A 57,671-nucleotide genomic window follows, 5' to 3' on the forward strand; every position below is an offset into this window, starting at 1 on the left:
CGGTGTGCGTGGAGTACGCCTGACGGCCGTAGTGCGCGTCGTCCTGCGCCGCGAACTCGCCCTCGTGCGGCCTGACATGGTCACTGCCGTGATTGTGCAGGCGCACGATCCCGTCCGCCCGCGTCGACTGCACGAGCAGGCCCGGCGCGGGCAGCGCGAGGACCCGGTCGGGGCCCTCGCTCGGCGCCGGCTCCTCGGGGGCCGTCCACAACGGGTCGCCCTCCGGGGCGAGCAGCGCCACGAAGCCCTTCGACGCCCAGTACGGAGAGGCCGGGCCCGAGTAGTTCTGCAGCGTGGCCTCGTGCGGGCCGTGCCAGCCGAGGCTCAGCAGCCCGTCGCCCGTGATCGCGCCGCGCTCCAGGAAGTAGCGCAGATTCCCGCTGATGAGACGGCGCGAAGCCCCCGGCGACAGCGGTGTGTGACCGGTGACCGCGCCGACCCCGACCGCCGCCGACGCGGCGAAGCGGTAGGAGAGCGAGCGCCCGAAGTGGACCGGCGCCCCGTCGCCGCCGAAGAGCAGGGAGAAGCCCTCCAGGTGCTCACGCAGGCGCGGGCCGAAGCGGGCCGACAGCGCCGTGTCGCCCGACAGGTGTGCGTGCAGCATCGGGTACAGGTGCAGCGCCCAGCCGTTGTAGTGGTCGAAGGCGCGGCCGTCGCCGTCCGCGTACCAGCCGTCGCCCCGGTACCAGGTCTCCATCAGCTCGAGCGCGCGGTCCATGGCGCGGGTCGTCGCCGCGTCGCCGCGGCCGACCTCCTCCAGGAAGGACGCCACCATGAAGGGGAACAGGTACCAGTTGTTCGGCGCCGGCGTGTGGTTGATCGCGCCACGCAGCCACTTCTCCGCCCGGTCCTGTACGTCGCCGTCGAGCCGGTCCCACAGCCAGGGCCGGGTCAGTTTCAGGCCGAGCGCCACGGACGCGGACTCCACCATCGGCTGGCCCTGCACGTGGTGGTCGAGGATCAGCGGCCACGACTCGGCATCGTCCCGGCCCGGCGTGCGGGTGCCCGCGGTCAGACCCCCCGCGTACCGCTCCAGCAGGCCGTGCGGGTCCTTGCCGTCGGCGCCCGCGACCCGGAAACCGGCCGCCAGGAACGTCCGCGCGTACCCTTCGAGCCCGTCCGAGCGGACCCCGGAACCGGAGGGCCGGCCCGGCAGGTCCAGGAAGGCGCCCTCGGGTGACGCCCAGCGCCAGGCGGCACCGAGAAGCCCGTCGGCGACGGCCTCCCAATGGGCGCGGGTGTACCCGGTGTACGGGCTCAACTCCCGGTTTTCGTCAGGCATTTCGAACGGGATCGTCATGCGAGGAACGCCAGCCTTTCGCGTCGTACCGGATGGGCGAAACCGTCGCCCGCGGCCCACCGGGCCACCTCGCCGACGGCCGTGTCGGCCAGCCGCTCCCATTCGTTGCCCTGGGAACCGGCGAGGTGCGGGGTGATGAGTGCGTCCGGGCACTCCCACAGCGGGTGGTCGGCGGGCAGCACCTCGGGGACCGTCACGTCGAGGACGGCCCGGACGCGGCCCGCGCACACCGCGTCGGTCAGCGCGTCCTGGTCGACGACGGCGCCGCGCGCCGTGTTGATCAGGGTCGCCCCCGGGCGCAGGGAGTCGATCAGCGCGCGACTCACGAGCCCGCGGGTGGCCGGCAACAGTGGCGTGTGCACGCTCAACACGTCGGCGCGGGCGAAGAGTTCGGGCAGCTTCACCCACTCCACCCCCAGCGCGGCGGCCTCGGCCTCGGAGACGTACGGATCGTGCAGGAGCACCTCGAAGTCGAACGGCTTCAGGAGCTCGATGACGCGGCGGCCGACCAGCGACGCGGAGAGAAGGCCCACCGTGCGCCGGTAGTTGCCCACCTCGCCCGTGGTGAGCAGCCAGTTGCCGCGCTCGCGGGTGCGGCCGAAGTCATGGGCGCGCTCCAGGACGCTCTTCCCGTACAGCAGGATCATCGCGAGGGTGTACTCGGCGACCGGCAGTGCGTTCGCCGCGGCCGCCGACGACACCGCGATGCCCCGCTCCCAGCAGGCGTCGGTGACGTGCCCGCGCACCGAACCGGCCGCGTGCACGACCGCCCTGAGCCGGGGCGCCGCCGCGAGGACGTCCTCGTCGAGCTTCGGGCACCCCCAGCCGGTGACGAGGACCTCGACGTCGGCGAGGACCTCCTTCGCCCGTTCGGTCGTCAGGTCGTCCAGGGTCGGCAGGGGCGCCAGGTCGCAGACCTCGGTGAGCGCGGCCAGGGACCGCGGCGAGAAGACTGCCGCCGCGGCATGGGGGGACATGGCCAGCGCCACGCGGGGGAGGGTCACTTGACCGACCCCGCCGTCAGGCCGGCCTTCCAGAACCGCTGGAGGAGGATGAACGCGAGGACGAGGGGGAGCACCGCGAGGAGCGAGCCCATGATCACCACCGGGTAGTACTCGGGAGAGACGGTCGCCTGGCTGTTCCACTGGAACAGACCCAGGCTCACTGGGTAGAGCTTCTGGTTGGACAGCATCACCATCGGCAGGAAGAAGTTGTTCCAGATCGTGGTGAGCTGGAAGAGGAAGACCGTGATCAGGCCAGGGGTGAGCATCCGCAGCGACACGCGCGCGTACGTCGTCAGCTCCCCGGCGCCGTCGACGCGGGCCGCCTCCAGGACCTCGTTCGGCACATATCCCTGGGCGAAGATGCGCCCCAGATACACGCCGAACGGGTTGAACAGGACCGGGATGAACACCGACCAGAAGGTGTTCACGACGCCGGTCTCCGACGCGATCAGGTACAGCGGCAGCGCGAGCACCGTCTGCGGCACCATCACCGCGGCGAGGACGAGCCCGAAGAGCTTCTCCTTGTGCCGGAAGTGGTACTTGTCGAAGGCGTACCCGCAGGCCACGCTGATCATCGAGCCGATCGCCGCGCCGAGGACCGCGTACAGCAGACTGTTGCCGTACCAGCGGCTGTAGAGGCCGCCGTCCATCGCGAACAGGTCCTTGAGGTTCTGGACCAGGGAGAAGTCGCTGAAGGACAGGATGTTGCTCTGGAAGAGCGCGTCACGGGACTTCGTCGAGGCGAGGACCAGCCACAGCGCCGGCAGCATCGTGTAGAGCACGGAGATCGCGACCACGGCGTTGACGGTCGTGCGGCCCAGGAGCCTGGGGCGCAGCAGCGTCGACTTGCTCAGCTCGGCAGTGGTCATCGGGCGTTCTCCTCGGCGGAGTCGACACGGTTGGTCCAGCGGGTGACGCCGTAGGAGACGCCGATGGTGAGGATCAGGAGGATCACCGAGGCGGCGGCCGCCAGCGAGTAGTTGTTGCGGCTGAACGCGGCGTCGTAGATGTACATGCTCGGCGAGAACCGGGCACCGACCATCGCCGACGACTGGTGCAGCAGCGCCGGTTCGGTGAACAGCTGCAGCGCCCAGATCAGGGTGAACATCGCGACCATCACGATCGAGGAGCGCACCAGCGGCGCCTTCACCTGAAGCGCGGTGCGCACCGGCCCCGCGCCGTCGACGACCGACGCCTCCAGGACCTCACGGGGGACCGCCTGCAGGGCCGCGTAGAAGACGACCATGTTGTAGCCGATGTTCGACCACAGCGCGATGTTCACGATCGACGGGATCGTGGTGTGCAGGCCCAGGAAGTCGACGGTGATGTCGGCCTTCGCGAACAGGTCGATGATCGGGCTGAGTCCCGGCGTGTACAGGTACAGCCAGATCAGCGCGCCGATGATGCCGGGCACCGCGTGCGGCAGGAACAGTCCCAGCTGGGCCCAGGAGCGCAGCTTGACGACACCCGAGTCGAGCAGCAGCGCGAGCACCAGCGAGCCGATCACCATCAGCGGGATGTAGATCAGGCAGTAGAGGCCGACCGTGCCGAGCCCGGAGAGGAACGAGGGGTCGGTGAGCACGGCGGCGTAACTGCGCAGGCCCACGAAGACCGTGCGCTCCGGGCCGAAGCCGAGGCCCGGCTGGTCGTCGCTGAAGAAGCTCAGCCACACCGCGGTGCCGACCGGGATCAGGAAGACGAGGACGAGGAGGAGGAAGAACGGGGCCATCAGGACGCCCGCGGCGCCGCCGCGGCGGCGGCCCGCCGCACGCCGGGACGTGCGTCCGGAGGTCTCCTGGTCGCGTACGGTCGCGGTGGCCGTCGCGGGGGAATGGGTGGTCGCGGTCATGGGAGTCACCTGCCTTTCGGGGTGCGGGCGGTCACGTGGTGTGCTGGGTGGTGTCGAGGCCGAGCGCCTTCAGGTCGGGCATCGTGCCGTCCTGGGTGGCGCGCATCGAGGACTCGAGCGTGCCGGAGCCGGCCGCGGCGCGGGTGAAGGCGTCCTGCATGACCTGGCCGGTCGCGGTCATCCGCGGGCCCCACACCCAGCCGTCCCGGATCTTGTGGGCCTCCTGCTCGAACAGCGGGTAGATGTCCTGGCCGCCGTAGTAGTCACGGTCGAAGGCGGCCCGGCCGACCTCGATCAGCTCGGAGACCGCCGGGTACTGGCTGCTGGCGCCGCTGGAGAGACGGGCCTTGAGCGCGTCGGGGCTGGAGACCTGCCACTCGATGAACTCCATGGCGGCCTCGGGGTTCCTGCTGTCCTTCGTCACGGCGAACGTCGAGCCGCCGTTGGTGCCGAGGGAGGGCCGGTCCGGGTCCCACTGCGGCTGCGGGGCGATGCGCCACAGGCCCTTCTGCTCGGGACGGGCGTTCATCTGTGCGCCCGCGTCCCAGGCGCCGCTGTGCCGGGTCAGCACCAGGCCGTTGCCGATCTGGGCGTCGTTGGCGCGGCTGTTGGGGTTGTTGGCGTAGACGAGGTCCTCGTCGAGGAGGCGCTGCCAGTACTGGGACACGCGCCGAGTGGGTGCGTCGGCCAGCGAGACGTTCCAGGCGCCCTTCGACGTGTCGAACCACTGCGCGCCGGCCTGCCAGCAGAGCCCGGAGTAGAGGCCGATGTCGAGGGCGAAGATGCACACCTTGCGGTTTCCGCCGGTGCGGCGCACGGCACGGGCCAGGTCCGCGTACGCGTCCCAGGTGGTGGGCACCTCGAAGCCGTACTTGTCGAACAGGTCCTTGCGGTAGTGCAGCACCATCGGTTCGACGTCGAGCGGCACGCTGTAGGTGCGCCCCTCGAAGGTGGTCAGGCCGAGCGCCTGCGGCAGGAGCTTCTTGCGCAGGTCGTCGCTGATCATCGAGGTGATGTCACGGGTGACGCCGTCGATCGCGAAGCCGGGCACCTGGGGGTACTCGATGGTGGCGACGTCGGGGGCGTTTCCCGCCCGCGCGGCGTTGCTCAGCTTGAGATAGCCGCCGGCATTGCCGGAGGGTATCTGCTCGAAGTTGACCTGGATGTGGTCGTGGGTCTTGTTGAACTCGTCCACCACCTCCTGGCTGCCGCGCAACGCGGACCAGAACGTGATGGTGGTCGTGCCTCTGCTGCCTTTGCTGCTGGTCCTGCTGCTGCTCTGCGATGACGCGCTGTCGGATCCGCTGCAGGCGCTCAGTGCGCCCGTCAGCGGCAGCGCGGTGATCGCGGCGAGCATGGATCGACGGCTCTGTCGACCAGGCATGGGCGCCTCCCGCGGCTCCTGCGTGTTCGAGTCACGGGAATACTGATCGGCTGAGCGGTCGCGGTCAATAGATCGATCAGAAGAAAATGAAACGGTCAAACGCTCACTGCGGAATGTGAGTTGAGGCCGGGGTCGACGGGGCGGGCGATGCCTGCTGGGTGGAGCCGCGCACGTTCAGCGCCGGCAGCAGTTCCAGGCGCCGCGCCGGTCCCGACGTGTCCCCCCGCTCCAGGCGCCGCAACAGCAGTTCGGCCGCCGCCCGGCCGATCTCCGCCTTGGGCGGCGAGACGGCTGTCAGGGGCGTGGTGCCGAGTCCGGCCACCACGTCGTCGTACGCGACCGCCGAACAGTCCTCCGGGACGCGCACCCCGTTGTCACGCAGACTCTGTACGAGCATCAGCGCGTCCACGTCACCGTGCAGGATCGCCGCGGTCGCCCCCAACTCGGCCAGCAGCGAGGGGAGTTCGACGGGCTGCTCGGCGTGCTCGGTGGCGGGGTCGGCAGCCGCCCCGGGCGAGCTGAGGGCGACCGCCCAGGCGTCGATGTCCGGATGGGCGGCGGCGACCTCGGCGAACGCGGAACGCAGCGCGCGGGCCGTCGGGCTGTCGTCGCGCGCGGCGAGCACGATGCGCCGGTGACCGAGGCCCGTGAGGTGGTCGAGGGCGAGATGGATGCCGTACCAGTGGTCCGTGCACACCGTGTCCATGGCGTGCAGCGCGCTGCCGCGCCGGGGCCTGCGCTCCATCACGACGGCCGGCACGTCCAGGCGCGCCAGCCACGCGTAGTCGGCCTCCTCCGTGGCGCGGCTGCGCCAGCGCGGGGCGATCAGCAGCCCGCGCGCACCGTCCGCCAACGCCCGCTCCACGATGGGCTGTTCGGCCCCGGAGACGGGCGGCGCGATGTGCAGGCCGATCCGGATCCCGGCCTCCTCGAACGTGGTCCTTGCGCCGTGCAGCATCTCGTACAGGTACGCGTGCCGCTCGGGCACGACCACCGCGACCGGGCCGCCGTCCGGCATCGGCTCCGGCGGCGCCGCGGCCTGTCGCTGCTCGGGCAGGACGGGGCGCGCGACGCCGTGGCCGCGGCGCAGCTTGCCCTCGCGGGCCAGCTCCTCCACGTCGCGGCGGAGCGTCACCACCGACACCGCGAGCTCGGTGGCGAGATCGCTGACCCGGGTCGCGCCGCGCGACTGCACCACGGCGAGGATCCGCTGCCGCCTGAGATCGACCGGTTCGCGCATGCTGATGGCCCCCTCACAACCCGATGTTCGTTTGAGCGCTTCACTGAACGTTTCGCGCTTGGGCCGCAGCATAACCAGGGGGTAGCGGCCGGGGTCAGCCTTCGGCGGATTTCGGTTCCGACGGCAGCAGGTCGAGCGCGATGCCGAAGTGCCGGCCATAGGCGTCGAGCACGGCGGCATCGGTGCCGAGCTCGCGGTCGGTGCGCCGCCCGTCGACGGTCGTCGTGAGCGTATGACCGCTGAGGGTGATCCGGCCGTCCTCGGTCAGTCGGGAGCAGACCAGGGACCGGGTGAAGTGCGAGGCGGGCGAGGTGCGGTGGTACCAGGCGCCGGCCTCGAAGTCCCGGAGCTCGCGCGGGCGCTGGTCGAGCAGGTACTGGGGCTTCCCGTCCTGCACGACCAGCAGGTCGCCGTGCGCGGCGTCCTCGATCCGGAAGACTCCGCCCGGGTCCCGCTGGTCGCCCCGCTCGTCGTACACGAGGGGGAGGTGGCAGAACGCGCCGAAACCGATGTCCGCGAGCAGGTCCCCGCCGTCGGCCGTGCGCACCCGCAGCGCCATGTGGTCGTACGGGATGCCGGGACGGCCGTCCTTGCCCACCACGCGTGCCTGCAACAGCGTCACCTCGAAGCCGAGGGAGCCGAGGAGCGCGGCGAACGCGCCGTTCAGTTCGTAGCAGAAACCGCCGCGGCGGCGGTCGACCACCTTCGCGACCAGCGCGTCCGACTCCAGCACCACGTCCTCGCCCAGATGCAGGGCGAGGTTCTCGAACGGCACCGACCGCAGATGCGCCAGGTGCAGCGCGCGCAGCGCCTCGGCGGTCGGGGCTGTGGGGCGCTCGGCCCCGATGCGGTGGAGATAGGCGTCGATACGGGTCTGATCCATGGAGCAAGTGTCACCGATCAGCAAGAGCGGTCACTGATCACGTGTGCTCGGGCCGGGCCTGACCGGCAACCGGCGCACGCTGTTGCCGACGAACCCGGAGTGCGCGGGCAGTTCGTCGTCCGGCACCGCGAGGTCGAGAGCGGGGAACCGGGCGAACAGCCGCTCCAGGGCCACGGTCGCCTCCAGCCGGGCGAGCGGCGCGCCCAGGCAGTAGTGCGCGCCGTGCCCGAGGGAGAGATGGCGGCCCTTCGCCGGACGGGTGACGTCGAAGCGGGCGGCGTCCGCGCCATGTGCGTCCACGTCCCGTCCGGCCCCCGAATATCCGGCGAGCACCGGCGTGCCGCGGGGGATCACCGTGCCGTCGACGGTGAGGTCCCGGGTGGGATAGCGGAACGGGAAGTAGCTCACCGGGCTGTCCCAGCGCAGCGTCTCCTCCACGACGTCCGACCACGTGGCCGCGCCCTCGCGCACCAGGTCGAGCTGCTCGCGGTGTCCGCACAGCGCACGCACCGCGTTCGTGATCAGGTTCAGCGTCGTCTCGTGCCCGGCCACCACGAACAGGAGCAGTGTGCCGATCAGCTCCTCGGGGCTCAGCCGGTCACCGTCCTCCGCGCGGGCCGCGAGCAGCGCCGAGGTGAGGTCGTCGCCCGGCTCCCGGGTGCGTGCCGCGACGATACGCGCGAGGACCGCCACCATCTCCTGGTTGGCCGCGACCGACTCCTCGGGGGTCGTGTCCGTGGCGACGACCTGGCTCGACAGATGGTGCAGCCGGTCCCTGAACTCGGTGTCCACACCGAACAGTTCACAGATGACGCTCATCGGCAGCGGCAGCGCGAAATGCCGGCGCAGCTCGACGACACCGTCGGCGGCCGCCGCGTCCGCGACCGCGTCGAGCAGACCGTCGACCAACTCCTCGACGCGGGGCCGCAGCTGCTCCACCCGGCGTGCGGTGAACGCCCGGCTCACCAGGGAGCGCAACCGGCGATGGTCGTCCCCGTCCGCCGTCGTCATCCCGGGAACCGTCGCGAACGTGCGCAGCGGCCAGCCCTCAGGTATGCGCCCTTCCGCCAGCGCCGTGAAGTGCCGGGCGTCCTTGGCGACGTCGGGGTGCGACAGGAACTCCCTGAGGGCGTCGTGACCGAGCACGACCGCGCCCGGCACGTCACCCGGCAGCAGCACGGGCGCGACCGCGCCGCGCGCCATCAACCGCGCGTTGAGCGCGTGCGGGCAGCCACCCGCGGGATCGATGCGGTGGGGCAGGGCGGCGGGACCGTCGGTCGAGGCGTCCATGGCACGGGTCAACGAGGTCTCCTGACGGGTCGGTTGACGCGCCCGGGGGACCGCCCGGCCGAGCCCGGCCCGTCGACTCCCCCCGAGCGCGGCGGCACCCGCGATCCTACGGCGATTCGGGCTTCGGTCCCAGGTCGTAGATGCGATCCAGGAGCCACTCCTCGTTGCCCGCGAGGCCCGCCCTGCGCAGCGCTTCGTCCGCCTCCGCGATGGGCACGGCGAGGACGGACGCCGTGGACGGCGGTTCCGTGCCCGACAGCGCGGCGCGCGCCGTGTGCAACAGCCGCAGGCAGGCCTGCGCCGCCGCCAACTCGTGGTTCTTCGCCTGCTGACCCTGCTTGCCGGTGCTCCTGGTTCCATACATGGCTCCACTCTCGCGCACGGGTCTGACAATCCCCCGCCAATGGGGCGGGACTAGGCTCGTGGGGAACACGTAAGGAGGGACGCACCCTTGTCATCGCACGCACTGCCGCTGTTCGATCCGGCGGCAGGCCAAGGCGCCCGGCAGTTCGCCGAGTTGGGGCTCGCCCTGGTGCTGTCGACGCTGATCGGAGCCGAGCGCGCGGTCCAGCAGAAGAGCGCGGGACTACGCACACACACGCTCGTCGGGGTGGGCAGCGCCCTGTTCATGGAAGTCTCCCAGCACGGATTCAACTCCCTGCTGGGCGTGGACGGTGTCGCGCTTGACCCGTCACGCGTCGCGGCGCAGATCGTCTCCGGCATCGGGTTCATCGGCGGCGGGCTCATCTTCGTAAGAAGAGACGCCGTACGCGGTCTCACCACCGCCGCGACCGTCTGGCTCACCTGCGCCATAGGCATGGCCTGCGGCGGCGGACTGCCCCTGCTCGCGATCGCCGCGACCGCCTGTCACTTCCTTGTCGTGCGCGGCTATCCCTGGGTCAGCCGCCGGATCCCCGCCCTGGCCACGGAACGGCGCACAGGCCTGCATCTCGCGTACGTGGTCGGCAGCAGTGTGCTGACCCGTGTCCTGGAGGAGTGCACGAGCCGCGGCTTCCGCGTTCTCGAAGTGCGCACCGACCGCACCGACTGGGACGCGGCGTCGGGGCGGCGCGGCACCATCGCCGTAAGGATGGAGATCGAGGGCGCCGCGGAGGTGCCCCAACTCGTCGCCGTGCTGGCCGAGTTGGACGGCGTGCTCGACGTGGCGTCGCTGGAGTCGGCCTCCGAGGAGTAGGGACCGGCGGGCGCCGGTCGGCGCTCACGGCGTGCCGTGCCACGAGCGCCACAGCGCCGCGTACGCCCCGTCGGCCGCCACCAGCTCCTCGTGCGGGCCGAGTTCGGTGAGCCGGCCGTCCTCCATCACGGCGACCCGGTCGGCGTCGTGCGCCGTGTGCAGCCGGTGGGCGACCGCGATCACGGTACGGCCGCGCAGCACCGCGGCCAGGGCGCGCTCGGTGTGCCGGGCGGTGGCCGGATCGAGCAGCGCCGTCGCCTCGTCCAGGACGACGGTGTGCGGGTCGGCCAGCACCACGCGGGCGAGGGCGAGTTGCTGGGCCTGGGGTCCGTCCGGGCGCAGGCCGCCCGCGCCGAGCTCGGTGTCGAGCCCGTCCGGCAGCGCGTCCACCCAGCGCGCTCCGACCGCGTCCAGCGCGGCCCGCAGCCGGTCGTCGTCCGCGTCCGGCGCCGCGATCCGCAGGTTGTCGCGGACCGACCCGAGGAAGACGTGGTGCTCCTGCGTGACGAGGACGATGTGCCGGCGCAGCTCCTCGGGCACGAGCGAGGTCACGGGGACGCCGCCGACGGTCACGCTGCCGGCGCGCGGCGCGTCGACGCCCGCGATCAGCTTGCTCAGCGTGGTCTTGCCCGCGCCCGACGGGCCGACCAACGCGAGCCGTTCACCGGGCCGCACGGTCAGCTCGACACCGCGCACGACATCGCCGCCGTCGTACGCGTAGTGCACGCCGCGCAGCTCGACGGCGTCGCCGACGGGCGTGTCCGTGCCGGCGCACGCCGTCCGCGCGACGTCGCCGATGCCCTCCACACGGGCGAACGAGGCCCCGCTGCTCTGGAGTTGCTCCACCCAGAACAGGATCGTGTCCAGCGGCCCCGACAACTGGCGCAGGTACAGGGCGCAGGTGACGACCGCGCCCAGGGAGAGCAGTCCGTGCGTGTGCAGGGTGCCGCCCACCAGGACGACGCCGACGACGGGAACGGCGTACGAGAAGTCCACCGTCGGGAACAGCACCGTGCGCAGGAACAGCGTGCGCATCCGGGCGCCGTAACTGTGCCGGATCGCCTCCTCGGACGCGGCGATCCGCTGCCGCTGCAGGCCGAACGCCTCGACGGTCCGTGCCTGCGTCGCCGTCGCCGCGAACTGTTCCGCCAGGTGGGACTCCGCCTCACCCTGTTCGAGGTACGCGGTGCGGGCCCGGCGCAGATACCAGCGGACCACCACCGGGACGGCGGCCAGCCCGAGCAGCGCGACCGCGCCGAGCAGCGGTGCCACCAGGCATACCGCCCCGATCAGGAACAACGCCTGGGCCAGCGACACGAACACGTCCGGGCCCGCGTCGCGCAGCGTCGTCGCGACCGAGCCGATGTCGTTGGTGCCCCGGTTGGTGAGGTCGCCGGGACCGGCGCGGTCCACCACCGAGGCGGGCAGGGACAGCGCCCGGTCCACGAACCGGTCCCGTACCCGGGCCGCGGCCCGTTCCCCGAACCGGTGCCCCACCAGGCGGGCCCAGCGCGCGCACAGCAGCTGGACCACGGCGAAGCACAGGATCACCAGCGCCGCCCGGTCGACGTGCCCGACCGTGGTCCCGCCGCGCACGTCGTCGACGATGCGCCCCAGCAACCAGGGCCCCACGGTCCCGGCGGCCGCGGCACAGCAGTTGAGCACGACCGTCCCCGCGAAGGCCCGCCGGTCCGCGCGGATCAGCGCGAGGGCGGCGCGCCGCACGGTGGGCCGGTCGGCGACGGGAAGGGAGGACGCGGGCGCGCTCAAGCGAGGTCTCCGGTGACGGGTGGGGCGGTGTCGAGCGGGCCGGTGTCGACGGGGGCGCCGGGCGCGCGGGTGTCCGGGCCGGGGGAGGCCGCGCCGTCGGGGGAGGCCGCCCTCTCGGCGCCGTCGGACGCCGCCACCCCACCCGCACCGTCGGACGCCGCCACCCCACCCGCACCGTCGGACGCCGCCACCCCACCCGCACCGTCGGGCCCCGCCGGCTCGTCCACTCCGCGTGCCACCAGGGCCCGGTACTCAGCGTTCCGCGCGAGGAGTTCCCGGTGGCGGCCGACCGCGCGGGCCGTTCCGTCGGTCAGGAAGTAGACGACATCGGCCCGGTCCAGGAGCAGCGGGGACGTCCCCGTCACCAGGGTGGTGCGGCCGTGCCGGGCCGTGCGCAGCCGGTCGGCGGCACGGGCCTCCGTGTGGGCGTCCAGGGCGGAGGTGGGCTCCACGGCCAGGAGGATCTCCGGGTCGGCGAGCAGCGCCCGGGCCAGGCGCACCCGTTGGCGCTGGCCACCCGAGAGATTGCGGGCCTGCGCGAGGAGTTCGGCGTCGGCGCCGCCGGGCAGGCCCGCGATCACGTCGTCGGCCGCCGCGTCGTGCAGCGCCCGCGTCACCGCCGCCTCGTCCGGCGCGTACCGGCCCGCGACGGCTCGGCGGACGGTGCCCGCGAACAGGCCCGCCTCGTGATCGGCGAGCAGGACGCGCTCCCGTACCTCGCTCAGCGCCACGGCGTCCAGGGGCAGGTCGCCCCACGTCGCGGCCGAGGGGGAGAAGCGCCCGAGCCGGTCGAGCACGGCGGCCGCGGCCCCGGGTTCCGCCGAGACCACCGCCGTGAACCGGCCCGGCTCCACCGACACCCCGGACACCGGGTCGTGCAGCACCGCGTCCCGCGGCGGCCCGGGCACGGGGGAGCGGTGCCCGTCGTCCTCCGGCGCGAGCGTCAGGAAGCGCAGCACGCGCCGCGCGGCGACGAGCCCGCGCCCCAGGTCGTAGCCGCCCTCGATGAAGGCCTGCACCGGGATCACCAGCATCGCCACGTACCCGTACACGGCGACCAGGTCGCCCACGGACAGGTCGCCCTGCGCGGCCATCCGCGCGGCGAGCCAGGTGACGCAGGCCAGGAAGAGTGCCGGAAGGCCGATCGCGAGGGCCTGGATCCAGCTCATCACCCCGGCGACCCGGTACCCCTCGTCGCGCAGCCGCGCCGTGTCCTGCCGCAGGCGCCGCGCATGGACGTCCTTGCCGCCGAGCCCGGCCAGCACCCCGAGCCCGCCGACGAGATCGGCGAGCCGCGCCGCGAGCGCGCCCTGCTGATCGCGGTAGCCGGACTCGACGCCCTGCAGCCGGGTCAGCAGTGGCCCCAGACAGACCGCGAGCAGCGGCACGCCGAGCAGGATCACGGCCGCGAGGAGCCCCGAGATCGACAGCAGCAGCCCGGCCACGACGACGTACGCGACGACCGCACCCACGCCGGGCCCCGCCATCGTCAGGGTCTGGCTGATGAGCCGGACGTCACCGACGGCGATGGTGACGACCTCCCCGGCGGCGACCCGGCGCGCGAGCACCGCCCCCAGCCGCGTGGCGTGCCGCGCCAGGAGCCGGGTCGTGCGGTACGTCGCGTCGAGCCGCACCCGCGTCATCGTGCGGTGCCGCATGATCGCCAGCCAGGCGTTGACCGCGCCCACGGCCAGCAGCACACCGCACCAGCCGTACAGGGCGCCGGAACTGCCGGCCTCCAGCCCGTCGTCGATCGTGCGCGAGAGGACGTACGGGGGCAGCGTGAGCCCCACCATCCACGCGCTGCCGAACAACGCACCGGACAGCACGCGCCCGCGTTGACGCGCCATCAGCCACCAGATGAAGCGCATCGGGCCGCGCAGGTCGGGCATGCCGGGTTCACCCCCGGGCAACCGCGTGGTGCTGTCACTCATCTCCGCACCCTACGAGGCACGGGGAGAGCCACGGAAGATCACCTACGGGTCAGGTGCAGCCGCAGGCCGTCCGGCATGAGCGTCAGCCGCTCCGCCACCTTCAGCCGGTAGCCCGGCTCGGGCCGCAGGTCGTAGCGGCGCAGCAGCAGACCCAGCACCAGCGTGGCCTCGTGCAGGGCGAACTGCCGCCCGATGCAGGCCCGCGCACCCGTCCCGAACGGCTTGAAGACATGCGCCGGACGGGCCCGCACCGCCTGCGGCGCGAACCGGTCCGGGTCGAAGGTCTCCGGGTTCTCGCCCCACGCCGCCGGATCGCGGTGCAGCATCGTCGTCAGGACCAGGGCCCACGCGCCGCGCCGCATCGGGTGCGTCCCGCCGAGCGTCGTGTCGGTGATCGCCTCGCGCGCGAACGCGGGAGCCGTCGGCCACAGCCGCAGCGACTCGTCCAGCACCCGCCGCAGATACCGGAGCTTCGCGACCTGCTGGTACGCCGGAACCGGGGCGTCGCCCCAGACCCGGTCGACCTCCTCCTGCGCCGTGGCCAGGACGTCGGGGTTCTGCGCGAGGTAGTGCAGGGCGAAGGAGAGCGCGCCGGACGTCGTCTCGTGCCCGGCCACCAGGAACGTGATGACCTGGCGCCGGATGTTCTCGGGCGCGAGCCGCTCGCCCGTCTCCGGGTGCGCCACCTCCAGCATCCGGTCCAGCAGGTCGCCGGGCCCGCCGCCGGACGCCCGCCGCGCGGCGATCACGTCGTCGACGGTGCGGTTCAGATAGGCGCGGTCCGCCGCGTTGCGCTTCTCCGCGCCGCGCAGCAGGGACGACAGCAGCGGCGGCACCACGTTGCGGCGCTGCGCGAAGGACAGCGCGCCCACCATCGCCGTCACGAACGGATGCAGCCGCTCACGCTCGAACGACCCGAAGTCGTGCCCGAACCCGGTCCGCGCGATGGTCTCCAGGGTCAGCTTCGTCATGTCGCCGGGCACGTCCACCGACCGCCCGGCGGCCTCGCTCGTGTCCCACGCGGCCATCAGCTGCCCGGCCACGTCGAGCATCAGCGGGTGGTAGCCCTCCATCGCCTCGCGGCTGAACCCGGGCGCCAGAATGTCGTGCGCCAGCTGCCAGTTCGGCTCGTGGTTGTACGCCGTGAACAGTCCGTCCCCCGCGACCGGACGCAGATTGGCGACCCCGAGCCCGACATGCTTGGCGAACCGGGACTCGTCCGCCAGCTCCGCCGCGAGGTCTGCGCCCCACACGAACACGATCTCCTTGCCGAACCCCTTGCGCCGGAAGATCGGTCCCAGGTCGGCGGCGATCCGCATGGAGTCCTGCAACGGCGTACGGACATTGGCGCCGACGACGTCACCGATCAGCGGCACCCGGCGCGGCGGGTGCGGGATCCGGTCCAGGCGCGGCCAGCCCTGCTCGGCACTGCGAAACCCGCGCGGCAGCGTGGCGTCGGCCGACTGTGTCATCTGAGCCATCGAGCCCATCTCCCCTGCGCCACCGGCGGATTGGGGCGCCGGAGACACCTTGTTAGACGTGGATTCAATAATGCGCCTCAGTGTGCGGCTGTTATTGAACTCACGTCAAGTAAGGCGCTGTCCGTCCAGTAGGGTGCGGCCATGACGGCAGAGCGGACGACCAGGCGCAGGCTCAGCACGGAGCAGCGCAGGGAGCAACTCCTGTCCGTGGGAGCCAAGTTGTTCGCGCAGAGTCCCTACGACGACGTGTGGATCGAGCGGGTGGCCGAGATCGCGGGCGTCTCCCGTGGACTCCTCTACCACTACTTTCCGAACAAACGGGACTTCTTCGCGGCGGTCGTGCGGCGCGAGAGCGAGCGGATGCTGCGGCTCACCGCCGCCGTCCCCGGCATCCCGGTGCGCGAGCAACTCGGCGCCGGACTCGACACCTTCCTCGGCTACGTCGCCGCGCACGCCGAGGGCTTCCGCGCCTTCCACCGTGCCGAGTCCGCGGGTGATCCCGCCGTGCGGACCGTCTACCGGGAAGGACTCGCCGCGCAGGAGCAGCAGATCCTCGCCGCTCTCGCCGCCGACCCCGAGATCACCAAGCGCCTCCCGGAACCGGCGGCGCTGCGCCTCGCCGTGCGCGGCTGGCTCGCCTTCCTCGTCGCCGTCTGCCTGGACTGGCTCGACGAGCCGGAGCTGCCCCGCGAGCAGGTGCGGGACCTGTGCGCGCGGGCACTGCTCGGGGCGCTGTCCGGCTAGGTCGTGTCCGAGCCCTCTGTCGCCCGCGCGATCAAGGGATCGTAAGGAAAACTTGCAAGGCTGCCTGTCTAACTCTTACGGTGTCCTCATGTCAGGCATGTCAGGAACGCAGGGACCCGCGGCCGCCGAGCCGCCCACCGAGCGGATCGCCGCCGACCTCGCGACCGTCGTCGGGCGGCTCTCGCGGCGGCTGCGCACCGCGTCACCGGACAGCCTGCTCACACCTACCCAGCGCACCGTGCTCGCTCGGCTCGGCACGGAGGGCCCGGCCACCACGGCGGCGCTCGCCCGGTCCGAGTACGTGAAGCCGCAGTCGATGCGGCTCACCCTCGCGGCCCTGGAGGAGCGCGGCTTCGTCGCCCGCACCCCGGACCCGAACGACGGACGGCAGTCCGTCATGTCGATCACCGACAGCGGCCGCACCACCCTCGACGCCGTCCGTGCCGCCAAGCACGGCTGGCTCGCCCAGGCCCTCGACGCCGGGCTCGACCCGGCCGAGCGCCGCCTGCTCGCCGAGGCGACCGTGCTGCTCGAACGGCTGGTGGAGCAGTGAGCGGTGACGCGGGCGGCATAGCGGCGTCCGTCGCCGCACCGACGGCCCCCGCCGTCACCGGCTTCCGCGCCAAGCTCACGGCCCCGCTCCTGCTGGGCTCCGTGCTCAACCCGCTCAACACCACGATGATCTCCACCGCCCTGGTGGCGATCGGGCACCACTTCGGGGTGGGCGCCGCCGACACGGCCTGGCTGATCTCCGTCCTCTACCTCGCCAGCGCCGTGGCCCAGCCCGTCCTCGGCAAGCTCGCCGACGCCTACGGGCCGCGCCGGGTGTTCCTCGCGGGCCTCGTCGTGGTCTGCGCCTCCGGGCTCGTCGGCGTGTTCGCCCCCGCCTTCGGCTGGCTGATCGTCTCCCGGCTGCTGCTCGGCATCGGCACCTCGGCCGCCTACCCCGCCGCTATGGCGGTCCTGCGTGACGAGGGCCGCCGCGTCGGACGCCGCCCGCCGCGGCCGGTCATGGCCCGGCTCTCCTTCGCGGCGCTCGGCAGCGCCGCCGTCGGCCCCACACTCGGCGGGCTGCTCGTCACGGTCGTCGGCTGGCGCGGCATCTTCGCGGTCAACGTGCCGGTCTCCGTGATCGCGTTCGTCTGCGCCGTGCTGTGGATCCCGGCCGACCCGCCGCGCGGCACGGCCACCGAACCGGCGCCCCGACTGGCCCTCGACCCGCTCGGCATCGGCCTGTTCTCCACGGCCCTGACCGTCCTGGTCTTCTTCCTCCTCGACCTGTCCCACCCCATGTGGTGGCTGCTCGCCCCGTTCGCCGTGCTCACGGCCGCTCTGCTGTGGTGGCAACTGCGCTGCCGGACCCCCTTCATCGACGTACGGATGCTCGCCGGGAACGGCCCCCTCGCCCGCACCTATCTGCGCCACGGCGTGAGCTACCTGCTCATCTACTGCGTCATGTACGGCTTCACCCAGTGGCTGGAGGAGGGCCGCGGCTACTCCTCCGGACACACCGGGCTGCTCATGCTCCCGATGTCGCTCGCGGCCCTCGCCTGCTCGCTGATCGGCGCCCGCACCAAGGGCATCCGTGCCCCGCTCACCGTCGCCTGCGTCCTGCTGACCGCGGGCGCGGGACTGCTCACGCTGGTGTCCGGCTCCACGCCGCTCGGCGTGCTGCTGCTCGCGGGCGCCTGCTTCGGCATCCCGCAGGGCCTCATCGGGACCAGCAACCAGGCGGCCGTGCAGGAGTACGCGCCGGCCGCCGACATCGGCGCCGCGGCGGGCCTGCAGCGCACCGCCCAGTACATCGGCGCCATCACCGCGTCCAGCCTGATCGCCCTCGCCTACGGGCAGAGCGCCGACGACGCGGGACTGCACCTGATGGCGACGGCCTCGGTCGTCCTCGGCGTGCTGCTCGTCGCCCTCACCGTGACGGACCCGGCCCTGCGCAGGCGCTGAGCTCAGGGCCCCGGGAAGACACGTCCATGTCCCGACTCCCTTCGTGTGCGGGCCGGTGGCCGGCGCCGCTGCCCGAGCCTCACTCCGCGTCGTGGAGGACGAGACCCAGCGTGTGCCTGCGGCCGGAGCGGACCGTGCTCACCCCGTGCCGCATGGGGCCGTTCGACCAGCCGCGCACCGAACGCACCGGCCGGTCGCGGGTGGTGAAGACCAGTGCGTGCCCTTGGAGCAGGGCCGTGGCATGCCCGCGCGACTGGGCACGCGGCCGCTGCTCCGTCATCAGGAACTCACCGCCGGAATAGTCCGTGCCCGGCTCGTCCAGACCGATCACCACCTGCAGCGGGAACACCAACTCGCCGTACAGGTCCCGGTGCAGGGCGTTCCAGTCGCCGGGCCCGTAGCGCAACAGGATCGGCGTCGGGCGGGTCTGGCCCGCCGCGCGGCAGCGCTCCAGCCACGCGTCGAAGGTGTCCGGCCAGGGCGCCGGGCGGTTCAGCCGCCGCGCCCACTCCCGGGCGATCGGCAGCAGCCGCGGATAGAACGCCGCGCGCAACTCCCGTACGAGGTCGGGCAGCGGGTGGTCGAAATAGCGGTACTGGCCCCGGCCGAACCGGTAGCGGGCCATGTCGATCGTCGACCGGAAACGGTTCACGTCGTCGTAGAGCGCGGCCACGGCCCGGCACTCGGCCGCGGTGAGGACGGGCCGCGGCGACAGGGCACTGCCGAACTCGTCCAGTTCCGCCGTGAGTTCGGGCCAGTCGACGGCGGCGACGCGGTCGTGCGCGGTGCCGGGGGAGAAGGTGATCATGGGAGGCCGTCCGGGGCTGCAGCGGCCGTACAAGCGGTGTACGACCCGGTGGACAAGAGGTGACCGTTCCAGGCTGGCCCACCGTGCGAGGCGATTCCGGCGGAATTCGGACGTCGCGCTCCGTGCGGTAGTGTGACCGGGCCCTACAGCGCCACGAGAGAACGAGGAGGTGAGCCCGATCACCGCTGTGTCAGGTCGGGAGCTCCCTTCTCCCGTCGCGCGTCACGACCGCTCGGTCTGAGCCGGTCGGTCGCCGCGCGGCGACCGGGAGCCCCATCGGCATCCCGAGAGGTCACACCACACTCATGTCGGTATCCCCGTCACCCGTTCCACCCGCGTCCCTCGTCTCCGCCCTCCGCGCCGCCGGCTGCGTCTTCGCCGAGGACGAGGCGCGCGTCCTGTACGACACCGCCCGCGACGAAGCCGAACTGACCGCGATGGTCGAACGGCGCGCCGCCGGACTCCCGCTGGAACACGTCGTCGGCTGGGCCGAGTTCTGCGGGCTGCGCGTCGCCGTCGACCCCGGCGTCTTCGTACCGCGCCGCCGCACCGAATTCCTCGCCCGCCAGGCACTCGCCCGCACCCGGCCCGGCGCCACCGTCGTCGACCTGTGCTGCGGCACCGGCGCGGTCGCGGCGGTCCTGGCCGCACGCAGTCCCGGCCGGCTGCACGCCGCCGACCTGGACCCGGCCGCCGTGCGCTGCGCCCGCCGCAACCTCGGACCGCTCGGCGGCGAGGTCCACGAGGGCGACCTCTACGACCCGCTGCCCGCCGCACTCGCCGGGCAGGTCGACATCCTCATCGCCAACGGCCCGTACGTGCCCACGGGCGACGTGCCGCTGCTGCCCGCCGAAGCGCGCGACCACGAACGCCTGATCGCCCTGGACGGCGGCGCCGACGGGCTCGACGTACTGCGCCGGGTCGCCGCGCGGGCGCCGCGCTGGCTCGCGCCCGGCGGTCATCTCTTCGTGGAGACCAGCGAACGGCAGGCCGACGCGGCGCTGGCGGCGGTGCGCGCCGCCGGTCTGACGGCGCGCCTGGTCGAGGACGAAGAGCTCTACGCCACGGTCGTCGTCGGCACCGCCCGCCACGCCGGGCCGGCCTGAGCGGTCAGGTCGCGTAGGACACCTTCACCTTCTCGAACCCCAGCGAGCGCAGCAGCCCGCTGAGCATGTCGGTGGTGTTGCGCTCGGCCCGGTCCGTGAGGCCGCTGTCCTTCGCCGCATCACCGATGTGCTTCGAGGCGAGCTTGCGCACCGCCCGCTCGTCGTTCGGGTTGTCGGAGAAGAGATCGCCCAGCCGGTCGAGCAGCCCGCGCTGCTTGGACACGGCGTAGGAGCGGTCGGTGTCCAGTGCCGGGCGGCCCAGCTGGGCGTGCGGCAGGCGCAGCGTCGCCGACGTGCGGTCCTTGTTCACGCGTACGTCACCGGAGCCGACCTTGCCGAGATCCACGTACGCGTCCACGGTCCCCGCCCCGATGTACAGCGTCCGGGTCCCGCGGAGCGCGTCCGGCAGATACTTGGTGTCCTTCTCCAGGTCGACCACGACCTGGAAGTTGCCGGACGCGGCGTCGTACCGGCTCAGATCCCGTACCGATTTGAGCAGCGCGGGTCCGGACCGGTCGTGGGTCTCGGTGCCGAACACGTCGTCGAGACGGTTCATCAGGCGCAACCCGGTGAACAGCAGCGCCAGCACCACGACGACCACGACCAGCGCTTTCGCCCAGCGCGGCAGAACTGCAACGGCCCTCGGCCTCATGTGGGAGACCTCCTTCCCATGGAGGCCTAGTTCCACCGTATGCGTTGATCACGCGTGCCGCGGCGCCCCGAACGTCCGGAACGGGGCGTCGCCCGGTATCGGTGGCCACCGCCTGCGCTTCCCGCACTTGTGTCCCTCGCGCGCTGTCGCAGGCGGCGGCCGCGGGGTCAGGCGTGCGGCAGCGGGCCAGGACCGCGCACGAGGCGGTCGCCCGACACTCGTGACCACCACACTCCCTCGCCGCGCGTCAGGCCAGGCAGCGCCAGCTCCATCTCCGGCACCCTGCGCGCCGTCAGCTCCCCGGTGATCAGCCAGGACGCGGTGCCGCCGGTCGTCTCGCCGAACTCGGCGCCCAGCGAGGCCAGTCGGGCGGTGACCGGGGCCAGCGCGTCGAGCGGCACCTCCACCTCGAAGGCGTGCGCCGGTTCGAAGACCCGGGACCCGGCCCGCTCCAGCGCCTGCCGCACCACGAGCGCCGTGACCGTCCGGAAGTCCCCCGCGACACTCACGGGGGAGTCGAACCCCGAGCGGATCAGGGTGACATGACAGTCCGTCACCGGCCAGCCGTGCGGATCACCCGAGGCGAGGGTGGCATGCACGGTGTCCTCGACGGCCTGGTGGAACGCCCGGGGCAGTGCGCCCAGTTCGGTCTCGTACGAGAAGACGCGGCCGCTGCCGTGCGGTGCCGGTTCGATGCGCAGGCCGACGGTCGCGGGCAGACCGGTGGTGCTGCGGTGGCCCATCTCCTCGACGGCCTCACCGGTGCCCACGGGGCGCTCGACGCACCGGATCGTGCTGGGCTCGAACGCCGCCTCGATGCCGAACTCCTCGGCCAGCGTGGCGCCGAGGACCTCCTTCTGCACCTCTCCGTACAGCAGCAGCGCGGTCGTTCCGGCGGGGGCCGGGCGGGCGTGGATCAGCGGGTCCTGGTCGGCGAGTTCGAGCAGGGCCGCGCGCAGGGCGGCGCCCTGACCCGGGTGCACGGCGCGGGCCACGGACTCCAGCGTCGGCGGCGCGAACCGGGCCCGGCCCTCGGTGAACCGGCCGATACGGTCGCCGACCCGGACGCCCGCGATGCCCCGCACCTCGGCGATCTGTCCGGGCCCCGCGACATCCCCGCCGGTCCCGACGGTCCGCAGGCCCGTGATCCGGCCGGCCGTCCGCTCGGCGCCGCCCTCGGCGTCCTGCCGGCGGAACGTCACCTTCTGGCGTTCCCTCACCTCGCCGTCGTACAGCCGCAGATACGCGATCCGCTCACCGACGCTTCCGCGGCGCACCGCGAAGACGGTGCCCGCGGGCGGCGCCGTCGCGTCGCTCTTTCCGGTGGCGGGCAGGAACTCCCGCACCGCGTCGAGGAGTTGCGGGACGCCCTGCCCGCCGATCGCCGACCCGAACAGCACGGGATGCAGCAGCCCCTCGCCCGTCCGTGCGGCCAGTGCCCTGCGCAGCGCGTCGGGGGTCGGCGGCGGACCGTCGACCAGCGCGGACAGGACCGCGTCGTCGACCTCCGCGAGCGTTTGGGCCGCCGCGTCGTCCAGGGCCCGCCCGGTGACGGCGGCCCGGGGAGTGCCCGCGTTCCGGACATCCACCAGGGGCACCACGTGCGGGGTGAGCCTGCGCCGGATGTCGTCGAGCAGCGGGCCGACCCGCGCGCCCGCCCGGTCGATCTTGTTGACGAAGACGAGCGTGGGCAGGCCGAGCCGCCGCAGCGTCTTGAGCAGCACGCGCGTCTGCGCCTGCACGCCCTCCACCGCGGAGATCAGCAGGACGGCTCCGTCGAGCACGTCGAGGGCGCGCTCGACCTCGGCGATGAAGTCGGAGTGGCCCGGTGTGTCGATCAGGTTGACCTGGGTGTCGCCGACGGTGAACGCGGCGACGGCGGACCGGATCGTGATGCCGCGCTGCCGCTCGATGGCACCGGTGTCGGTGCGGGTGTCCCCGGCGTCGACGCTGCCGAGCCGGTCGATGGCGCCCGTGTCGAACAGGAGCCGCTCGGTGAGGCTGGTCTTACCGGCGTCGACGTGGGCGAGAATGCCGATGTTCAGGGTGGTGCGAAGCCGCGGGGTCTGCATGGAAGGTCGAGTCCTCGAGAACAATCGTCCGGCGGGGGCGCTGAACTGCTTCGAGGAATCGGCGCATTCCGTTCTCCTGCTCTGGTGAAGACTGTGGCCCGGCTATGGTGCGCACCGGGTCAGGTCGACGCGCAACTCATTTTCCCGGCGGCGCGAACCGGCGCACGAACCGCTTCTGCCACGGCGTCTCCACCGCGTGCCGGTCGTAGTGCCGCCGTACGTACGCCACGGCCTCGCGCGCCGGGACCCCGTCGAGGACCGCGAGACACGCGAGCGCCGTCCCGGTCCTGCCGCGCCCGCCCGCGCACGCCATCTCGACCCGCTCGTCCGCGCCGCGCCGCCAGGCGTCGACGAGCACCTCGCGGGCGTGGTCCCGATCAGCGGGCAGCCGGAAGTCCGGCCAGCGCACCCAGGTGAACTCCCAGTCCACGGGCAGCGGTTGCTTCCCCAGGAGGTAGACGCCGTACGTGGGACGCGGACCCGGCGGCAGCGGCGCGCGCAGCCCCCGTCCCCGTACCAGTCGTCCCGACGGCAGCCTCAGCACGCCCGGAGCGTCTGCGTCCCAGCCGTCCCGGGTCATCGCGCCTCCCGTGCCGCCGAGAGCAGGAACGCCGCCATCCGGCGCGCCCGCCCGAACGCGTCGGGGAACACGTCCAGGCCGTCCGAGACGAGCGCGCCCTCGTGCAGCAGCATCAGGGAGCGCCCCAATTCCCTTGCCGCGTCCGGCGACACGTCTCGCGCGCGCTGCGTGAACAGCTCCAGCATCCACCGCTTCTGGCCGGTGATGACCGCGTACGCGGGGTGCGCCGGATCGCTGATCTCCGCGTGCGCGTTGACCATGCTGCAGCCCTTGCCGCTGTGCGCCGCCATCCACTCCCGCGACGCGTCGAACACCGCCAACACCCCTTCGGCGGGGGAGAGTTCGGCCGGATCATGGTGGTGGGCGAGGAAAGCGCGCCAACGGGCGTCCCGAGTGGCCAGATAGTCCACGACGATCTGCTCCTTGGAGCCGAACCGGTCGTAGAGCGTCTTCTTGGTGACCCCCGCCTCCGCGGCGATGAGATCCACCCCCACGGCATGGATCCCGCGCTCGTAGAACAGGCGCGACGCGGTCTCCAGGACCCGGCGGGCGGCCGGGGTCAGGTCGGGGCGGTCCGGGTCGACGGACGACGGAGCCGGTGCGGGGGGCTTTGTCTTCGGGGGCACACCACGAGAGTAGACCGATCTGTATAGTCGGGGCAACGACATCGAGTAAACAGATCGGTATACAGGGGTTCACCTCATGAACGTTCTGCTCTCCCTCGGCTTCGTCCTGACCTGGAGTTCCGGCTTCATCGGGGCGAAGCTCGGCGCCGCCGAGGCGAGCGCCGTGACCACCCTGATGTGGCGGTTCCTGCCGCTCGCGCTCGTCCTTCTCGCCGTCGTGGGCCGCAGGTGCGCGCGGGAGCTGACCGGGCGGAGCCTCGCGCGGCAGATCGCCGTGGGCGCGCTCTCGCAGAGCGGCTACCTGCTGACCGTGTACTACGCCGTCCAGCTCGGCGTCTCCAGCGGCACGACGGCACTGATCGACGGCACCCAGCCGCTGGTCGCGGGCGCGCTCGCCGGGCCCCTGCTGCGCCAGTACGTCACCGCCCGGCAGTGGCTCGGCCTCTGCCTCGGCCTCGCCGGAGTGGTGGTCGTGACCACGGCCGACGCGGCGGCCGTGACGGGGGTGTCCTGGTGGGCGTACGGGATCCCGTTCCTCGGCATGGTGTCGCTGGTCGCGGCCACGTTCGTGGAGAGCCGCTCGCCGACGCGCGTCGAGCCGATGGTCGCGCTGAGCGTGCACTGCGCGACGAGCGCCGTCGTCTTCACCGTGCTGGCCGTCGCGGCCGGGGACGCGGCGCCGCCCGCCGCGCCCTCGTTCTGGCTGGCCCTCGTCTGGCTGATCGGCCTGTCGACGTTCGGCGGGTACGGCCTGTACTGGCTGGTGCTGCGCCGCGACGGGCTGACCCGGGTCAACACGCTGATGTTCCTGATGGCGCCGGTCACCGCGGTCTGGGGAGCGCTGATGTTCGGCGAGCCCTTCGGCGTGCGGACCGCGCTGGGACTCGCGCTCGGGCTCGCCGCGGTGGCCGTCGTGCGGCGGGGCGGACGGCTGCGGGCGGCTACGGAGTGCCGGGCGTGACCAGGTGGCGGTTGGGCCGCATCGCGGCACCGGCCAGCTCCGGCACCTCCGCGACGACGACGCCGGCCTGCGCCAGGACCCCGATCCCGTCGGCGCCCGGCACGAAGGTGTCCGGCTCCCGCCAGGCCGTCACCACCCGCCGCACCCCCGCGTCCACGATCAGTCGCGCGCACGGCTTCGGCCGCGAGGCCCGGCGGGCGCACGGCTCCAGGCTGCTGTACACGGTGGCCGTGGCCAGCCGCGGATCGTCGGCGGCGAGTTTGCCGAGCGCCGCCTCCTCCGCGTGCACGACGGGGTCGCCGCCCTCCCGCGAGTACCCGCGCGCGATCTCCGTGCCGTCGGCCGCGACGAGCACCGCGCCCACGCTGAACGCGGTCTCGGAGGGTGGGCAGTCGGCGGCCAGCTCGCAGGCGATCCGCAGCCAGTGCCGGTCCGCGGCGGTGGCGGCGCCCGTGCTGCCGGGGACCGTCGGCGCGTACCGCGTGACGACCACGTCACCGACCCGCTCCGCGTCCAGGACCCGCATCCGGCCGCGCGGCCCGCCCGGGTACGCGCCCGGCCCGAACAGCCGCGGCGCGTCCGGCTCGCCGACCACCAACGGGGCGACGGCCAGCCGCAGTTCGTCCGCGAGGCCCAGCTGCAGCAGCTGCGTGTGCACCCGCGCCCCGCCCTCCACCATCAGCCGCCGCACGCCGCGCGCGCCGAGGTCGTCCAGGAGCGCCGCCCAGTCCACGGCATCGCCGAGCGCCACCACCTCGGCGGCCGCGCCCAGCCGGGGACGGGCCAACTCGGCGCCCTTGTCCGTGGTGTAGACGACGCGCTCGCCGCCCGTGGTCCAGAACGGGTCACCGGGATCGAGATCACCGGACGCGGTCACCGTCACCTTCAGCGGATACGCGGGCCGCCCCTCGTCGACCCGCTTGGCGCGCCGCTCCTCCGACTTGACCAGGAGCCGGGGCCGGTCGGCGCGCAGGGTTCCCGCGCCGACGAGGATCGCGTCGCTCGCCGCGCGCACCGCGTCGACCCGGTCGAAGTCCTCGGCACCGGACAGCAGCAGCCGCTCGGGCCCCGTGTCGTCGAGGCATCCGTCGAGCGAGACGGCGGCGGAGAGGAGCACGTGGGGGCGGGGCATGGCGACTCCGTGACCTGGGATGGCGTACCCGCCGACCCTATCGGGGCGATGGCGGTGTCCCGTCGCCGAACGGCCGGCCGCCCAGCTTCTCGCGCCCGTGCGGGGCCGTCCACCCGGAGGGGTCGGGGCCGAGCGGCACGATGCGCGTCGGATTGATGCCGGAGTGCACCTGGTAGTAGTGCCGCGTGATGTGGTCGAAGTCGACGGTGTCGCCGAAGCCCGGGGTCTGGAACAGATCGCGCGCGTACGCCCACAGCACCGGGTCCTCGGTGAGCTTGTTCCGGTTGCACTTGAAGTGGCCGTGATAGACGGCGTCGAAGCGCACCAGCGTCGTGAACAGGCGTACGTCGGCCTCCGTGATCGTGTCGCCGACCAGGTACCGCTGCTCGGCCAGGCGCCGCGAGACCTGGTCCAGCCGCCCGAACACCGCGGCGTACGCGTCGTCGTACTCGCTCTGCTTCGTCGCGAACCCGGCGCGGTACACGCCGTTGTTCACGTCCTGATAGATGCCCTCCATCACGTCGTCGATCTCGTCGCGCAGCGGCTCCGGGTACAGGTCCGGCGCCCCGTCCCGGTGCAGCGCCGTCCACTGCGTCCCCAGGTCGAGAGTGAGCTGCTGGTAGTCGTTGGTGACCAGCTTCCCGGACGGTACGTCGACGATCGCGGGCACGCTCACCCCGCCCGGGTAGCCCGTCTCGCGGGCGTCGTAGGCCTCGCTGAGATAACGGATGCCGAGCACCGGGTCGCGGCCGCCCGGATCGAGGGTGAAGCGCCAGCTGCGGTCGTCCTGGATCGGATCGGTCACCGCGAGGGACAGCGCGCCCTCCAGACCGAGCAGCCGCCGCACGACCAGCGCACGGCTCGCCCACGGGCAGGCCAGGCTGACGACGAGCCGGTAGCGGCCCGCCTCCACCGGCCAGCCGTCACGCCCGTCGGCGGTGATCCGGTCGGCGAAGTGACTGCGGGACCGCTTGAAGCCCTTCTTGCCGAGCGAGGCGTTGCCGTTCACGGGGTCTCCCTCCGGAGCCGGATGCGGACACCGTGGAGCCTGCCCGGGAAACACGGGACGTACCGCCGTTGCGGCGGCAGGCGCGTGTCAGTGGGTGGTGAGAGGCTCGAAGAGGTTCCCACGACGGCAGCCGGCAAGCGAAGGCAGGTGTACGTACGCATGACGTCCCTCACCGGCGACTTTCTGACCCTGGACGACGGCCGCCCCGCCGTCCGCCTCACCCGCGACTACGCCCGCCCGGCCGAGCGCGTCTGGCAGTACGCGAGCGACCCGGCCGAACTGGCGCACTGGTTCCCCTCGACCTTCGAGGTCGAGGAGCTGCGCCCCGGCGCCACGATCCGCTTCTTCGACGACCCGAACATGCCGGAGTCCACCGGCACCGTCCTCGCCGCCGAGGCACCGCACCACCTGTCCTACACATGGGGCGGCGACGAAATGCGCCTCGACGTGGCGCCGGTGGGAGGCGGCGACACCCGGCTCACGCTGACGAACGTGCTGGAGAGCGCCGACGCCGCGGCCCGCAACGCGGCGGGCTGGGAGGTGTGCCTGCGGGCCCTCGACGCCGCGGATCTGGGCACGGCAACGCCGTCGGAGCCCGGCTGGAAGGAGCTGTACGACGCCTACATCGTGGCCGGGTTCCCGTCCGGCGCCCCCGTGCCCGGCGCCGACGACTTCACCTGAGGCGGCCACGCCCCGGGGACGAGGACTCCCGACGCGTAGGCGCGGGCGACCAGTTCGGTGCGGTTCGCCGAGCCCCACCGCCGCGACAGCCGCCGCAGGTGATAGGTGACGCCGTCGGCCGTCAGGCCCATCTCGCGCGCCGCCCGCGCGGTGGTCGCGCCGGCGGCGAGCAGCGCGAGGATCCGCTCCTCGTTCGGGTGCAGCGGCTCCGCCGCGGCGTCCGGGGCGGGTACGGGCTCCGCCGTCGTGCGCAGGATGACCAGCAGGTCCGGCAGCCCGGTCGGGGTGTCGCTCACCGGGTCGACGATCAACTCGCCCTGCCGCCGCTCGCCTTGTGTGTTCCGCCAGGTCACGGACACCGTGTAGCGCGAGCGGCGGCGCAGTTTCAGGGCCTGGGCGATCCGCTCTACCTGCGCGCCGTCCTGCGGCGGAAACAGGTGCAGGATGTCGCGGCCCTTGAGCCGCCCCGCCGTGGTGCCCCACTCGGCGGCGAGCGCCGCGTTCGCCAGGCGGACGACGCCGTGCGGATCGCACACCGCGACCGGCATCGGGATGCGGTCGAAGAGCACCATCGCGCGGTTGCGCCACACCACCGCGTCCATCCGGGACCTCCTCGCCGTTCTCAGGTCACGGGCGGAGCCGGGGCACAAGCCCGAATCGCCCTCGGCCGCTACACAATCATGTAGTGCGCCGGCTCCGACCGGCGGGGGAGCGGCAGCAAGCTGGAAAGCCCCGATCCACCATTTCGCGAAAGGCAGTTGTCGCACCATGCCGCACAACGCGCTGCTCCCGCCGCCCCCCACCGACGGCCTTCCGCTCATCGACATCTCCGCCACCGGCCCCGGCCCGGCCCCGCTGCAACAGGTCATGGGCCTGATGCGGGAGCACGGCCCCGCGCTGGTGCGCCGACTTCACGGGCGCGACGCCCTTTTCGTCTCCGACCTCGACCTGGTCACCGAACTCGCCGACGAGTCCCGCTTCGCCAAGCACATCGGCCCCGCCCTGCAGAACGTGCGGGAGTTCGCCGCCGACGGCCTGTTCACCGCCTACAACGACGAACCGAACTGGGCGCGTGCCCACGACATCCTGATGCCCGCCTTCGCGCTCGGCTCGATGCGCACCTACCACCCGGTCATGTACCGCGTGGCCCGGCGTGTCATCGACGGCTGGGACCGCGCGGCCCGCGACGGCAGCCCCGTCGACGTGCCGGGCGACATGACCCGGATGACGCTCGACACCATCGGACTCGCCGGATTCGGCTACGACTTCGGGTCCTTCGACAGTACGCAGCCGCATCCCTTCGTCGAGTCCATGGTGCGCTGCCTGGAGTGGAGCATGAAGCGGCTCGCGCGCGTCCCCGGAGGTGACTACGCGGCCGTCGACGCGGCGTTCCGCACCGACGCCGACCATCTGGCGCAGGTCGTCGACGACGTCATCACCGCGCGGATACGGGGAGGGGCGGCGGGCTTCGACGACCTGCTCGGCCTCATGCTCACCGCCGAACACCCGGGCGACGGCGGCACGTTGGACACGGCGAACATCCGCAATCAGGTCATCACCTTCCTGATCGCGGGACACGAGACGACGTCCGGCGCCATGTCGTTCGCCCTGTACTACCTCGCCAAGAACCCGGCCGTCCTCGATCTGGTCCGCCGCGAGGTCGACGCGCTGTGGGGCGACACCGTCGACCCGGAGCCCGACTTCGACGAGATCGGCCGCCTCACCTACACCCGGCAGGTCCTCAACGAGGCGCTGCGGCTGTGGCCCACCGCTGCCGCCTTCAGCCGCCAGGCCCGGGAGGACACGCTGCTCGGCGGGCGCATCCCGCTGCGCGCCGGACAGGGCGTGAGCGTCCTCGCGCCGATGCTGCACCGGCAGCCCGTGTGGGGCGACAACCCCGAGCGCTTCGACCCGAACCGGTTCACGCCCGAGGCGGAGGCGGCCCGCTCCGTACACGCCTTCAAACCGTTCGGCACCGGTGAACGCGCCTGCATCGGAAGGCAGTTCGCCCTCCACGAGGCCACCATGCTCCTCGCGATGCTGGTGCACCGCTACCGGCTGCGCGACCACGCCGACTACCGGCTCACGGTGAAGGAGACCCTCACCCTGAAACCGGACGGCTTCACCCTCACCCTCGCCCCGCGCACCGCGGCCGACCGCCGCCACGCCACCCTGCCCGGACCGTCCGCCTCCCGGACCGAACAGGACGCCGACACCACCGGGCTGCCGGTCCGGGTGCGCCCCGGCACCCGCGCCCTGTTGCTCCACGGCAGCAACTACGGCACCTGCGCGGGCCTCGCCGAACAGCTCGCCGACGAGGCCGCCGCGCTCGGCTGCGAGACCGAGGTCGCCCCGCTCGACCGGTACGCGGGCGCCCTGCCCACCGACCGGCCCGTGGTCCTCGTCGCCGCGTCCTACAACGGCCAACCCACCGACGACGCCCGGCAGTTCGCCGCCGCCCTCGATCAGCCGGCCGACGGCGTGGTGTACGCCGTGCTCGGCGTCGGCGACCGCAACTGGGCCGCCACCTACCAGCACGTCCCCACCCGCATCGACGACCTCCTCGCCGCCGCGGGCGCCGACCGGCTGTGCGAGCGTGCCGCCGCCGACGCCTCCGGCGACCTCAACGGAACCGTCCGCACCTTCACCGCGCGACTGCGCGCCGCGATCCTGGAACGGTACGGCGACCCCGACGCCACCGACACGGCACCCGCGTCCTCGTCGACGTACGAGATCCGCGAGATCGCGGGCGGGCCGCTCGACGCCGTCGCCGCCCGGCACGGGCTCAGCGAACTGACCGTCACCGAGTCCTACGACCTCACGGCCGCGGAGCACCCCCGCACCAAGCGGTTCCTGCGGCTCGCGCTCCCCGACGGCCTGACCTATCGCACCGGCGACCACCTCGCCGTCCTCCCGGCCCACGAACCCGCCCTGGTGGAGCGGGCGGTGCAGGCGCTCGGCCTCGACCCGGACGCCCTCCTCGACGTCCGCGACGGCCGGCCGCGCCGTGACGGACTCGCCGTCGACCGTCCGCTCACCGCCCGCGAACTTCTCACCCACCACGTCGAGTTGCGGCACCGGCCGAGCCCCGACGCCGTGGCCGTCCTCGCCGCCGCCAACCCGTGCCCGCCCGAGGCCGCCGCCCTCAAGGCCCTGCCGGCCGACGACCCGCGTACCTTCGTCGAGCTCGTGGAGGACCACCCCGCGCTGCGGGGGGCCGTCACCTGGACCCAACTCCGCGCCCTGCTGCCGCCGTTGAGGCCGCGCCACTACTCGATCTCGTCCAGCCCCACCGCGGGCAAGCCCGGTCACATCGACCTGATGGTGTCCGTCCTCGACGTTCCCGCCGCGTCCGGGCGCGGCCGCCACCGGGGCACCGGCTCCACCCACCTCGCCGGACTGCGCCCCGGTGACACGGTCCTCGGCCGCGTACAGCCGTGCCGGGACGCCTTCCGCGTCCGGCCCGAAGCGACCGAACCCGTCATCATGATCGCGGCCGGTACGGGCCTCGCCCCGTTCCGCGGCGCCGTCGCCGAGCGGCACCCCGGCCTCCCGCCCGCCCTCGTCTACTTCGGCTGCGACCACCCGGACCGCGACCTCCTGCACGCCGACGAACTGCGCGCGGCCGACGCCGCCGGAGCGATCTCGCTGCGGCCCGTCTTCAGCGACGCGCCCGTCGAAGGACACGCGTTCGTGCAGCACCGCATCGCCGCCGAGGCCGACGAGGTGTGGACGCTGCTCGGTGCGGGCGCCCGGGTGTACGTGTGCGGAGACGGCGCCCGGATGGCGCCGGGGGTGCGCGCCGCGTTCCGCGACCTGTACCGGGTCCATACGCCCGACGCCGACGAGGCCGCGGCCGAGCAGTGGCTCGCCGGCCTGGTCGCCGAGGGCCGCTACGTCGAGGACGTGTACGGAGGCTGAGCCCCGGCGGGCCGTTCGGCTACCTGGCGGGCAGCTTGAGCTTCTGCCCGGCCTGGATCAGGTTCGGGTTCGCGATCCCGTTGAGCTTCGCGATCTCGCCGTAGCGGCCCGCGCTGCCCAGCTTCGACTGCGCGATCCCGGACAGCGTGTCGCCCGCACGGACCGTGTACGACGCCGGGGCGGCGGTCTTGCGGGCGCTCGCCGTGCGCGTCGTGGCGGCCTTGCGGGGCGCCGCCTTCTTCGCCGTCGCCTTCTTCGCGCCGGTCTTGCCGACGCCGTGCCCGGCGAGATACGCCAGCGGGTCGGTGTGCCCGTTGTACTCGTTGCGGGTGCGGGCCTCGAAGTGCAGGTGCGGCCCGGTGACGTTGCCGGTCGCCCCGGAGAGGCCGAGGCGCTGGCCGCCGGTCACGGACTGGCCGGTGCGCACGTCGAGCGAGGTGAGATGGGCGTACAGCGTGAAACGGCCGTCGTCCATCTTCACGATCACCGCGTTGCCGTACGCGCCCTGGTTCCCGGCCACCACCACGGCGCCGGGGCCCACGCTCTTGACGGGGGTGCCGGTCGGGACCGCGAAGTCGACGCCCGTGTGGAAACCCGCCGCCCAGGATCCGGGCTGGCGGTACTTGGCGCTGACGCGTCCCTTGTCGACGGGCATGCCCCAGGTTCCGTTGCTCATGATTCCGTTGTACCGGCGCGCCGCGCGTCACGCATGTGGCTGACACCCGCGACAGGTCCGGGGGAATCCGCCGGGCCCCTGGGATAGCGGGTTCGACGATTCGGCCGCAGAATCTTGTGTATGTCCTTTATGTCCGCGGGTGTGACGTGGCTCGGACTCGGCCTGACGCTCAACATGGCGGGTCTGGTGACTTACGGTCTTGCGGCGTTGCCGTGTTCGGCGACGGTCCGCGCGGAGGATGCGGAGCTCGTCTGTCGTCCTGCTCGAAGGACGGCGCTGGGGCTGGGGGCGCTGGGGGCGACGGCGGTCGTCGTCGGCACGGTGTTCCTCGTCCTGCACGTGGTGGACTTCGGCTGACGAGAACGGCGGGGCCGCGCCGGAGCGCGACCCCACCGGGGTGGTTCAGTTCGCACCGCTCCCGTAGGGGCGGGTGATGACCTCCATGCCGTGATTCACCGGATCCATGAAGTACACGCCCCGACCACCGTCGTGGTGGTTGATCTCGCCCGGCTGCTTGCCGTGCGGGTCGGCGTAGTACGTGATTCCGGCGTCCTTGATGCGCTGGAACACGCCGTCGAACTCCTCCTCGGTGACGAGGAAGGCGTAGTGCTGCGTCACGATCGACTCGGCGGGAATGGATGCGAAGTCCAGGGTGACGCCGTTGCTGAGTTCGAGGGCGACGAAGGGGCCCCATTCCGCCCCGGCCTCGAGTCCGAGGATGTGCGCCAGGAACTCGGCGGACTCCCGGTTGTCCCGGGCGTGGACGATGGTGTGATTGAGCTGAACAGCCACGATGGATTGCCTCCAGAAGGCAACTCCGGCACCTCCATGTCTCACCCGGACGGTGACCGACACGCGATGCGGCCGGGAGTATAGGCACATTCCCGGGAGCCGGACCAGCCCTTCGTCGGCCGGGGGTCAGTCCAGCGCCAGCTCCGGCTCGTACATCTCCAGCCAGAGCGCCAGGTCGAGCGTGCGCTCCAGTCCGCGCCGCGACGCCTGGGTGATCTGCGGGGCCTCGCGGTGCGCGGCCCGGTGCACCCGGTCCCGGTCGACGAGGTCGAAGACCCGGTGCGAGGGGCGGGACAGCAGGTCCTTGGCGTGGTCCTGGAGCGCCACCGCGTACTTCGGGTCCTGCGTCGACGGGTAGGGGCTCTTCACCCGGTCGTACACCGACTTCGGCAGCACGTCGGCCGTCGCCTCCCGCAGCAGGCTCTTCTCGCGGCCGTCGAAGGACTTCAGGGCCCACGGCGTGTTGTACACGTACTCGACGAGCCGGTGGTCGCAGAACGGCACCCGCACCTCCAGGCCCACCGCCATACTCGCCCGGTCCTTGCGGTCGAGCAGGACGCGCACGAACCGTGTCAGGTGCAGATGGCAGATCCGCCGCATCCGGTACTCGAAGTCGCTCTCCCCGTCGAGCCGCCGGATGCCGCGCACGGCACTCGCGTAGCTGTCGGCGACATAGCCCTCCAGGTCGAGCCGCTTGCCGAGGTCGGGGCGGAGCACGTCGGCGTCGTCCCCGAAGTGCCGGCCCATCCGTACCAGCCACGGGAACGTGTCGGCCGCGCGGGCCTCCTCGTCGAAGAACTGCAGGTAGCCGCCGAACACCTCGTCCGCCGACTCGCCGGACAGTGCGACCGTCGAGTGTTCGCGGATCGCCTTGAACAGCAGGTACAGCGAGGCGTCCATGTCGCCGAAGCCCGCCGGGATGTCGCGGGCCCGGATCACCCGGGCGCGCACCTCGGGGTCGGCCAGCGCGTTCGAGTCGAGGACGATGTCGCGGTGGTCGGTCCCGGAGGAGCGGGCCACGTCGTGCACGAACGGGGTGTCCGGCGTGCCGCGCAGCTCGTCGGCGACGAAGTTCTCGGCCTGGCCGAGGAAGTCGACCGCGAAGCTGCGCACCGTCTCTCCTCGCCCGGCCAGCTGCCGGGCCGCGATCGCCGTCATCGCCGAGGAGTCCAGACCGCCGGAGAGCAGGGTGCAGCGCGGTACGTCCGAGACCAGCTGGCGGCGCACGATGTCGTCGAGCAGCTCACGCACCGTGGCGATGGTGGTGTCCCGGTCGTCGGTGTGCGCCTTCGTCTCCAGGGTCCAGTACGCGCGGCTGCGCAGCCCGGACCGGTCGACGGTCACGATCGTGCCGGGCTCGACCTCGTGCATGCCGTCCCACACCGCGTGGCCCGGAGTCTTCACGAATGTGAAGAGCTCGCGCAGTCCGTCCAGGGTGACCCGGCCCCGGGCGAGCGGATTGGCGAGGATCGCCTTGGGCTCGGAGCCGAACAGGACGCCGTCCGCGGTCTCGTAGAAGTAGAAGGGCTTGATGCCCATCCGGTCGCGGATCATGACGAGCTTGTCGACGCGTCCGTCCCAGAGGGCGAACGCGTACATGCCGTTGAGCCGCTCGGGCAGCTCCTCGCCCCACTCCAGGTAGCCGCGCAGCACCACCTCGGTGTCCGAGTCGGTCCTGAACTCGTGCCCCTTGGCGGCCAGTTCGGCTCGGAGCTCGGTGTAGTTGTAGGTCTCGCCGGAGTACACCATCGCGACCGTGCCACGCGGCGTCTCCACGGTCATCGGCTGTCGGCCGCCCGGCAGGTCGATGATGGCGAGCCGACGGTGGCCCAGTGCCGCCGGCCCGTCGATCCAGGTGCCGCGGTCGTCCGGGCCGCGGCACTCCATGGTCTGTGTCATCGCATCCAATGCGTCGCACGAGGCCCGCAGGTCACGGTCGAAGGAGACCCAGCCGGTGATGCCACACATAACGCTTACCTCCTGCTTGCCGTTCCGCCGTGCCACCGGTAAGGCCGCTGTGACCTGCGAGAAGGCAGGTGCGGGTGCCATCGGCGCCGAACCGGTTGCACACGGCATCTATGTGTCGAGCGTGTGTCATGGCGGCAGGTCGGGTCAATGCGGCCGTAACACGCCCGAGTTGGCGAGCGGTGTGGTTTCGGCCGTATGGGCAGGGGTGAATCGGAGTGATCCCCTTCGCAAATCCCCCAGGCGGTGGGCCCTTTGCGGGAAGTTGCCTCGGGCGACCAGAATGATTCAGCCATCGGCAAAGATTTGATCAACCCTCGGATCCCGGCTCAGATCCAGCCGCGCCGCTGCGCGATCACGCCCGCCTGGAACCGGTTGGCCGCGCCGAGGAGCTGGTGCAGCCGGCTGGTGCGGCGGCGCATCGTGCGCACCGACCACCCCAGCTGCCGGGCGATCGCCTCGTCCTTCAACCCGCTCACCAGAAGCGACAGCATCAGCCGGTCCTCGGCGTCGAGCGGGCCCTCTGCGGGTGCGTCGAGCGGCTCGGCGAGGCGCCAGCACAGCTCCCAGTGGTCGATGAGGACGTCCAGCAGCGCCGACGGACGGATCACCGCGGCCCGCACCTCGGACGACAGATCCAGCGAGAGCGGCATCAGCGCCACCCGGTCGTCGGCGATCGCCACCTTCACCCGCAGCCCCGGCAGCACTCGGGCCTGCTCGCCGAGCCCGACCAGACGGCGGATGTCGTCGAGGACGCCCGGCCACTCCAGCGCCTCGGGCGCGTACACCGCCCGATAGGTCAGGCCCTCGGCGAGCCCGGTCTCCTCGACGGGGTTCGCGGTCGTCAGCGCGTAGGGCGGCCGGTCGAGGGCGCGGACTTCGTCGCGGGCCTCCTGCTGCAGGCGCACGAACCAGCGGCCCAGCGCCTCGCTGCCGTGCACGATCTCCACCTCCTCACCGCTGCCGTGCCGGCCCGCGGTGAAGAGCCGGGACAGTTCCGCCGCGGTGGACCGGACCCGGTCGAGCTCGGCCGCGCGGGTACGGATCAGCGCGTCCACGGCGTGCTCGGGGTCGATCGCCGCGTACCTCCGGCGCGCTCCGGACAGCCGTCCCACCAGACCCAGGTCGTGCAGTCGGTGGAGCGCGCGGCCCACCCGGTCCGCGGAGCACGCGAGTTCGTCGGCGAGCTGCCCGGGGGAGGCCGCGTCGCGGGCGAGCAGGGCACGGTAGACGCCCTCGTCGAAGGCGTCGACCCCGACGGCGGAGAGCTGTTCGGTCATGCCGGGATCCTGGCCCATGTGTGCCACCGGCAGCAATGGGCCGCCGGGATTCGTTGTGCGGGGCTCGTCCGCCCGACTACCAAGTCCCCTCATGGGCAATCACATACGACTCACCCGTCTCACCCGGCACGGCGTGCGAAGACCTCTGCACGCCGTGCTGACCGCCGCCGTGCTCGGCGGCCTGCTGTCGGCGACCCCCGTCGCACAGGCCGCCGCGACCGCCGCGCGCACCCGCGTGATCGTCGAACTCGACGGCGCCACCGCCCTCCAGGCACCGCCGGGTGCCGCCCGCGACGCACGGACCGCCGACGTCCGCGCGGCGCGCGAACGGATCGACGACCGCCAGGACGTCGTCGTCGAGGAGGCACGCGACGCCGGCGCGGCCCCGAAGTCCGTACGCCGCATGGGACTTGTGCTCAACGCGGTCGCGATGACCGTCGACCAGGACGCGCTGTCCCGGCTGCGCGCCCTGCCCGGGGTCCGCGCCGTCGTCCCCGACACGCGGATGAAGGTGCAGGCCGTCGAGGCGGCACCGGAGCAGGAGCTCATCCGGCTGCCCGCGGTGTGGGAGCGCTCCGCGCCCGGCGGCACGAAAGCCACCGGCAAGGGCGTCACCGTCGCCGTCGTCGACTCCGGAGTGGACTACACGCACCCCGACCTCGGCGGCGGTCTCGGCGAAGGCCACAAGGTCGTCGGCGGCCACGACTTCGTCAACGGCGACGACGACCCGACGGACGACAACGGCCACGGCACCCACGTCGCCGGGATCGTCGCGGCCAAGGCCGCCCGCCCCGGCGGCGTGACCGGCGCTGCCCCGGACGCCGACCTCCTCGCGTACAAGGTGATGGACGCCGACGGCTACGGCGAGACCTCCACGATCGTCGCGGGCATCGAGGCCGCCATCGACCCGGCCAACCCGCACCGCGCCGACGTCATCAACCTCAGCGTCGGCGGCCCCGGCGACGGCACCGACCCGCTCGGCCGCGCCGCGAGCGCCGCCGTCGACGCGGGCGTCGTGGTCGTCGCCGCCGCGGGCAACGACGGGCCGAGCCCGTACAGCGTCGGTTCTCCCGCTGCGGCCCGCGGCGTCCTCGCGGTCGGCGCCGGCACGAGCGGTATCGCCGTCCCCGAACTCCGCCTCGCCGGACAGCGCGAGACGCTGGAGACGTACCGGGGCCTCGTCTCCGCGAACCCGCCCGGGAAGCCGGTGACCGGCGCGCTCGTCGACATCGGCACGGGCAGCGCCGAGGACTGGGAGCGGGCCGGTGACGTACGCGGCAAGATCCTCCTGTACGCCCTGCCGGCCGCCGGCACCGAGAGCGACTCCGTCTACCCGGAGGACCTCGCCGTGTACGACGAGGCCGAGAAGCGTGGCGCGCTCGCGCTGATCGGGGGCGTCGGAGGCGGCGGCGGACCCGTCGTCGCGGCCGAGCCCGGCGACGGCGCCCCCGTCCCCGCGGACAGCGGACGGCGCCTGACCGGCTCGGGCGGCGACCTGCGCATGGACCGTCTCGTCGTCACCGGCGTCGACCGCATCCAGGGCCAGGAACTCGCCGAACTCGCCACCCAGGACAAGGAGCTGACCCTGTCCGGCCGCGACTCCAGCGACGAGATCGCCTCGTTCTCCTCGCGCGGCCCGGACCAGAACCTGAACCTGAAGCCCGATCTCGTCGCCCCCGGCGTGGAGATCCGCTCGACCGTGCCGACGTCCATGGTGGCCTCCGGCGCCTGGCGCATGTCCGGCACCTCGATGGCCTCACCGCTCGTCGCGGGCTCCGCCGCGCTGCTGCGCCAGCTCCGCCCCGACCGCACGCCGGCGCAGATCGGCGCCGACCTGACCGGAACGGCCCACCGCCTCGCGGGAGTCGACACCATCGCCCAGGGCGCGGGCCGCGTCGACGTCGCCGCCGCGGCCGACGCCACGCTCACCGCGGCTCCGGCCACCGTCTCGCTCGGCCTCGCCGACATGGGCGGCTCCCGCGTCACCGGCTCGCGTACCGTCACCCTCCACAACACCTCGAAGCGCACCGTGAGCGGCACCGTCTCCGTCGACGGCGACGCGGCGCGCGTCAGCCCGCGCCGGGTCACCGTCCGCGCGGGCGGTACCGCGACCGTGCGGCTCACCGTGGACGCCCGACGCCCCGACACGACCGTGCACTTCTCCGGCGCGGTCAGCGTCACGGACCGTGGGCGCACCCTGCTGACGGTGCCGTACCTGCTGGAAGCGATCCCGCTGTACGTCGACGCGACCCCCGACCCGTCGGCCGGCGAGAGCACCGCGTACGTCTACACGCCCACCGCGCTCACCGCGCCGCCCGTCCTCACCGTGGACCCGCCGAAGGGGCGGACGTACACGAAGGCGACGCGGGCGACCGGCGACCCGCACTACTTCAGCGTCGATCTGGCAGGCCCCGACCCCGGCACCTACCGTCTGACGGCGCGGGCGAAGGCGGCCGGCGGCCAACGCCAGTACGGCACCGGCGGGTTCGAGGTCACCGCGGCGGACGCGCAGGGCACGAAGTGGCAGCCCGTCGGGCCCAACAGCGCCGACGGACGGGTCACCCTCGCATCCGGCGCGCCCGAGCAGGCCGTCATGACGCAGTACGGCAAGCCGGGCGCGTGGCTCACCACCGACGCGGGCCGGACCTGGACGGAGCGCGGCCGCACCCCGTTCATGGGCGCCGCGACCACCGAGCCCTCGGTCGTGATCGACGCCCACGACCCCGACCGCTGGTGGTCGGCGATGCAGGCGTTCTCCTGGTCCGTGGGCAACGGAGGCATCCTGCGGACCACCGACCGCGGGCGCACCTGGGACCGTCTGAACGCCCCCGACCTTTCCTACAGGAACCTGGTCAGTGACGCGGACACCCGCGTGCTCGTAGCCCAGACCGACGAAGGTGCCCTCCTCGTCAGCCGCGACCACGGGGACAGCTGGCTCGCGGAGGAGCTCGGGCTGCCCGACGGCGTCCTGAAGATCGCCATGGGCGGTGACGACCTGTACGCCTGGATCGGCCGTGAGGTGTGGGCCGTGCGCGGCCTGGCCGGCGGCGGACCGGTGAAGGCCGAGCGGATCTACGCGGCGGCAGGCGACGGCAGCCAGGCGCTCGCGGGGTTCGCCGCCGACGGACCGCTGGTCGCCGTGCAGATCCTCGGCAAGGGCGGTGGCCTGTTCATCAGCGACGACGGCGGCCGCAGCTGGGGCGCGGGTCAGGGCTCCGGACGCGGCATCGTCTCCGTCAGCCGCGGCGAAGTCCTCTTCGACGGCTCCGACGGGACGACCCGCGTCACCGAGGACGCCGGCGCCACCTGGCGGGACATCGGTAAGCCGAACCCGGCCACGGTCGTGTACGACTACGACCGCTGGGCCGACGGCAGCTACACCGTCAGCGCCGCCTCGGCGGGCATCTACCGCGGCGGGCCGGGGAGTTCGGGGCAGCGGCGCATCGGCGTGCAGGGCGAGAGCGTGCCCGCGCTCGCCGTGGCCGACGGCTCCCTGCTCGCGGGAACCGGCGTCGGCATGTACCGCACCGCGCTGCCCGCCGCGTCGCCCGAGTGGGGCGCCGGTGAGCACGAAGGCACCACCGGGACCCAGGTGACGACGATCCAGGCGTACGCCCGCGACAGCAAGATCGTGTGGCGGACCTTCGAGAGCCTGTCCGGGCTGGCCGTGCAGCGGAGCGATGACGGCGGCCGCACCTGGCAGGACAAGGGACAGCTCGACGGGACCGCCCTGGCGCTGGCCGTCGATCCCCGCGACCCCGAGCGCGTCGCCGTCTCCTACGCCCGCATCGACGGACCCGGCGTCTACACGACGACCGACGACGGCGCCCACTGGAAGAGCCTGCGCAAGAACGACGAGTACCGCGCGCTGGCCTTCGACCCGCGCCGCGAGGGGCGGCTCTGGCTCGGCGGGTACGGCGGCCTGTCCTCCTCGGACGACCTGGGCAAGACCCTGACGAAGGCGGCCGACGGCGCCGTGTGCGCACTGGGCGTCGAGGGCTCCCGGCTGATCGTCGGCGGCGCGAGCCTGCGCTGGTCCTCCGACGGCGGCCGCACCTTCCACACCGCCGACCACGGCGGTCTGCGCATCCAGGTCTCCGGCATCGTCGAGGCGGGCGGCGACTGGTACGCGGGAACCACGGGACGCTGGGTGCCTGGCGAAGTCCCTCACGGGGCAAGGGGAGTTCTGAGGTCCACGGACGGCGGCCGCACCTGGCACAACGTCTCGGGGACGCTGCAGAACACCGACGTCCTGTCCCTGGCCGCCTCTCCTGACGGGCGCGGCCTGTACGTCGGCACGCAGCTGGGCGGTGTGCACCGGCTGGCACTGAAGTGAGCCGGGGAAGGGGCCCCATGCGAGGGGAGGGGCCCCTTCCTCATTTCTCCGGTCAGGCCGTGACCTTCAGAGCTCCGTCGAAGGTCGCGGCCGCCAGACCGAAGGAGAGCGTCATCCCGACTCCGGAGGTCACCGAGATCGCCCGGACACCCGCGGCGACGTCGCGGACGAGCAGCGGGCCGCGGGGGCTGCTCGCGTAGACGCCCTGCCAGCGCTCGGTGACCCGCACCTCGGACACCCCGAGGACCCGCGCCGCCTCGCGCAGCAACAGCGTCGACGTCGCCTCGTCCTGGAACGGGATCTCCGTCGCGTCGTACGCGTGCGAGTCACCGACGAGGACCGTGCCGTCGGGCAGCCGCGTGAACATCACATTGGCCACCACGTCGAGCAACTCCGGGCTGTGTCCGACCACTTCGGACCGCAGCCGGGCGGCGGACGGTGTCGCCGTGAACGCGTCGTAGCGCAGCATCGACGTCGCCGTGAGGATCGCCGCGTCCGTGCGGAACGCGGCCGGTGCCTCGATCCGCGCCATCGACAGACGGCACCGCTCGATGCCGTGCGCCTCCGCCTCGGCCGGGTGCAGACGGTCCAGGTCGTGGCCGACGCAGAGCAGGACCTGCTCGCCGTGGACCGGGCCGCGCGCGGTGTGCACGGTGCCCTCCTCCACACCGGTCACGTTCGTGCCCCACAGCACCGTCGCCCCCGGCTGCTCGGCGAGCCAGGCCGCGAGCCGGGGCGCCGCCTCGCGCGGGTCGACGCGCAGGTCGGCGGGGAGCAGGGCGCCGCCCACCAGGTCGTCCCGCTCGTCGGCAGGCCGGCCGAGCGCATCCCCCACCTCGTCACGGGTGCGCAGCCGCACCGCGTCCGTGCCGCGCTCGTCCCGCAGCTCCTCCAGGACCGCGAGTTCCGTCGCCGACCGGGCCACCACCAGGGCGCCCGCCTCGGGGGCCCACAGTCCGGCCCGCGCGGCGGCGTCCAGCCATCCGGTGCGCGACCGCTCGGCCAGGGTGAGGAGATCGCCCTGCTGTGCCGTGATGCAGCAGTGGCCGAAGTTGCGCACGGACGCGCCCACCGGACGCCGGTCCCGCTCGACGACCGTGACGCTCAGGCCGCGCCGCACCGCCTCGACGGCGTGCGCGAGTCCGACGATGCCGGCGCCGACCACGACGAGGTCGCTGCGGCCGCCTGGCAGAGCGACGGAGGGCGAAGGTGCTGTTGCGATGCTCATGCCGTCAAGCCTGCGGAGCACCCGCCTCGTCCGACAAGAGCTGTCTATACAAGTTTCCCGGATGTTTACCGGCCCGGTGCCGAGCAGGCCCTTGTCCCCAGTGCTTCGTGGCTGCGAGACTCAAGTTGTGAAGACAAGTACGGAGAGCGGGCCGCTGCACCAGCGGCTCGGCGCCGAGTTCCGGCGCCGCATCGAAGCGGGGGAGTGGCCCGAGGGGCAGCCCGTGCCGAGCGAGGCGCAGCTGTGCGAGGAGTTCGGCACGTCACGCGGTCCGGTGCGCCAGGCGCTGGCCCAGCTGCGCACGGAAGGCCATCTCGTCGGCGGGCGCGGCAGGCCGCCCGTGGCCCGCAGGGTCACCCCGTCGCAGCCGTTCGCCTCACTGATGTCGTTCACGCAGTGGGCGCGCTCCATCGGGCGCACCCCGGGGCAGTTCACCGTCGAGGTCGCCCGGCGCCGCGCGAGCCCGGAAGCGGCCGCGCGCCTCGGGCTCGACGAGGGTGCCTCGGTTGTCGACCTGGTCCGGCTGCGGCACCTGGACGGCGTACCGGCGATGGTCGAGCGCTCCACGTTCGTCCTCGACGCGGGCGCCCATCTGTTCGCGGTCGACCCCGACGCGGGCTCCGTCTACGAGGCCCTCATCGCGCGCGGCGTCGACCTGCACCACGCGCGCCACACCATCGACGCCATCGCCGCGGACCCCGAGGACGCCGAACTGCTCGACGTCGCCATCGGCCAACCCCTGCTGCGGGTGAGGCGGTTGGCGTACACGAGCGACGGCACGCCCGTCGAGTACGCGGACGACCGCTATCTGCCGTCCATGGCCACCTTCACCATCGAGAACACTCTCGGCGGCCGCACCGTCGCGGGCCGCGACCGCACCGACGACCCAGCGCCCCACCCCACACCCAAGGACACCCAGTGATCGAACTCGCCGTCTTCGACATGGCAGGAACGACGATCGACGAGCACGGCGCCGTCTACGAGGCGCTGCGCCACGCCGTCGAGTCGACCGGCGTCGCCGTCGCCACCGCCGATCTGCAGACCTGGATGGGCACCGACAAGCGCGAGGCCATCGCCGCACTCGTGCGTATCGGTGGCGGGCACCCCGACGCGGAACTCGTCGAGCGGCAGTACGAGGTCTTCCGTACGTATCTGAAGCAGCGGTACGCGGAGGTTCCGCCGCAGCCGATCGCCCACGCCGACAAGGCACTTGAAGAGCTGCGCGCCCGCGGCATCAAGGTCGCGCTCACCACCGGCTTCAGCGACGACGTGGCGCTGCCGCTGCTCGATTCGCTCGGCTGGTCCACGGGCGAGGGCGGGAACCTCGACGCCGTCGTCACCTCCGACGAGGTGCGCCGGGGCCGCCCCGCTCCGTACATGATCCACCGCGCGATGGAGAAGTGCGGCGTCGTGGATGTGCGGGGGGTGCTCGTCGCGGGCGACACGGTCGTCGATCTGGAGGCCGGGACGAACGCGGGCGCGGGTGTCGTCGTGGGCGTGCTCACGGGCCAGCTGACCCGTGAGCAGCTCGAACTCCACCCGCACACCTACGTGTTGAACGGTGTGGCGGACGTCCCCGGCATCCCCGAGACCACCGGACCGGAGACCGCAGGGCCGGTGCCCGCTAGCTGAGCGCCGCGTCCACGATCGCCTGCGCCTCGCTCTGCACCTGCGCGAGGTGTTCGGCGCCGAGGAACGACTCCGCGTAGATCTTGTACACGTCCTCCGTGCCGCTGGGCCGCGCCGCGAACCACGCGTTCTCGGTGGTGACCTTCACGCCACCGATCGCCGCGCCGTTGCCCGGTGCCTCGGAGAGCCGGGCGGTGATCGGCTCGCCCGCCAGGGTGTCCGCGGTGATGGCGTCACCGGTGAGCTTCGACAGGCGGGCCTTCTGCTCCTTGGTCGCCTTGGCGTCGATGCGTGCGTACGCGGCGCCCGACGCGCCGTGCTCGGCGGCGAGTTCGGCGTAGTAGACCGACGGCGTCTTCCCGGTCACCGCGAGGATCTCGGCGGCGAGCAGCGCGAGCAGGATGCCGTCCTTGTCGGTCGTCCACACGCCGCCGTCCTTGCGGACGAAGCTCGCTCCGGCGCTCTCCTCGCCGCCGAACGCGACCGAGCCGTCGACAAGCCCGGGCACGAACCACTTGAAGCCGACCGGGACCTCGACGAGTTCGCGGCCGAGCGAGGCGGCGATCCGGTCGATGACGGCGCTGGAGACGAGCGTCTTGCCGATCGCCGCGGACGCCGACCACTGCGGCCGGTGGCTGAACAGGTAGTGGATGGCGACGGCGAGATAGTGGTTCGGGTTCATCAGACCCGCGTCGGGCGTGACGATGCCGTGCCGGTCCGCGTCCGCGTCGTTCCCGGTCAGCAGGTCGTAGTCGTGGCGGCGCGCGAGGACCGAGGCCATCGCGGGTGCCGAGGACGGATCCATCCGGATCTTGCCGTCCCAGTCGAGCGTCATGAAGCGCCAGGTCGGGTCGGTCTTCGGGTTCACGACGGTCAGGTCGAGGCCGTACAGCTCGGCGATCCGCGACCAGTAGTGGACGCTGGCGCCGCCCAGCGGATCGGCGCCGATGTGCACGCCGGCCGACCGGATGGCGTCCACGTCGACGATGTCCTTGAGGTCCTCGACGTAGCGCTCACGGAAGTCGTACGGCTCCCAGGCGGTGTCGTCACCGGAGAGCGGAGCCCAACTCGCGTCCTCCAGAAGCTCGTTGGCCCGCGCGGCGATCCACGTCGTCGTCGTCGAGTCGGCGGGGCCGCCGTGCGGCGGGTTGTACTTGAAGCCGCCGTCGCGCGGCGGGTTGTGGCTCGGCGTGATCACGATGCCGTCGGCCCGGTCCGCGGGCTCGCCGCGGTTCCAGCGCAGGATCGCGTGGCTGAGCGCCGGCGTCGGCACGAAGTCGCCGTGCGCGTCGGCCATGACCCGCACGCCGTGTGCCGCGAGCACCCCGAGCGCCGTCTTCAGCGCGGGCCCGGACAGGGCGTGCGTGTCGGGGCCGAGGAACAGCGGGCCCGTGATGCCCTCGGCCGTGCGGTGCTCCACGATGGCCTGCGTGATCGCGGCGATGTGCTTCGCGTTGAAGGCGCCGTCGAGGCTGGAGCCGCGGTGGCCACTCGTGCCGAAGACGACACGCTGCTCGGGGCGTGTGACGTCGGGCTCCCTCGAGTAGTACGCGTCGATCAGTTCGTCTATGTCGACGAGGTCGTCCGGCCGGGCGGGGGTTCCTGAGCGGTCAGTCATGGGAGCAGTTTCCCACCTGTGTCCATGAGGCCCGGTCGGCGACCTTGCCGTTTCCTGTGGGTTCCGGACTTGTGTGCGTGCTCTTCGGTAAGTCAGGCGTTCCTCGTCAGTGCCTCGAGCGCGGCGGCGATGTCCGACTCGGACGCCTCCTTGGTGATGCCGAGGCCCGAGAGCAGCCCCGAGCCGTTCTCCTGCTCCAGCAGCGCCAGCAGGATGTGCTCGGTTCCGATGTAGTTGTGGCCGAGGCGCAGGGCCTCCCGGAACGTGAGCTCCAGGGCCTTCTTCGCGTCCGCGTCGAACGGGATCAGGGCCGGGCTCTCGTCGGCCGCCGCCGGGAGTTGGGCTGTCGCCTCCTGCCGCACGGTGTCGAGGAGCACGTCCTGCGCGAGGATCGCCCGGCAGCCCAGGCTCTCCGGCTCGTGCAGCAGCCCGAGGACCAGGTGCGCGGTGGTGATCGTGGTGTTCTTCGCGGCGTGGGACTCCTGCTGCGCGGACACCACCACGTTTCGGGCGCGCTGTGTGTAGCGGCTGAAGCCCTGGGTGTAGCGGCTGAAGCCCTGACTCGGGTCCAGGTCATTCTCCGAGCCCTTCGGCACGAAGCGCTTCTGGGCGGCCTGGCGCGTGACGCCCATGCTCTTGCCGATGTCGGTCCAGGAGGCGCCGGAGCGGCGGGCCTGGTCCACGAAGTGACCGATGAGGTGGTCGGCGATGTCGCCGAGGTGGTCCGCCGCGAGCACCGCGTCCTGGAGCTGGTCGAGGGCGTCGCTGTGGACCTTCTTGATGGCGTCGATGAGGTCGTCGAGACGTACGGAGGGGGTCATGGCGACCGGGTTGGCGGGATCCGTCGGGTTCGTTGGATTCGTCATGAGGCAACCCTAGGTTGACAGTTGAAGGGTGTCAACCTTCGGTTGACACCCCGTTCCCGCCGCTCACACCAGGGGCGGATTCAGCTGCCGGAACCCGTCCTGGATCCGGTACGGGTAGTACGGGTACGGCGCCGTCACCTCGCTCGCCGCGTCCAGCCTCGCCACCTGCTCCGGGGTGAGCTCCCAGCCCACCGCGCCGAGGTTCTGCCTGAGCTGCTCCTCGTTGCGGGCGCCGATGAGCACCGAGGAGACGGTGGGCCTGCGCAGCAGCCAGTTGAGGGCGATCTGCGGGATCGCCTTCCCGGTCTCCTTCGCGATGTCGTCGAGCGCGTCCACCACCCGATACAGGTGCTCGTCCTCGATCGGCGGCCCGAACTGGGCGGTCTGATGCAGCCTGCTGTTCGCGGGCAGCGGCTGTCCGCGCCGGATCTTCCCGGTGAGCCGGCCCCAGCCGAGCGGACTCCACACCAGTGCGCCGACTCCCTGATCCTGGCCGAGCGGCATCAGTTCCCACTCGTAGTCGCGGCCGACCAACGAGTAGTAGACCTGGTGCGCGGCGAACCGCGGCCGCCCGTGCTTCTCCGCCTCGCTCAGCCCCTTCATCAGCTGCCAGCCCGAGTAGTTGGAGACGCCGGTGTAGCGGATCTTGCCCGCCTTCACCAGGTCGTCCAGGGTGGCGAGGAGCTCCTCGACAGGGGTGCTCGCGTCGTAGGCGTGCAGCTGGAAGAGGTCGATGTAGTCGGTGTCGAGGCGGCGCAGTGCCGCCTCGACGGACCGGATCAGGCGTGAGCGGGAGACCCCGGCGTCGTACGGCCCGTCGCCGGTCGGCAGTGCGGCCTTCGTGGATATCAGGGCCTGGTCGCGGCGCCCCTTGAGGGCCGCGCCGAGCACCTCCTCCGACGCCCCGTCGCTGTACACGTCGGCGGTGTCGAACAGGGTGACCCCCGCCTCCAGGCTGAGGTCCACCATCCGCCGCGCCTCGTCGACGCCCGAGTCGCCCCAGGCCGAGAAGAGCGGTCCACGCCCGCCGAACGTCCCGGCTCCGAAACTCAGCGCCGGAACCTTCAGGCCGGACGTCCCCAACTGTCGGTACTCCATGTCGATCCCCTTGCCGTAAAGGAACTGCCGTTCCGTTAGTGCGTGGCACGACTGTAGCAGGGGATCGGGCAGTAATGGGACCGTGGTTCCTTTAGGTTGTGGGCCCGGTCGCGTCGGACAACGCCCGCTCCATCTCCGCGGCCGGATACGGCGTCCGTCGGCTGTCGCTCAACAGCCGCTCCACGAACCCGTCGAAGACCTCCAGCGCGGGCGCGTACGGAGAGAGCAGAGCGGCGACCGCGTCCGCCGGCGCGTCGGCGGGCAGGTGGTGACGCCGTAGATGGCTCAAGGAGCGGCACAGGTCGTACGACGGCAGATGGCCCTCCAGGAACGCACGCTCCCCGCCCGAGAGTGGGAAGTCCGAACTGAGCGCCAGGCCGAAGTCCGCGAACAGGATCCGTTCCCCGTCGGCCAGCAGATTGCCGAAGTGCCCGTCGAAGTGCACGACACCGCGCGACCGCAGGAACGCCGTGGCGCGCTCCACCTCCCGCACCACCCACCGGTACGTCGCCTCGTCGGGCCGCGCCGCGAGCAGCCCGGCCACCGTCCGCGGCACGTACTCCAGGAACAGCACGAGACTGTGCCGCGCCGCGGCCAGCTCCTCCAGGCGCACGCGCACCGCGGGGGAGTCCTCCCAATGCGCGACGGCCCCGTCGAGCCCGCCGAACTCGTCGAGGAACCCGTCCGGCGGCGCGTCCGGCAGGATCCGCCAGTGATACGTCAGCGGAAACCCCTCGTACGCCCGCGACAGCACCCAGTCCGTCGTCATGAGGTGCAGCGCCAGCTCCCGCCACGCGCCGAACCCGGCCGAGCCGATCCCGTACTGATAGAAGACGGGCAGGTCGAAGAGGTTGGCGGTGGAACGCAGCTGCTCCGGCCTCAACTCCCGCGCCGTGACCGGGACGCGCTTCACGAACACGCGCCTACCGTCGACATCGAGAACGCCCGAGCGCCCGCCGATCCCCGATCCGCCGTGCTCGACACCGGCCACCAGATCCCGCAGCCGCCGGTCATCGATCAGGGCGAGCGCGGTGGACATTCGGGCGTACAGGCTGCGGCGGCACATCGGGCGACTCCTGGACAGGCGAAGGGTGGCCGGGCGAATGCCCGGCCACCCCATCCTGCACGGCGGGACAGCGCCCGCTACGGCAGCTGGTTGATCTTGAACGTGGACGTCGTGTTGCGGACGTCCACCGCGTTGTCGCTCAACTTCAGGTTGTGGAAGGTCACTTCACCGACCGCCGGACCCTGCCCCGACTCCGGCATCTCGTTCGCCCACAGCCCGAACCCGGACTTGGCGTCGTAGGCGTCGCCGCTCTTGTGCGCGCCGGAGATCGTGACATCGGTCAGGATCGTGTCCTTGATCGGGAACTGGGGCTGTCCTCCCACGTAGTTGGTCTGGAACATGATGCCGCTGTACGTCGGGTCGAGGATGTCGACGTCGTTGACCCGGATCCCCTGGAAGACCTTCGACGCCGAGAACATCCAGATCCCGGGGAAGGTCTGGCCGCCCCAGAAGTGCCCGCCGGAGCGGACGATCGACGTGTTCTCGAGGGCCGTCGGGCCCGTGCCGAAGCCGTTCATCGGGTAGCCGAAGTCCAGCGAACTGATCGTGACTCCGGAGTAGACGAGCGTGTCCGCCACGAGGATGTTGCGGAACGTGTTGTCGTACCCGCCGTAGACCGCGATACCGGCGGCCCGCCACGTGAGCAGCGACGTCAGGTTCTCGTACACGTTGTTCTTCTCGTCCGCGCCGCCCGCGTCGATCGCCGAGAACAGCGCGAAGCTGTCGTCACCGGTCGAGCGCGCCTCGTTGTTCACGACGTGGTTGTCCGTCGAACCGTTCGTCATGTTGACGCCGTCCGCGAACGTGTCCCGGATCCGGGCGTTCCTGATCGTCACCCGGTCGGTGTTGGCGCCCCAGTACAGGCACACCGTGTGCTCGTTCCAGATGTCGTCGATGGTGATGTCGGCGACGTTCGAGAAGTCGAAGACCTTGCCGGGGCCGTCGATCCGCGAGGTGTAGTTCCCGAAGAAGGAGAAGTGCGCGAACGTCGATCCGTTGGCGGTCGCCTCCGCGCGGAAGCCCGCGTCGGTGTTCTCCTGCGACGACGGCGTGTGGAACCGGGTGAACCAGGGGCCCGCGCCGACCACCTTCACGGCCTTGCCGTACACCTGGAACTTGTTCGACGTCTCGTAGTCGCCGGTCGGCAGGTAGACGCCGACGAGCTTGCCCGTCGTGTCCATCCGCACCTTGTCCAGCGCGTCCTGCACGGCCTGGTGCGAGAAGCCGGTCGGCACCGCGTACGTCGCCGGGTCCGGGTTGGGCAGTTCGGTGGCCTCCTCCAGGTTGACGTAGTCGATCGTGTACGTGGAACCGTTCGCGGTGTCCTTCTGCAGCCGGATCTTGCTGCCCTTGGGCACGGTCGTGCCGAGCAGCAGGTTCGCCTCGTCGTAGATGTGCCGCGGCCCGCCCGCGCTCGGCGTGTTGCCGGGACCGGTCTCGTTGCCGTACAGCCACGCGTACTTCGACGACAGGTCGATCGCCTTCAGGTACTGTCCGTCGACGTACACGTTCAGCGTCGAGTTCGTCCCGCCGCCACCGGCCGCGTCCGGCATCGAGAAGCGGGTGACGAGGGTGTTCGTCGCCGCCTTCGTCGTCCACTCGAGGTACGAACCGGTCGAGCCGAGGGTGACGGCCTTGCGGCCCGACGCCTCGCCCGCCAGGTCACCGACGGTGCGGTTCGGACCGACGGCCTTCGCGCCGCCGCCCGCCGTGCCGTCCTCCGCCTCGTACATGTCGTACGGCATGCTCGCGCCACGCCCCACGAACAGCGGCTGCGAGGACGTGTTGTTGGCGCGCTTGACCGGCAGCTCGTTGGCGTCGTCGGCGATCACCGTCTTCACCGTGAACTTGCCCTTGCCCGCAGTCCAGGTGCCCAGCTTCACCGGGTCCGTGGTGCTTCCGGCGGCGATCGCGCCGCTCGCCGAACCGGTGAGCGTCTTCACGACCGTGCCGTCGGAGTCGGTGACGGTCAGCGTGATCCCGTGAGCGCTGCTCGAACTCGCCTGGTTGCCCTGGTTCTTGATGGCGACGCTGAAGCTCACCGTGTCGCCCTCGGCGGGCGCGCTCGGCGACCACGCCACCGGGGAGGCCACCAGGTCCGCGCTCGACACCGGCTTGACGACCAGCGACGTCGGGCTGGTGTAGCTGTTGTTGCCCTCGTTCTGCTCGATCACGAGCCCGCTCGGGTCGACGACCGCGCCGACCGTGTACGTGCCCGCGTCGTGCGCCCCGATGTCCGCGCTGACGATCGCCGAGGCGCCCGCCGCGAGCGCGCCCACGGAGCCGGTGGCCACCTTCTCCGACCCCAGCAGGAAGTCGAGGTCGGTGGCGTCGGCGGCCTGCGTGCCCGTGTTGCGGACCGTCGCCGACAGGGTGATCTTGTCGGACTCGACCGGCGCGTCCGGCTTCGAGGTGACGCCCGTGACCTGGAGGTCGGGGTTGGGCGCGGGCGTGCCGAGGACCTGGAACTCCGCGACCTGCCCGGCCGGAGCACCGGAGTTGGCGGTGACGGCGAGGCGGACGTCCGCGACGCGACCGGTCAGCGGGATCGACACCTTGTTGCCGCTCGCCGGGGAGAAGGTGTAGTCCTTCGCCGCGACCAGCGACGTGAAGCCGGATGCCTTCTGCTCGCGTCCGAGCACCTCGATCTTCTGCGTCCGCGACGACCAGGCCGCGTCCGGGTTCAGCTTCACCACGACCGAGGACAGGTCCGCGTTGGAACCGAGCTTCACCGTCAGCGTCCCCGGGTAGGCCCCGGCGGAGCCCTCCCAGTACGTGCTCGTGTCGTCGTCGACCGCGTTCTCCGCGACGAAGGTGAAGGTGGAGGAGGACGCCGTGATCGGCTTGCCCACCGCGAGGTTCGCGTCGTTCGACGTCGACCCGTTGCGGGTGACCGAGTTGCTGGCGGCGGAGACGTTGCCCGCCGCGTCCTTGGCGCGGACGGTGTACGTGACCGTCGCCGACTGCGGCTGCGTGTCGGTGTACGTCAGCACGTCACCGGCCACCGACTTCAGCAACTGCCCGCCCGCGTACAGGTCGTAGCCCGTGACCTTCACGTTGTCGGTCGAGGGGCCCCAGGCCAGTTTGACCTGGCCCGGCGTCGACTCCGTGAACGCCAGGTTCGACGGTGCCGTCGGTGCCTGCGTGTCACCCGAAGCGCCGGTCCGCGTCACGGAGTTGCTGTTCGCGGACTGGTTGCCCGCCGCGTCCTTGGCCCGCACGTAGTAGGTCAGCGTCGACGACGCGGGCTGGTTGTCCGTGTACGTGAGCGTGTCGCCGTCGACCGAGGCACGCAGCTGGTTGTTGGCGTAGATGTCGTAACCGGTGACCTTCACGTTGTCCGTGGCGGCCTTCCAGGTCAGCTTGATCTGCCCGGTCGCCGGCTCCGTGTAGGCGAGCCCGCTCGGCGCGGACGGCGCCTGCGTGTCACCCGTGGTCGGCCCGTAGACCTCCAACTCCGCGAGCTGACCGGCCTGTTGCACCGTGTTGCCGGTGACCTTCACCCGCACGTAGCGCGTCGTCACCGTGTTGAAGGACAGCGTCTGCGCCTGTCCGTTCGCCGAGCTGAACTCGTACGCCTTCGACGCGACCAGGTCCGTGAAGTCGTTGCCGTTCGTGCTGCCCTGCAGGATCAGCGTCTGCGACCGGGTCTCCCACGTCGACGGCAGCCGCAGCACCACCCGGTTCACCTGCACCGAGGAGCCGAGGTCCACCTGCACCCACTGCGGCAGCGCGTTGTTCTGGCTCTCCCAGTAGGTCGCCGCGTTGCCGTCACCGGCGTTCGCCGCCAGGTACGTCTGCGTCGTCGAGCTCGCCGTGAAGGCACGGCCGCGCGCCAGGTTCGCCGAGGAGTCGCTCGACCCGTGCACCTCCAGCTCAGACAACTGGGCAGCCTGCCAACCGGAGTTGGCGGTGATCGCGACGCGCACATAGCGGGTCTGCGTCGCGCCGAAGGAGACCGTCACCGTGTTCGACGAGCCCGGCGCGAAGGCGTACGAGGCCGATGCCTTCAGCGTGTCGAAGGTCTGCCCGTCCGCGCTGCCCTGCACCGACAACGTCTGTGTACGGCTCTCCCAGGCGGCCGGAAGACGCAGCACCACCTCGTCGACCCGGGCCGAGGACCCCAGGTCCACCTGCACCCACTGCGGGAAGGAGGATCCCGAACTCTCCCAGTACGTCGACGCGTTGCCGTCCGAGACGTTCCCCGCGCCGTACTCCGCGTTGGCGCTGCTGGCCTTGGCCGTGGCGCCCGCGGCGAGATTCGGCCCGCCCGCGGCCTGCGCCGACACGGTCGGCAGGCCCAGGAGCGCCAGGGTGAAGGCGAGGACCGCGACCGCGAGCCCGCGCCAGCCACCCCTTGCTCTGCCCCCTGGTCTGCGTCTGCCGGATCTCGGCACGAACTGTCCGCTCATGATTCCCCTGTCCCCGCGCCGCCGGCGCGGTGAAGCGAGTGAGGTGATGGGTACGAAGGACGCACAGCCTTGCAATCGACTTCTTGCATTCAGTTGTTGGAGAATTGCAGAGTGATGTTGTCGAGTCCACCGTTTGAACAGAGGGAGTTGCGATGAGGGAGAATCGTCGACCATGTCCCACGCCCAGGCGGCCGACGGCGCCGCCCTCCACTACGAACTGAGGGGCAACGGCGCCCCGTTGCTCCTCCTCGCCGGCCAGTCGAACGACCACCGCTGGTGGGAGCCGGTGCGCGACCGGTTCGCCGCGCACTTCACCACCGTGGTCATGGACTGGCGCGGCACCGGCGCCAGCGACGCCCCGGACACCGACACGTACAGCACGCCGAACTTCGCCCGGGACGCCGTCGCCGTCCTCGATCACGCGGGGATCGACCGGGCCCATGTGTACGGGACTTCGATGGGCGGCCGCGTCGCCCAGTGGCTGGCCGCCGACCACGCCACACGCGTCGACCGCCTCGTCCTCGGCTGTACGTCACCGGGCGCGCCGCACGGCATCGAGCGCGGCCCCGCCGTCCGCACCGCACTGGCCGACCCGGACCCCGCCGTGGCCCGCGCCGCACTGCTCGACCTGATGTACACACCCGCGTACGCCGCCGCGCACCCCGGCCCGTTCCACACCCTCGGCGATCCGGCGATGCCCGCCCACGCCCGCCGCCGCCACCTGCGGGCCAGCGCCCGGCACGACGCGTGGGACGCACTGCCCCGCATCACGGCACCCACCCTCGTCGTGCACGGCACCGACGACGACTTCAACCCGACGGCCAACGCCCCGCTGCTCGCCGAACGCATCCCCGACGCACGCCGGCTCCTGATCCCGGACGGCCGCCACGCCTACTTCGAGGAGTTCGCCGACAAGGCGACACCCCCGGTGATCGAGTTCCTCAGCCAGGATGAGGAGACGGCGAGTTGAGCCAGGAAGCGACCCACATACCCGAGCGGCACGCCGCCCCGAAGGCCGCCTCGCTCGCCCGCTCCTCCCTCCTCATGGCGTTCGGCACGGTCGTCTCCCGCGCCACCGGCCTCATCCGCACCGTCCTGCAGGCATCGGCGCTCGGCACCGCCCTGTACGCGAGCACGTACAACACCGCCAACACCCTCCCCACGAGCCTGTACACCCTGCTCATTGGCGGCGCCCTCAACTCGGTGCTCGTGCCGCAGCTGGTGCGCGCCCGCACCGAACACGCCGACGGCGGCCGCGCCCACGAACAGCGCCTGGTCACCCTCGTCCTGTGCGTCCTCGCCGCCGGCACCGCCCTCGCCGTGTGGGCGGCCCCGCAGATCGTCGGCCTGTACATGGACGACACGCCGGAGCATCACGCTGCCTTCCGGCTGACCGTGGTCTTCGCCCGGTTCCTGCTGCCGCAGATCTTCTTCTACGGGCTGTTCTTCATGCTCGGTCAAGTCCTGAACGCACGCGGCAAGTTCGGCGCCATGATGTGGACGCCGGTCCTCAACAACCTCGTCCTCATCGGCCTGTTCGGCTACTACCTGGCGGCCATCGCCCTGCCCGGCTCCGTCGACGAGGTCACCGCCGCCCAGGTCCGCTGCCTCGGCATCGGCACCACACTCGGCATCGCCGTCCAGGGCCTCGCCCTGATCCCGTTCGCGCGAGCCGCGGGCTTCCGGATGCGGCCCCGCTTCGACTGGAAGGGCACCGGACTCGGCCGCAGCATGCAGGCGGCCCGGTGGACCCTGCTCCTCGTCCTCGTGAACCAGGCCGCCCTCGCCGTCGTCACGAACTTCGCCAACTCCGCCGACGCCGCGCTCCCCACGGCGGGCGCGGGCTACACCGCGTACACCTACGCCCAGACCATCTGGCTGCTGCCCCAGTCCATCGTCACCGTCTCCCTCGTCACCGCCCTGCTGCCGCGCATCAGCGCCGCCGCGGTCCAGGGCCGCGTCGACGACGTGCGCGCCGACCTCTCCCGCGCCCTGCGCACCACCGGCGCGGTGATCGTGCCCGCCGCGTTCCTGTTCCTCGCCCTCGGGCCACAGATCGCCGCGCTGCTCTTCGGGCACGGCGCCTCCGACCCCGGCCCGCTCGGCCACATGCTGCAGGCGTTCGCACTCGGCCTGGTCCCCTTCTCGGCCCAGTACCTGCTGGTGCGCGGGTTCTACGCGTTCGAGGACACCCGCACCCCGTTCCTCAACGCCACCGCGATCGCCGCCGTCAACATCGCGCTCGTCTGCGCCTGCCACTGGCTGCTGCCCGCGCGCTGGGCGGTCACCGCGATGGCCGCCGCCTACTCGGTGTCGTACGGCATCGGGCTGCTGCTCACCGCCCGCAGGCTGCGCCGGCGCCTGGACGGGCGGATCGACGGACGCCGCCTCGTGCGCACCTACGGCAAGCTCATCCTCGCCGCCGGGGTCGCCGCGGGCGCCGCCTGGGGCACGTCCCACGTGTGCGCCGCCGCGGCCGGCACCACGGTCACCGGCACGGCTCTCGCGCTCGGCGCGGGGGTCCTCGTCATGGCCGGCGCCTTCCTTGGCCTCGCCAGGATGCTGCGCATCGGCGAACTCCGTAGGCTGCGGTTGGCCTGATCACCACGGAGGAGTACGACACCATGCCCGCCGCCCACGTCACCCTCGCCGGCGTCGTCGCCGCAGCCGCGCCGGACGCCACCGGAGCGCTCTGGCGCCTGGAGGGCGCGGCCCGGCAACTGGATGCCAACGTCATCCGGCTGCGGCCCGGCGCCCGCGGCGAGCCGCACGTCGAGCCCGACCTCGACGTCCTGCTCGTCGTCGCCGAGGGCCGCGGCACCCTCCACCGGGCGGGCGCCGACGAGGAGTTGGCCCCGGGCAGCCTCGTGTTCGTGCCGCGCGGCGAGCAGCGCGCCGTCAGCGCGGGCGACGCCGGACTCGTCTATCTCACCGCCCACCGCAGACGACCCGGCATGACCATCCGCAGGGTTCCCACCACGGTCACCGCCGAAGGCGGCGAGGCCCCCTGTCTGCTGCCGCGCGTCTGCGAGGACTGCGGGCGGGTCACCGAGGACGGGGAGGCCCGGTACTGCGGCCGCTGCGGCAAGCGCTTGCCCGGACAGGCCTGAGCACAGAGTTCCGGCCGTAGTTGAAGCGGAGGGTTCGCGCCAGGCGAAGCCGTTCGCACCCGCAACTGCCCGACGGCGCAAGGGCGTTGCGGCCCCCTCTCCGTCACATCTAGCCACTGATTCAACACAAAAGGTTACCGAAATCCGGGGGTGCGGGATGAGTTTCCGGCCGTCGCGCGGCAGACTCTGGCCCGCGGCGGCCGTCGACTGCCCGTTCGGCCGCCGGAGGAGGGGGAGCACCACCGGGGGAGTTCGCGCGTGTGGGGCGCGCGGACTCCCCGTCCTCGAGGCCGGCGGTGCTCCCGGTCAGCTCACGCCGACGGCACCGAGTCCTCGAACGTCGTCCCCGCCGAGCGGTAGGCGGTCACCTTCGCCGCCACCTGGGCCGGGGTGAGGACCTGGTCCTTCACGTGCAGCACGTAGTCGACCTGCTGGTCGTACGCGCGCGGGCTGGTGCTCGTGTTGCCCGCCAGGTCGATCAGCCACTGGTTGAAGTTGATCGACATCGGCCGCTCGGGCAGGTACGCGGCGTCGTGCGTGCCGAACAGCTGCCCGTCGATGTAGTACCGGATGGAGCTGTTGTCGATGGTGACGACCAGGTCGTGCCAGCCCGCGTAGCTCTGCCGGCCCTCCGTGTGCTGGTTCACCGCCTGCCACGGATCGGGGTTGTAGGTCTCCCAGGACGTCGTGTACAGGATGTTCGACGGCTCGCCCCAGCCGCCGTTGGGCAGGTACTCGAAGTCGTACTCGGCGTAGTCGTCGGCCATCGGTGCCTTGAGGTCGTTGATGGTGAAGAACGTCTGCACCAGGTGGTCGCCGTCGGGCCCGCTCTTCGGTGCGTCCGCGAATTTCACGCGCGCCGCGTACGTGCCGTTCTTGAACTTCGTCGCCTTGGTGAGGACCTCGGTCTGCTTCGTGGACTCGCCGGTCCCGGCCGTGGACGTCTCCAGGTTCATCACGGAGTTGCCGGACGCGGACGAGAAGGTCACGTTCTGCGGGGCCCAGGTCGCGCCCGGCACCCCCGGACCGCCGGAGTTGGAGCGCACGCTCCAGCCGTTGGCCGCGATCTTCGGGTCGTTGTACCCGCTGTAGTTGAAGTCGTCGAAGAGCGTCGCCCCGTCGCCGGGCGGGTCGGTGGGATCCGTGGGGTCGGTGGGATCCGTCGGGTCGTTGCCCTCGGGCGCCGTGCCCCAGACCGTGGCACCGCCGAGCTGCGCGGTCACCTTCGACCAGTTCCCGTACGCGGACTGCGTTGCGCCGAACGAATAGTCGTCGGCCTGGTTCAGTGGCTGCCAGTCGGCGCGGTAGAAGCGCAGCTGCAGGTCCCCGGTGTCGGCGCCCGCCGCGAGCGAGCCCGCGCCGGAGGTGAAACCGATCTCCAGATAGCGGTCGGCGGTCGCGGTGGGGTGGGCGAGCGTGCCGAAGGTGCCGGTGATGTTGGCGCAGCCCTTCACGGCCCACGAGCAGGCGAAGCGATAACTCGCGCTCGCCGTGTCGGCCTTGAAGTAGTAGCGCAGCTTGACGCCGCTGAGAGCGACCGCCGAGCTGCCGGAATTGCGCACCTTCAGCCAGGGTTCCGCCTGATCGCTGCCTGTGCTGCCCGAGTGGTACTGCACGGTGAGTCCGTCGGCGGCCGGGGCGGCGCCGGCCGGCAGCGCGGCGAGACCCGTGCAGCCGAGCGCGGCGGCGACGGCGCAGGCCAGGGACATGGTCCGGGTGGTTCTTCTCATGGCTGTTCCTTTCCGGAACGGTGGGGGAGAGGACCGTGCGGATCGAGCGGCCCGTGCCGCACGCCGAGTGCGGCGAGCCGGGCGGTGTGTGCCCCGAGCCGGGCCCGGAAGCCGGGCCAGGACGGGGAGCCGTGCCAGGCGCGGTCGGCGAGCGCGCACAGGCGGGGAAAGGCCAGATGGTCGATGCGGTCGGGCGCCGACACGTACTCCGTCCACAACTGGGCCTGGACGCCGAGGAGATGACCGCTGGTGTCGGCGTCGTCCGGCGGTTCGTGCCCGTGGACCGT

47 protein-coding genes (2 of these 47 cut by a window edge) are annotated in these 57,671 nt (G+C 72.1%); 15 read left to right on the plus strand and 32 right to left on the minus strand.

Going from position 1 to position 57,671, the window contains the following annotated elements:
• The 9 genes from B072_RS0105370 to B072_RS0105410 all read right to left on the minus strand — a co-directional run.
• Positions 1-1,300, minus strand: the 5' portion of a protein-coding gene (locus tag B072_RS0105370; protein ID WP_018528909.1) for a DUF2264 domain-containing protein. It extends 578 nt beyond the left edge of the window; 1,300 of the gene's 1,878 nt are visible here — the first part of the coding sequence; the start codon lies at positions 1,298-1,300; the stop codon falls past the left edge of the window.
• The gene (locus tag B072_RS0105375; protein ID WP_051127107.1) at positions 1,297-2,277 is read right to left on the minus strand and encodes a hydroxyacid dehydrogenase; all 981 of its coding nucleotides are present in this window, start codon (positions 2,275-2,277) and stop codon (positions 1,297-1,299) included. Before B072_RS0105375 ends, B072_RS0105370 begins: the two co-directional genes overlap by 4 nt.
• A gap of 23 nt (positions 2,278-2,300) precedes the next feature.
• Positions 2,301-3,173: a carbohydrate ABC transporter permease gene (locus B072_RS0105380; RefSeq protein ID WP_018528911.1), complete on the minus strand. Its 873-nt coding sequence runs from the start codon at positions 3,171-3,173 to the stop codon at positions 2,301-2,303.
• Positions 3,170-4,153: a carbohydrate ABC transporter permease gene (locus tag B072_RS0105385; RefSeq protein ID WP_018528912.1), complete on the minus strand. Its 984-nt coding sequence runs from the start codon at positions 4,151-4,153 to the stop codon at positions 3,170-3,172. Before B072_RS0105385 ends, B072_RS0105380 begins: the two co-directional genes overlap by 4 nt.
• 31 nt (positions 4,154-4,184) lie before the next feature.
• On the minus strand, positions 4,185-5,537 hold the full coding sequence (locus tag B072_RS0105390) for an ABC transporter substrate-binding protein (protein WP_026245477.1): 1,353 nt from the start codon (positions 5,535-5,537) through the stop codon (positions 4,185-4,187).
• A 103-nt stretch (positions 5,538-5,640) separates the two neighbouring features.
• A complete protein-coding gene (locus tag B072_RS0105395) occupies positions 5,641-6,777 on the minus strand; it encodes a substrate-binding domain-containing protein (protein ID WP_018528914.1) in 1,137 nt (378 codons plus the stop codon).
• Positions 6,778-6,871: 94 nt separating this feature from the next.
• The gene (locus B072_RS0105400) at positions 6,872-7,660 is read right to left on the minus strand and encodes an arylamine N-acetyltransferase family protein (protein ID WP_018528915.1); all 789 of its coding nucleotides are present in this window, start codon (positions 7,658-7,660) and stop codon (positions 6,872-6,874) included.
• A 30-nt stretch (positions 7,661-7,690) separates the two neighbouring features.
• Complete coding sequence (locus B072_RS0105405; RefSeq protein WP_018528916.1) at positions 7,691-8,950, minus strand: cytochrome P450 family protein; 1,260 nt, start codon at positions 8,948-8,950, stop codon at positions 7,691-7,693.
• A 106-nt stretch (positions 8,951-9,056) separates the two neighbouring features.
• Entirely contained in the window at positions 9,057-9,314 is a 258-nt protein-coding gene (locus B072_RS0105410; RefSeq protein WP_018528917.1) for a hypothetical protein, read from the minus strand.
• A gap of 87 nt (positions 9,315-9,401) precedes the next feature.
• Between B072_RS0105410 and B072_RS0105415 the strand changes: the two genes are divergently transcribed.
• Entirely contained in the window at positions 9,402-10,145 is a 744-nt protein-coding gene (locus B072_RS0105415; RefSeq protein WP_018528918.1) for an MgtC/SapB family protein, read from the plus strand.
• Between the two features lie 24 nt (positions 10,146-10,169).
• On the opposite strand, the gene B072_RS0105420 is transcribed toward B072_RS0105415, so the two are convergent.
• From B072_RS0105420 to B072_RS42490, 3 genes are read right to left on the minus strand one after another with little or no spacing between them, the layout of a single operon-like run.
• Complete coding sequence (locus B072_RS0105420; protein ID WP_018528919.1) at positions 10,170-11,915, minus strand: ABC transporter ATP-binding protein; 1,746 nt, start codon at positions 11,913-11,915, stop codon at positions 10,170-10,172.
• Positions 11,912-13,849 carry an ABC transporter transmembrane domain-containing protein gene (locus B072_RS42485; RefSeq protein ID WP_078506297.1) on the minus strand — a complete coding sequence of 646 codons (1,938 nt, stop codon included), beginning with the start codon at positions 13,847-13,849 and terminating at the stop codon, positions 11,912-11,914. The genes B072_RS0105420 and B072_RS42485 overlap by 4 nt, the downstream gene beginning before the upstream one ends.
• A 38-nt stretch (positions 13,850-13,887) precedes the next feature.
• On the minus strand, positions 13,888-15,330 hold the full coding sequence (locus tag B072_RS42490) for a cytochrome P450 (RefSeq protein WP_018528921.1): 1,443 nt from the start codon (positions 15,328-15,330) through the stop codon (positions 13,888-13,890).
• 141 nt (positions 15,331-15,471) lie between these two features.
• On the opposite strand from B072_RS42490, the gene B072_RS0105435 reads away from it, so the two are divergent.
• From B072_RS0105435 to B072_RS0105445, 3 genes are all read left to right on the plus strand, one after another.
• On the plus strand, positions 15,472-16,074 hold the full coding sequence (locus B072_RS0105435) for a TetR/AcrR family transcriptional regulator (protein WP_026245479.1): 603 nt from the start codon (positions 15,472-15,474) through the stop codon (positions 16,072-16,074).
• A 97-nt stretch (positions 16,075-16,171) separates the two neighbouring features.
• Positions 16,172-16,627, plus strand: coding sequence for a MarR family winged helix-turn-helix transcriptional regulator (locus B072_RS0105440; protein ID WP_018528923.1), 456 nt, complete (start codon positions 16,172-16,174; stop codon positions 16,625-16,627).
• Positions 16,624-18,030, plus strand: coding sequence for an MFS transporter (locus B072_RS0105445; protein ID WP_018528924.1), 1,407 nt, complete (start codon positions 16,624-16,626; stop codon positions 18,028-18,030). Before B072_RS0105440 ends, B072_RS0105445 begins: the two co-directional genes overlap by 4 nt.
• Positions 18,031-18,109: 79 nt before the next feature.
• Here B072_RS0105445 and B072_RS0105450 read toward each other — a convergent pair whose 3' ends face one another.
• Complete coding sequence (locus B072_RS0105450) at positions 18,110-18,838, minus strand: 2OG-Fe(II) oxygenase (RefSeq protein WP_018528925.1); 729 nt, start codon at positions 18,836-18,838, stop codon at positions 18,110-18,112.
• A gap of 305 nt (positions 18,839-19,143) precedes the next feature.
• Here B072_RS0105450 and B072_RS0105455 point away from each other — a divergent pair, with 305 nt between their 5' ends.
• Positions 19,144-19,944 carry a putative protein N(5)-glutamine methyltransferase gene (locus tag B072_RS0105455; protein ID WP_018528926.1) on the plus strand — a complete coding sequence of 267 codons (801 nt, stop codon included), beginning with the start codon at positions 19,144-19,146 and terminating at the stop codon, positions 19,942-19,944.
• Positions 19,945-19,948: 4 nt separating this feature from the next.
• Here the strand turns inward: B072_RS0105455 and B072_RS0105460 are convergent, their stop codons facing one another.
• The 4 genes from B072_RS0105460 to B072_RS0105475 all read right to left on the minus strand — a co-directional run bounded on the left by B072_RS0105460 (position 19,949) and on the right by B072_RS0105475 (position 23,874).
• Entirely contained in the window at positions 19,949-20,596 is a 648-nt protein-coding gene (locus B072_RS0105460) for a DUF4230 domain-containing protein (RefSeq protein WP_043243328.1), read from the minus strand.
• A 167-nt stretch (positions 20,597-20,763) separates the two neighbouring features.
• Positions 20,764-22,668, minus strand: a complete 1,905-nt coding sequence (gene otr(A) / locus B072_RS0105465; RefSeq protein WP_018528928.1) for a tetracycline resistance ribosomal protection protein Otr(A) — start codon at positions 22,666-22,668, stop codon at positions 20,764-20,766.
• A gap of 136 nt (positions 22,669-22,804) precedes the next feature.
• The gene (locus B072_RS0105470; protein WP_018528929.1) at positions 22,805-23,248 is read right to left on the minus strand and encodes a protein-tyrosine phosphatase family protein; all 444 of its coding nucleotides are present in this window, start codon (positions 23,246-23,248) and stop codon (positions 22,805-22,807) included.
• Positions 23,245-23,874 carry a helix-turn-helix domain-containing protein gene (locus B072_RS0105475; RefSeq protein WP_018528930.1) on the minus strand — a complete coding sequence of 210 codons (630 nt, stop codon included), beginning with the start codon at positions 23,872-23,874 and terminating at the stop codon, positions 23,245-23,247. The genes B072_RS0105470 and B072_RS0105475 overlap by 4 nt, the downstream gene beginning before the upstream one ends.
• Positions 23,875-23,950: 76 nt before the next feature.
• On the opposite strand from B072_RS0105475, the gene B072_RS0105480 reads away from it, so the two are divergent.
• The gene (locus tag B072_RS0105480) at positions 23,951-24,835 is read left to right on the plus strand and encodes a DMT family transporter (RefSeq protein WP_018528931.1); all 885 of its coding nucleotides are present in this window, start codon (positions 23,951-23,953) and stop codon (positions 24,833-24,835) included.
• On the opposite strand, the gene B072_RS0105485 is transcribed toward B072_RS0105480, so the two are convergent.
• Both B072_RS0105485 and B072_RS0105490 read right to left on the minus strand, forming a co-directional pair.
• Positions 24,816-25,967 carry a dihydrofolate reductase family protein gene (locus B072_RS0105485; protein WP_018528932.1) on the minus strand — a complete coding sequence of 384 codons (1,152 nt, stop codon included), beginning with the start codon at positions 25,965-25,967 and terminating at the stop codon, positions 24,816-24,818. The genes B072_RS0105480 and B072_RS0105485 overlap by 20 nt on opposite strands.
• Before the next feature lie 37 nt (positions 25,968-26,004).
• Positions 26,005-26,976: a glutathione S-transferase family protein gene (locus B072_RS0105490; protein WP_018528933.1), complete on the minus strand. Its 972-nt coding sequence runs from the start codon at positions 26,974-26,976 to the stop codon at positions 26,005-26,007.
• Positions 26,977-27,135: 159 nt separating this feature from the next.
• Between B072_RS0105490 and B072_RS0105495 the strand changes: the two genes are divergently transcribed.
• Positions 27,136-27,657 carry an SRPBCC domain-containing protein gene (locus B072_RS0105495; protein WP_018528934.1) on the plus strand — a complete coding sequence of 174 codons (522 nt, stop codon included), beginning with the start codon at positions 27,136-27,138 and terminating at the stop codon, positions 27,655-27,657.
• Here B072_RS0105495 and B072_RS0105500 read toward each other — a convergent pair.
• A complete protein-coding gene (locus tag B072_RS0105500; protein WP_018528935.1) occupies positions 27,597-28,259 on the minus strand; it encodes a PAS domain-containing protein in 663 nt (220 codons plus the stop codon). The two genes, B072_RS0105495 and B072_RS0105500, sit on opposite strands and share 61 nt — an antisense overlap.
• A gap of 166 nt (positions 28,260-28,425) precedes the next feature.
• Here B072_RS0105500 and B072_RS0105505 point away from each other — a divergent pair, with 166 nt between their 5' ends.
• On the plus strand, positions 28,426-31,578 hold the full coding sequence (locus B072_RS0105505) for a cytochrome P450 (protein WP_018528936.1): 3,153 nt from the start codon (positions 28,426-28,428) through the stop codon (positions 31,576-31,578).
• Positions 31,579-31,597: 19 nt separating this feature from the next.
• Here the strand turns inward: B072_RS0105505 and B072_RS45400 are convergent, their stop codons facing one another.
• The gene (locus B072_RS45400) at positions 31,598-32,254 is read right to left on the minus strand and encodes a peptidoglycan DD-metalloendopeptidase family protein (protein WP_018528937.1); all 657 of its coding nucleotides are present in this window, start codon (positions 32,252-32,254) and stop codon (positions 31,598-31,600) included.
• A 120-nt stretch (positions 32,255-32,374) separates the two neighbouring features.
• Between B072_RS45400 and B072_RS45405 the strand changes: the two genes are divergently transcribed.
• The gene (locus tag B072_RS45405; RefSeq protein ID WP_018528938.1) at positions 32,375-32,611 is read left to right on the plus strand and encodes a hypothetical protein; all 237 of its coding nucleotides are present in this window, start codon (positions 32,375-32,377) and stop codon (positions 32,609-32,611) included.
• A gap of 45 nt (positions 32,612-32,656) precedes the next feature.
• Here B072_RS45405 and B072_RS0105520 read toward each other — a convergent pair whose 3' ends face one another.
• From B072_RS0105520 to B072_RS0105530, 3 genes are all read right to left on the minus strand, one after another.
• A complete protein-coding gene (locus tag B072_RS0105520) occupies positions 32,657-33,046 on the minus strand; it encodes a VOC family protein (protein WP_018528939.1) in 390 nt (129 codons plus the stop codon).
• Positions 33,047-33,172: 126 nt separating this feature from the next.
• Complete coding sequence (gene asnB / locus B072_RS0105525) at positions 33,173-35,014, minus strand: asparagine synthase (glutamine-hydrolyzing) (protein ID WP_018528940.1); 1,842 nt, start codon at positions 35,012-35,014, stop codon at positions 33,173-33,175.
• Between the two features lie 326 nt (positions 35,015-35,340).
• Positions 35,341-36,291 carry a helix-turn-helix domain-containing protein gene (locus B072_RS0105530; RefSeq protein WP_043243422.1) on the minus strand — a complete coding sequence of 317 codons (951 nt, stop codon included), beginning with the start codon at positions 36,289-36,291 and terminating at the stop codon, positions 35,341-35,343.
• A 91-nt stretch (positions 36,292-36,382) separates the two neighbouring features.
• On the opposite strand from B072_RS0105530, the gene B072_RS49570 reads away from it, so the two are divergent.
• Positions 36,383-40,627: a S8 family serine peptidase gene (locus B072_RS49570; RefSeq protein ID WP_158689155.1), complete on the plus strand. Its 4,245-nt coding sequence runs from the start codon at positions 36,383-36,385 to the stop codon at positions 40,625-40,627.
• Positions 40,628-40,679: 52 nt separating this feature from the next.
• Here B072_RS49570 and B072_RS0105540 read toward each other — a convergent pair whose 3' ends face one another.
• Complete coding sequence (locus tag B072_RS0105540) at positions 40,680-41,855, minus strand: TIGR03364 family FAD-dependent oxidoreductase (RefSeq protein WP_051127094.1); 1,176 nt, start codon at positions 41,853-41,855, stop codon at positions 40,680-40,682.
• Positions 41,856-41,982: 127 nt separating this feature from the next.
• Between B072_RS0105540 and B072_RS0105545 the strand changes: the two genes are divergently transcribed.
• Both B072_RS0105545 and B072_RS42500 read left to right on the plus strand, forming a co-directional pair.
• Positions 41,983-42,777 (plus strand): GntR family transcriptional regulator, encoded by a 795-nt coding sequence (locus B072_RS0105545; protein WP_018528944.1) that lies wholly within the window; start codon positions 41,983-41,985, stop codon positions 42,775-42,777.
• Positions 42,774-43,487 carry a phosphonatase-like hydrolase gene (locus B072_RS42500; RefSeq protein WP_018528945.1) on the plus strand — a complete coding sequence of 238 codons (714 nt, stop codon included), beginning with the start codon at positions 42,774-42,776 and terminating at the stop codon, positions 43,485-43,487. The genes B072_RS0105545 and B072_RS42500 overlap by 4 nt, the downstream gene beginning before the upstream one ends.
• Here B072_RS42500 and pgm read toward each other — a convergent pair.
• From pgm to B072_RS0105575, 5 genes are all read right to left on the minus strand, one after another.
• On the minus strand, positions 43,480-45,102 hold the full coding sequence (gene pgm, locus B072_RS0105555) for a phosphoglucomutase (alpha-D-glucose-1,6-bisphosphate-dependent) (protein WP_018528946.1): 1,623 nt from the start codon (positions 45,100-45,102) through the stop codon (positions 43,480-43,482). The genes B072_RS42500 and pgm overlap by 8 nt on opposite strands.
• A 92-nt stretch (positions 45,103-45,194) precedes the next feature.
• On the minus strand, positions 45,195-45,968 hold the full coding sequence (locus tag B072_RS0105560) for a Clp protease N-terminal domain-containing protein (protein WP_051127095.1): 774 nt from the start codon (positions 45,966-45,968) through the stop codon (positions 45,195-45,197).
• 63 nt (positions 45,969-46,031) lie between these two features.
• Positions 46,032-47,066, minus strand: a complete 1,035-nt coding sequence (locus tag B072_RS0105565) for an aldo/keto reductase (protein WP_018528948.1) — start codon at positions 47,064-47,066, stop codon at positions 46,032-46,034.
• 91 nt (positions 47,067-47,157) lie between these two features.
• Positions 47,158-48,132, minus strand: a complete 975-nt coding sequence (locus B072_RS0105570; protein ID WP_043243333.1) for a hypothetical protein — start codon at positions 48,130-48,132, stop codon at positions 47,158-47,160.
• A gap of 77 nt (positions 48,133-48,209) precedes the next feature.
• Complete coding sequence (locus B072_RS0105575; protein WP_018528950.1) at positions 48,210-52,544, minus strand: discoidin domain-containing protein; 4,335 nt, start codon at positions 52,542-52,544, stop codon at positions 48,210-48,212.
• A gap of 172 nt (positions 52,545-52,716) precedes the next feature.
• On the opposite strand from B072_RS0105575, the gene B072_RS0105580 reads away from it, so the two are divergent.
• The 3 genes from B072_RS0105580 (at position 52,717) to B072_RS0105590 (ending at position 55,654) form a co-directional block, all read left to right on the plus strand.
• Positions 52,717-53,514 (plus strand): alpha/beta fold hydrolase, encoded by a 798-nt coding sequence (locus B072_RS0105580; protein ID WP_018528951.1) that lies wholly within the window; start codon positions 52,717-52,719, stop codon positions 53,512-53,514.
• Positions 53,515-53,588: 74 nt separating this feature from the next.
• Complete coding sequence (murJ, locus tag B072_RS0105585) at positions 53,589-55,145, plus strand: murein biosynthesis integral membrane protein MurJ (RefSeq protein ID WP_106432828.1); 1,557 nt, start codon at positions 53,589-53,591, stop codon at positions 55,143-55,145.
• 23 nt (positions 55,146-55,168) lie between these two features.
• The gene (locus B072_RS0105590; protein WP_018528953.1) at positions 55,169-55,654 is read left to right on the plus strand and encodes a cupin domain-containing protein; all 486 of its coding nucleotides are present in this window, start codon (positions 55,169-55,171) and stop codon (positions 55,652-55,654) included.
• A 311-nt stretch (positions 55,655-55,965) separates the two neighbouring features.
• On the opposite strand, the gene B072_RS0105595 is transcribed toward B072_RS0105590, so the two are convergent.
• The gene (locus B072_RS0105595) at positions 55,966-57,384 is read right to left on the minus strand and encodes a cellulose binding domain-containing protein (protein ID WP_026245485.1); all 1,419 of its coding nucleotides are present in this window, start codon (positions 57,382-57,384) and stop codon (positions 55,966-55,968) included.
• Positions 57,381-57,671, minus strand: partial view of a beta-N-acetylhexosaminidase gene (locus B072_RS0105600; protein ID WP_018528955.1) — the 3' portion only. 1,239 nt of this gene lie beyond the right edge of the window; only the last 291 of its 1,530 coding nucleotides appear in the window; its start codon lies off the right edge, out of view — the gene reads right to left on this strand; its stop codon occupies positions 57,381-57,383. The genes B072_RS0105595 and B072_RS0105600 overlap by 4 nt, the downstream gene beginning before the upstream one ends.

The organism is Streptomyces sp. HmicA12 (assembly GCF_000373565.1).
In the GTDB taxonomy this organism is placed as follows: Bacteria; Actinomycetota; Actinomycetes; order Streptomycetales; family Streptomycetaceae; genus Streptomyces.

Coding starts and splice junctions, on each gene's coding strand:
- B072_RS0105400 (WP_018528915.1), bottom strand. CDS start 7,660: ATGGATCAGACCCGTATCGACGCCTATCTCCACCGCATCGGGGCCGAG.
- B072_RS0105595 (WP_026245485.1), bottom strand. CDS start 57,384: ATGAGAAGAACCACCCGGACCATGTCCCTGGCCTGCGCCGTCGCCGCC.
- B072_RS0105375 (WP_051127107.1), bottom strand. CDS start 2,277: ATGTCCCCCCATGCCGCGGCGGCAGTCTTCTCGCCGCGGTCCCTGGCC.
- B072_RS0105505 (WP_018528936.1), top strand. CDS start 28,426: ATGCCGCACAACGCGCTGCTCCCGCCGCCCCCCACCGACGGCCTTCCG.
- B072_RS0105575 (WP_018528950.1), bottom strand. CDS start 52,544: ATGAGCGGACAGTTCGTGCCGAGATCCGGCAGACGCAGACCAGGGGGC.
- B072_RS0105390 (WP_026245477.1), bottom strand. CDS start 5,537: ATGCCTGGTCGACAGAGCCGTCGATCCATGCTCGCCGCGATCACCGCG.
- B072_RS0105405 (WP_018528916.1), bottom strand. CDS start 8,950: ATGGACGCCTCGACCGACGGTCCCGCCGCCCTGCCCCACCGCATCGAT.
- pgm (WP_018528946.1), bottom strand. CDS start 45,102: ATGACTGACCGCTCAGGAACCCCCGCCCGGCCGGACGACCTCGTCGAC.
- B072_RS45400 (WP_018528937.1), bottom strand. CDS start 32,254: ATGAGCAACGGAACCTGGGGCATGCCCGTCGACAAGGGACGCGTCAGC.
- B072_RS0105570 (WP_043243333.1), bottom strand. CDS start 48,132: ATGTGCCGCCGCAGCCTGTACGCCCGAATGTCCACCGCGCTCGCCCTG.
- B072_RS0105485 (WP_018528932.1), bottom strand. CDS start 25,967: ATGCCCCGCCCCCACGTGCTCCTCTCCGCCGCCGTCTCGCTCGACGGA.
- B072_RS0105385 (WP_018528912.1), bottom strand. CDS start 4,153: ATGACCGCGACCACCCATTCCCCCGCGACGGCCACCGCGACCGTACGC.
- B072_RS0105455 (WP_018528926.1), top strand. CDS start 19,144: ATGTCGGTATCCCCGTCACCCGTTCCACCCGCGTCCCTCGTCTCCGCC.
- asnB (WP_018528940.1), bottom strand. CDS start 35,014: ATGTGTGGCATCACCGGCTGGGTCTCCTTCGACCGTGACCTGCGGGCC.
- B072_RS0105580 (WP_018528951.1), top strand. CDS start 52,717: ATGTCCCACGCCCAGGCGGCCGACGGCGCCGCCCTCCACTACGAACTG.
- B072_RS0105440 (WP_018528923.1), top strand. CDS start 16,172: ATGTCAGGAACGCAGGGACCCGCGGCCGCCGAGCCGCCCACCGAGCGG.
- B072_RS0105395 (WP_018528914.1), bottom strand. CDS start 6,777: ATGCGCGAACCGGTCGATCTCAGGCGGCAGCGGATCCTCGCCGTGGTG.
- B072_RS0105460 (WP_043243328.1), bottom strand. CDS start 20,596: ATGAGGCCGAGGGCCGTTGCAGTTCTGCCGCGCTGGGCGAAAGCGCTG.
- B072_RS49570 (WP_158689155.1), top strand. CDS start 36,383: ATGGGCAATCACATACGACTCACCCGTCTCACCCGGCACGGCGTGCGA.
- B072_RS0105480 (WP_018528931.1), top strand. CDS start 23,951: ATGAACGTTCTGCTCTCCCTCGGCTTCGTCCTGACCTGGAGTTCCGGC.
- murJ (WP_106432828.1), top strand. CDS start 53,589: ATGGCGTTCGGCACGGTCGTCTCCCGCGCCACCGGCCTCATCCGCACC.
- B072_RS0105470 (WP_018528929.1), bottom strand. CDS start 23,248: ATGACCCGGGACGGCTGGGACGCAGACGCTCCGGGCGTGCTGAGGCTG.
- B072_RS45405 (WP_018528938.1), top strand. CDS start 32,375: ATGTCCTTTATGTCCGCGGGTGTGACGTGGCTCGGACTCGGCCTGACG.
- B072_RS0105380 (WP_018528911.1), bottom strand. CDS start 3,173: ATGACCACTGCCGAGCTGAGCAAGTCGACGCTGCTGCGCCCCAGGCTC.
- B072_RS42490 (WP_018528921.1), bottom strand. CDS start 15,330: ATGGCTCAGATGACACAGTCGGCCGACGCCACGCTGCCGCGCGGGTTT.
- B072_RS0105590 (WP_018528953.1), top strand. CDS start 55,169: ATGCCCGCCGCCCACGTCACCCTCGCCGGCGTCGTCGCCGCAGCCGCG.
- B072_RS0105530 (WP_043243422.1), bottom strand. CDS start 36,291: ATGACCGAACAGCTCTCCGCCGTCGGGGTCGACGCCTTCGACGAGGGC.
- B072_RS0105450 (WP_018528925.1), bottom strand. CDS start 18,838: ATGATCACCTTCTCCCCCGGCACCGCGCACGACCGCGTCGCCGCCGTC.
- B072_RS0105560 (WP_051127095.1), bottom strand. CDS start 45,968: ATGACGAATCCAACGAACCCGACGGATCCCGCCAACCCGGTCGCCATG.
- B072_RS0105540 (WP_051127094.1), bottom strand. CDS start 41,855: ATGAGCATCGCAACAGCACCTTCGCCCTCCGTCGCTCTGCCAGGCGGC.
- B072_RS42485 (WP_078506297.1), bottom strand. CDS start 13,849: ATGAGTGACAGCACCACGCGGTTGCCCGGGGGTGAACCCGGCATGCCC.
- B072_RS0105565 (WP_018528948.1), bottom strand. CDS start 47,066: ATGGAGTACCGACAGTTGGGGACGTCCGGCCTGAAGGTTCCGGCGCTG.
- B072_RS0105410 (WP_018528917.1), bottom strand. CDS start 9,314: ATGTATGGAACCAGGAGCACCGGCAAGCAGGGTCAGCAGGCGAAGAAC.
- B072_RS0105495 (WP_018528934.1), top strand. CDS start 27,136: ATGACGTCCCTCACCGGCGACTTTCTGACCCTGGACGACGGCCGCCCC.
- B072_RS0105500 (WP_018528935.1), bottom strand. CDS start 28,259: ATGGACGCGGTGGTGTGGCGCAACCGCGCGATGGTGCTCTTCGACCGC.
- B072_RS0105435 (WP_026245479.1), top strand. CDS start 15,472: ATGACGGCAGAGCGGACGACCAGGCGCAGGCTCAGCACGGAGCAGCGC.